The sequence below is a fragment of the Luteibacter sp. 621 genome (genome assembly GCF_050435445.1).
Classification (GTDB): Bacteria; Pseudomonadota; Gammaproteobacteria; order Xanthomonadales; family Rhodanobacteraceae; genus Luteibacter.
Window position 1 is genome coordinate 57,672 of the sequence record NZ_JBNDKI010000016.1, and the last position, 57,671, is coordinate 115,342.

Consider the following 57,671-nt stretch of genomic DNA (forward strand, 5'->3'; position numbering starts at 1 on the left):
GGGCGAATACCGAACTTGACGACCTGGTGATTTTTCGCTCGGACGGCTTCCCCACCTATAACTTCGCGGTGGTGGTCGATGACATCGACATGGGTATCACCGAGGTCATTCGTGGCGATGACCATGTGAACAACACCCCGCGCCAGATCAACATCTACAAGGCTCTCGGCGCGCCGGTGCCGGAATTCGCGCACCTGCCGATGATCCTGGGCCCCGATGGCCAGAAGCTCTCCAAGCGCCACGGCGCGGTCAGCGTCATGCAGTACCGTGAAGATGGCTTCCTGCCGCACGCGCTGCTGAACTACCTGGTCCGCCTGGGCTGGTCGCACGGCGACCAGGAGATCTTCTCGGTGGGGCAGATGATTGAGCTGTTCGACGTGGCCGATGTGAACAAGGCGGCATCGCGCTTCGATGTCACCAAGCTTTCCTGGCTAAACCAGCATTACCTGAAGACGGATGACCCGGCGGCGCTCGGCCCCGAGCTGGCCTATCACCTGCAGCGCATCGGCATCGATCCGGCCACCGGCCCTAACCCGGCGGACGTGGTCGTGGCCCTGCGCGACCGCGTGCAGACCTTCGTGGAAATGGCCCAGCGTGCGGTGCTCTGGTATGGTCCCATCACCGAGTGGGACCCCAAGGCCATCGAGAAGCACCTGCGCACGGAGACGGCACCGGCCGTGCTCGCGAAGGCGAAGGAAGAGCTGGCGGCCTTGGCGGAATGGACGCCGGAAGCCGTGCACGGTGCCGTGGAGCGCACCGCTGCCGCGCTGGAGCTCGGCATGGGCAAGGTCGCCGCGCCGCTGCGCGTGGCCATGACCGGCACCCAGGTCTCGCCGTCCATCGAGCACACGATCTACCTGTGCGGCCGCGACGTGGCCCTCCCCCGTATCGACGATGCCGCTGCCAAGGCCGCATGACCGTACGCGCCCCGTGACGGCAGTTGCTGCATGAACGCACGTGTAGGAGCGGGGGGGGGGGGGGGGGGGGGGGGGGGGGGGGCCCCCCCCCCCCCCCCCCCCCCCCCCCCCCCCGCTCCTACAGGAACTGCGCCCATGGATGAGCTGTTGGCCAAGGCCATGGCCGGGGTCGATCCCCAGGCCCCGGGCGCGTTCCTCACCATCTTCATGAACCTGATGCGGCTGGTTCCCTGGGGCCAGCTCATCATCTGGCAGGTGGTATTCATTGCCGTTGGCGCTGTTCTCGGGTGGTGGCGTGGCCGGTTTGCCGCCACCGTGGTGGCCTCCCTGGTGCTGGGGCCGTTTGGCTGGGCCGTCCCGTTCCTGCCGCACAAGCCCGCGGCTCCTCCGCCGCTGCCGCAACGCACCGCCGCGCCTGGTCCGGGTAGGCCGGGTAAAGGGCCGCCGCCCCTGCCGGGCTCGAAAAAGCCCTGAAAGGTCCTCATGTTAGAATGACGCCATGAGCACCCACGCCAGCCACCACCATGCCCACGATCACCACGATGACGCCCGCGGCTTCGTCGAGGCGGTGGAGCTTGCCTCCAACGAGCGTGGCCTGCGCCTGACCCCGCTGCGCCGCGAGGTGCTGGAGCTGGTGGCGGTGGCGGGCAAGCCGGTCAAGGCGTACGACCTGCTCGACCGTCTGCGCGAAAAGCACGGCAACGCCGCGCCGCCCACGGTTTATCGCGCGCTCGATTTTCTCCTCGAGAACGGCTTCATCCACAAGCTGGAATCGATCAACGCCTACGTTTCCTGCCACCACCCGGCCGAGTCGCACCAGGTGCCTTTCCTCATCTGCGACAAATGCCAGTGTGCACAGGAAGTGTGCGACGAGCGCGTGGCCGAATTGATCGAGGCGCAGGCGAAAGCGTTCGGGTTCCGCCCGCAGGCGCAGACGCTTGAAGTGCACGGCATCTGCAAGAACTGCCGCGAATCGTAACCATGTAGGAAAAGAAAACGGGGCGCCGCTATTTGCGGCGCCCCGTTTGTTTCCGGCCCCTGCCGGGGAGGGAGGAGTGGGACGTCAGGGACCGGGAACTCAGTGGACTCAGAAGTAGGCGCGCACGCCTACGGAAACGTTACGGCCCGGCATCGGCGCCACATCCTTGAATAGCGATGTGGCGGGACGTGCCGTCTGGTTGGTCAGGTTGTTGCCATCCACGAAGGCCTCCCACTGGCTGCGTTCGTCATTGACGAAGGTCCAGCCGAAGTGCGCATTCACCAGCGTGTAGCCGGCGGTGTCGGTTTCGAAGGCGGCCACCTTGTCCTGTTTCATGTAGCGCACGGCGCCCACGCTCGCGCGCAGGCCATCGGCGTTCCAGCTCAGCGTGGAACCCACGCGGCCGGCTGGAATGCGCGGCACGTTGCCACCACCGTTATCCAGCGTGGCGCGCACGGTGTCGCCGAACACGCGCAGGTCCCAATGGCCCGACGGGCCCTGTGCCAGGTGGAACGTGGCCTCGGCTTCGGCACCGCGGAACGTCGCGTCGTTCTGCGACCAGATGCGCACCGGCAGGTCATCTTCAATCTCGCCGGTATCGGCGAGGTAAATGAAGTTCTTGTACTTGTTGTAGTACACGGCGACCTTGCCCTCGACGACATCGCCATGGAAGTGCAGGCCGAGCTCAGCCTGGTTGGATTTCTCCTTGCCCAGGTCGCTGCCGATTTCAAACGTGTTCGATGCCTCGTGCGGCCCATTCGCGAACAGTTCTTCTTCCGACGGTGCGCGCTCGGCGTGGTCCAGGTTCAGCGACACGTGCCATTGGTCCGTGAAGCGGTAGGCGAAGCCGGCGGAGAAGCTATTCGGTGAGTAGTTGCGCTTCGCGCCGTCAATCGGTTCCACGCTCTGCTTGTCGTGGCGTGCGCCCAGTTCGACTTTCAGCGGACCAAAATCGCGCGTTTCGGTGAGGAACACGCCAACCCCCTTCGTCGTGGTCGCCGGTACGAAGGTTTCCTCGCCCACGGCGGCGAACTGGCGGTGCTGGGTCTGCACGCCGAACGCGCCGTTCCAGCCAGCGAGTTCGTCATGGGTGACGATCAGGCGGCCCTGGTTGCTCTGGGTCGTGAACGTCGTGCCGGGTTCGTCCCCTTCATATTCCACGTGCTGGTAATCGCCGTGGCCCAGGTTGAACTCGATCTTGCTGATGCCTTCGAACGGCTGAACGAGGCCGCCCTTCAGGGTGTAATTGGTCTGCGCCATCTTGATGTGCACCGGGTCTTCGCCCTCGGCCGGGTCACCCGGTTCGGCAGGGCTGCCATACAGGTCCATGAAGCGGGAGATGGACAGGCCCACGTAACCCCACGAGCCGAGCAGCGAAGCGCCGACTGCGCCCGAGGTGGTCTTCACCGCGCTGTTGGCCAGCGTGCCGCCGGGGATGTCGTAATCCTTGTTGTCGCGGTGCATGCCATCGACATGGATGGCGAACTGGTCGTTGCCGGCATCGAACCGGGCGAGGCCGGTCTTGCCGTCCGAGACCGAATCGGTACGCACCTCGGCGCGCCCCTCGAAGCCGTTCTCGGGCGCCTTCTCGGGTACGCGTCCATCGACCACGTTCACCACGCCGCCGATCGCGCCCGAACCGTAGAGCAGGGTGGCGGGGCCCTTCAGCACCTCGATCTGGTCGGCGAGGAAGGGTTCCAGGGTGACGGCGTGGTCCTGGCTGACATTGGACACGTCCTGGGAGGAAAGGCCGTTTTCAAGCACGGCCACGCGCGGCCCATCCAGGCCACGGATCACCGGGCGACCCACGGCGGTACCGAGGGCGGAGGTCTGTACCCCGGGGATGGACGACACGGTTTCACCCAACGAAACCCCCTTGGCGTCATCCAGGGCCGATCCGGCCAGTACCGCCACGGGGGCGACGATCTGGTCGGCGTTGCGGCCGCCGGGTACCGCGTTGACCACGATGCCTTCCAGTTTGTCGACATGCTTCTTCGACTTGCCCTGCGGTTCCTTCGTGCCCACATCGGGGGCTGTGGCGTCCTGCGGTGCGTCTTCCGCCATGGCGGGGAGCGAGCTGCCGAATGTCGCGGCAAGGGTCAGGGCGAAAAGGGTTCTACGCATCGGGTGGAGCTCCATCGGTTGGACTTTGCAATGTTATAAAGTATCATCGCTTGCCCCGACCTGTGCAAATAGTCACGCTATGCACTCCATGACCGAACCAACGCTCGCCCCCGAGACCCGCCGCCGCTGGTGGCACGCCGCAGACCGCCTTGGGGCGACGGCGTCGTTCCTGTGCGCCATACACTGTGCGCTGCTGCCGTTCGTCATCGCGGTGTTGCCGCTGCTGGGGCTCTCGTTCCTGGCCAACCACCGGTTCGAAGAAGTGTTTGTCTCGTTCGCTTGTGTGCTTGCCACCGCGGCACTGGTCTCGGGCTACCGCCGCCATCACCGGCGCCTTCCGTTCGCCTTCGCGGTGCCGGGGCTGCTCTTGCTGGTGCTTGGGGTGACCTTCCTGCACAGCGGATCGCTGCTTGTGCATAGCGTGCTGGTCACCACCGGCGGCCTGCTGGTAGCGACGGCGCACTTCATCAATCTGAAAGTGGACCGCAGCGGCCACGCCGGGCATATCCACGGGCCGACCTGCGCCCACCCGTGATTGTGTAACCGCGGCCGCAGCACCTAGCCTTCGCCCTATGGCACACGACCACGCCCACGCGCACGGCCACTCCCACGGCCACGCGCACGATCATTCGCACGATCACTCCCCTATCGAGGGCAGCAGCGAGAAGAAGCTGCTGTTAGCGTTCGTCCTCACCCTGGTCATGCTGGTGGTGGAGGCGGGCGGCGGCCTCGTATCCGGTTCGCTGGCGCTGCTGGCTGATGCCGGCCACATGCTGGTGGACGCCCTGGCCCTGCTGCTGGCCTTCCTCGGTGCGCGCTTCGCCGCGCGGCCGGCGGATGCCCAGCGCACCTACGGCTATGGCCGCATCGAAGTGCTGGCGGGGTTTGTCAACGCGTTGACCCAGTTCGCACTGGTCGCCTTCATCATCTACGAGGCGGTGCAGCGGCTGTTCCACCCCGAGCCGATCCTGTCAGGGATCATGTTCGTGGTTGCCCTGGTAGGCCTGGTCGCCAACGTGGTGGTACTGCGTACGCTGCACGGCCACGACCCGGATGACGTGAACATCGCTGGGGCCAGCCTGCACGTCCTGGGCGATTTGCTTGGCTCGGTCGCGGCTGTGCTCGCGGCGCTGGCGGTGTACTTCATGGGCTGGCTCTGGGCCGATCCCGCTTTGTCGATCCTGGTATCCCTGCTGATCCTGCGCAGCGCCTGGTCGTTGGTGCGGCGTTCCGGCCACATCCTGCTGGAGGGCACGCCCGATGGCGTGCACCTGGATGAGGTCACGAAAGTGCTGCATGAGTGCGATCCGGCCATCCTCGATATCCACCACGTCCACGTCTGGCAGATGACGGCTGGCTCGCGCATGGCCACCTTGCACGCTGAACTGGCCCCGGGGGCGGACCAGGCCCGCGTTCTCACGGCGATCAAGACGACGCTCAGCGAACGCTGGCAGGTAGGCCACGCCACGGTGCAGTTCGATCCGGGCGAGTGCCCTGACGAGCTGGAGGGTTGCGGCCAGGATGGCGGCCGGCACAGCCACTGAACGGCCTTCACGCCGGGCCCTTGCGCTTTACACGGCCGCTGATACGATGACCGGCCGTTCCTCTTCATCACCCGAATTAAGGAGTTTCCCATGGGCAAGGGCGACCGCCGCACCCGTCGCGGCAAGATCTACCGTTCCAGCTACGGCATTGCCCGTCCGCACACCGATATCGTGACCGGTGCTGCCGTGGCAAAGCCGGCCGCCGCCAAGCCGGCAGCGGCCAAGAAGGCTGCCGCTCCGCGCAAGAAGGCCTGATCCCTTCTTCGCGTGACACGAAAAACCCCGCTCCGGCGGGGTTTTTTGTTGGGCCGGTGTGGGGCTGTGGTCAAGCCGGCACGTAGGTAAGGCGGATGATCCCGTCGCAGACCAGCTCGCTGGCCGCCAGGCGCAGCGGTGGCCGGGCGCCCGCGAAGTAGGGGTTGCCGCCCCCTAGCACCACCGGGTGCATGTACAGCCGGTATTCGTCGATAAGGCCGAGCTCGCCCAGGGCGTGTGCCAGGACCGGGCCACCGATCTCGATATCGCCACCCAGCTCGGCCTTCAGCCGCCGGATAGCTACCGGCAGCTCGTCGGCGATGAGGGTGGCGTTCGGGCCAACGGTCGGGAGCGAGCGGGATATGACCCACTTGGGCTTGCTGCGCCATGCCTGCGCGTATTCGCGTTCCGCCGCATCCCACCCGGGCACCTCATCGTCCCAGTAGCGCATGACCTCATACAGGCCGTGGCCGTACACCATGCCGGTGAGCTGGTGCACGTCATCGATGAAGTGGCGAAAGAGTGCCGGAGGTGGCGCAAACGCCTGGTGGTCTACATAGCCGTCCAGGGACTGGTTCATTGCGAAGATGAGCTTTGCCATGGAGGGCCCCGCCACAGGAATCGTCGCGACAGCTTGGGCCGCGGCGGCGTGACTGTCGACCCCCGGCTACAGCTCCGTCAGCGAGTCGAAGTCCATGCCGCCCTCGGGGTGCGCCGCAACGATGTTGCAGCTGAGCAGGCCCGGAAACATGTTGCGGGCGACCCCCGCGTGGTTATCTGGGTTGAACAGGGCGGGTGTGTGCGACCAGACCCGATAGCCCACGCCTTCACGGCATCGACTTCGCGCTCGGCACTGGCCGGGCCGCCCAGGCGGGCGTAGACGAGCGGGCGGTGCTCGACCAGGGTGGCGCCAGCACCTTTGAGGAGATCCTCAAGGACATCCGGGATATTCACCTTCAGAAGGTGCAGGGCAGGAAGCGCGAGGCTATCGAGCCGGATGCGGCGTGTCGTCTCGCTGGCGAGACCTTCGTTGCCATCATTTGCGCCGAGGTAGGCATGGTGGGTATGCACGTTCGCCAGCTGATTCAGTGCGATGTTGGCGCAGAGCTGCTGGAACGGAAGACGGCGCGGCTCGACCACATGCACCGCGCCGGTATCGCCTACGGCGAGGGCGAGCCACAGAGTGTGCGCCGCATGGTCGCCGCCGACTTCAAGCACGTGGTGGCCATCGGTGACCACCCCGCTCAACAGGTCCGTTTCCTGTTCCGCCCACTCGCCGTAAAGCTGCAGGGCGCGGGCGGCGGGTGTGTCACTGGCATTGGGGGCGGCTATGCCGTAGCGGGTGGTGAGCAACGGCGAGGCTTTGGCGCGAGTCATGCGGGTCCCGTCTGGAGTAGGGCGCGGGCGTCGGCGAGTTCGCGACGCAACGCAGTGATGATGTCGCTGGGCGTCCTGGCGACGGTGAGTTGATCGTAGGTCTGCTGGATCGCGATGCGCATTTCCAGCGAGGCGATGTGCCACGCGGCGTGCTGGCCGGCTGCGAACGCATGTGCCAGGGCGAACGAGCAGGCTTCCGCCGCTTCGTCGGGCGGAAGGAGCGGGGCGCGCCGGTGCGCGCACTCGGCGAACAGCAGCAGGGTCACGGGGTCGTCGCCTTCACCCATCGCGGCATGCAGCAGCGACATGGCGTGGTCGAGATCAGCAAGGCGTGCTTCGCCCTTCAACAGGGTGGCTCGCCGCATCATCACCTCGGCGCGGCGCCGGGCGGCGCGAGCGGGCGCGATCGGCGATAAGCGCGTGCATATCTGGTCGGCGAGGCCCAGCCTTTCTTTCGCCGCGATGCCTACCAGCCATGCAGACCACGCGAGGTGTACATCGACCCATGCATCCAGGGCGGGCAGTTGGTCGTCATCGGCGTCGCTACCCAACTCGCGTAGCGCCAGCAAACGTGTGGCGCCCGAGCTGCGGGTAAGGCGTGCCAGCTCAGCGCGAAGCGTCTGTGCGCGCCACCACGGTCGTTCGTCAGCCGTGCTGTCGTCAAACATGGCGTGGCAAAAGCGCACCGCTTCGTTGAGGCTGGCAAGGGCGTCCTTACGCCCAAGGCAGGGTGCGCGCAGGCACAGCAGCGCGGGAAACAGCCAGCGTGCAAGCCGCCCATCGTCACCGGGTGCCTCGAGCGTTTCCCGGAGGATGGTTTCCCATTCGAGGAAATCGTTACCGTGCGTACCGACGTGGCGGACCGACGGATGGTATCGATCGCCACTCAAGTACAGCGTCGCTGGTGTGCCGGGCGCGTGTAGTCGCGTGATGAGCGATGGCGAAGGGCCTTCGGCCGCTACGACCGGGCGCGCGAGCAGGTCGACCGGCTCCAGGGTCAGCTGCAGCGAGGGTGTTTCGAATGCGGTGCGCTGGTACGTCCACTCGGGCGTGGTCGGGTTCCTTGCGATGGCGGCATCCTCCATGGGGGTGTCTGGACTGGAAGGTACGTCGGGTGCCGCGGATGCCGCGGGTGCGAACGCGGGGGCGATCGAAACACGCGGCGGTGTGACCTTGCCGGCTCGATGTTTACGGCGGCGCCAGGCGAGTGCCAGGACGCCGGTGAGGCCAACGGCTGCGGCACAAACGGCCGCCCAGCTCATAAGCGGAACGGACACGTCGTCCGGCGCGGCCTTTGCAGGCGTATCCGGATCGATAGCCATGGGCTGCGTAACCGGGCGCGTGGCTACCGCGCCCGGCTTGGGCGGGGTTTCCATGGCATCGAGCATCCGCGAGACATCACGCATCTGCCGGGCGCGTTCGGCCGTTTCGTTGCCGGTATCCCTTTCTTCTGAGCACGCGGCCACCAGCGCGGCCGCGCCAAGCGCAAACACGAAAAGGCATGCGCGGGGCAAAGCCCTGCGAAGTGGCAGTGCGGCTATCAACAAGCTTCCTGGGACGCGGCCTGAGCTTGTCGATGTTAGGAAACGTACTCGCGGGAATCGATGGAAGGATTCTGAAAAATGCGACGGATTTCAGGCCGTGGCAGTACGCGTAGTCATAGGCTACTGTCGCGGGCTTGACGGATATACCGACGGAAAGGAGACACAACATGACCCCACGCCAATGGTTCGCCCTGGTCCTGCGCTACCTGGGTGCCTCGAGCGTGCTTACCGCGGTGACCTACGTCATCAGCGCATACGACGTGCTGAAAGGCCTTTACTCAGGCGGTATCACGTCGCTTGGCTCGTTGAACCACGCGATCGTCCATACCGCCATCGGCTTGGCGCTGCTGTTCTTTGCCGATCGTATTTCGGCGTTCTTCGTGCCGGCCCAGCGTCCGCCCGCCGACGCAGCGCCGATAGCGAAGACGGAAGCCGGCGCCTGATCAGGACACCAGGCGCTCGCCGGCACTCCAGGTTTCCCTGAGCAGGCCGCCACCGATCCAATAGCACAGTTCCGGCAGGTGCTGGATGTTCCACACCGCTAGGTCGGCGCGCTGGCCTACCGCCAGCGTGCCACGATCCTCGAGACCGAGCGCGCGGGCACCATACTGCGTGGCGCCACGAAGTGCTTCTTCCGGGGTCAGGCGGAACAACGTGCAAGCCATGCCCATGGCGAGGCGCAGCGAAAGCAACGGCGACGTGCCGGGATTCAGGTCAGTGGCCACGGCCATGGCCACGCCGTGCTCGCGGAACGCGGCGATCGGCGGCGGCCGTGTATCGCGCAGCGCGTAGTACGCGCCGGGCAGGAGCACCGCCACCGTGCCGGCGGCAGCCATGGCCCGCACGCCATCGTCGCTCGTCCACTCAAGGTGATCCGCCGAGAGGCCGTTATAGCGGGCGACGAGCGCAGCCCCTCCAAGGTCTGACAACTGCTCCGCGTGAAGCTTCACCGGCAGCCCCAGCGCTGTCGCCTTTTCGAACAGGCGCTCGGTTTCGGCGTGGGTGAACCCGATGCCTTCGCAGAAAGCATCCACGGCATCGACCAGCGCTTCATCGGCGAGCGACGGCAGCATCGTGTCGCAGACCAGCGCCACGTACTCATCGCGGCGGCCCGCGTATTCTGGCGGAAGCGCGTGCATGCCGAGGAAGCTGGTGCGGACGTCGATTCCCAGTTCACGCCCGATGCGGCGCGCAACGCGCAGCATGCGCCGCTCGGCCTCCGGCTCCAGGCCGTAGCCCGACTTTATCTCGAGTGTCGTCACGCCATCGGCGAGCAGTGCACGCGCTCGTGGCAACGACTGTTGGAACAGTTGGTCCTCGCTGGCGCTCCGCGTGGCGCGCACGCTGGAGACGATGCCGCCACCGGCTCTCGCAATTTCCTCGTAGGTCGCGCCTTCAAGGCGCATCTCGAACTCCTGTGCGCGATCACCGCCAAAAACGAGGTGTGTGTGGCAGTCGACGAGACCGGGCGTGATCCAGGTTTCGCGCAGTGACTCCACGCGGTGCGCGAGTGCGTGTGGCTCGCCCGGGAGGCTGGCGCGCTCGCCCACGAATACGATCCGGCCATCCTTTATGCCCAGGGCACCCTCGCCGATGGCGCCATAGGGCGTGCCGTTATCGACGAGCGTAGCGAGGCCAGCATCGAGCAGCAGGTAATCCCAGCGAGTATCGGTGGTCATGACGGCCTGGTTTCTTGCGGGGTGGATGCGTCGCGCCTTGCGCGTTCTTCTTCAAAGCCTGCCATCAACGTCTCGGCCAGCGCCTTGTACACAGGCACCCGGCAGACGAGCGCCGATACGCCTCGGGCAAGCAGGCAGGCGGCCATGATCGGCAAGGCCATCTGATGGTTTGCAGTCAGTTCCAGCGAGATGACCGCGGCGGTGAGCGGCGCCTGGGTCACGCCCGACAGGTAGGCAGCCATGCCAAGCAGCACCACGGCGGAGACATCCGCGCCTGGCAGCAGGTGGGCAATATTGCCGCCCAGGCCGGCACCCACGGCAAGGGCGGGCGAGAAGATGCCGCCGGGAATGCCCGCCCACGAGGATGCGATATTGCCAAGGAACTTCAGCACGCCAAACAGCGGGCCCGTATCGGAATGGCCTTCCAGGATAGCGCGTGCCTGTGCGTAGCCGGTGCCGTACAAGCCGTTGGCACTGGCCATGCTCAGCAGCACCAGGGCCAGGCCGCAGAAGGCGGCGAACACCACGGGCTGGCGTCCACGCAGGCGCCCGAGCGCACCGCGGAACCCGCTGGCGGACGGAATGATGAGGCGTGCGAACAGCCCGCCAGCCAGCCCGCCAACGATGCCGGTGAGCAGTACGGCAAGCCACGCCTTGCCCAGCGGCAGGGCAGCGGTGATATCGCCGAAGTACGCATAGTTGCCGACCACGCCGAGCGAGACCACACCGGCGACGATAACGGCGGTGAGCAGCGTGCCGCTCATGCGGTGTTCGAACGTGCCAGACATTTCTTCGATGGCGAACACGACGCCCGCCAGCGGCGTGTTGAACGCCGCGGCGAGGCCAGCGGCGGAACCCGCGAGGATGAATCGGCCGGCGGCAGTGGGGTCGGCGAAGCCAAAGCGCTTGCCCATCGAGTACAGCAAGCCCGCACCGACGTGCACGGTTGGGCCTTCGCGGCCGACTGATGCTCCGCCCAGCAGCGCGGCCAGCGTCAAGGCCATCTTGCCCAGGGCGACCTTTAACGAAAGCAGGCGAGTGCGGAAGCCTTCATCTTCCACCTTAAGTGCGGCGATAGCCTGGGGGATGCCCGAGCCGCGCGTCGCCTTCAGTGCGCCCTGGGTAAGCCAGCAGAGCAGGGCGAACGTCGGCGGGGTTATGAGTAGCGGCACCCACCAGCCGTGGCTGGCAACGCCGTGGAAAAGCTCAAACGCGTAATCGGCCGCCTTGGCAAAGAACACGGCCGCCAGCCCGACGATGACTGCGCCGGTCCAGAACAGGATCCGCCGCCGCCACTGTTCGGGCGAAAGCCACTCGTTGCGTCGCAGGCGATCAAGTCGCGATAGCGGGGGCGTATCCCCCGGCACGGCGCTCACCGGCCCTCCGGCGTACGCGCCCAGCGCACTTGGTAAAGATCGTAGCGGCGGTCTTTCAGGTTCTGCACCGCACCGGAATTGCGCGCCCTCGCGAGGTTTTCAAGGCGCAGGTCGGCGAACAGCACCGTTTCGATGTTCGGCGTGGAATCGGCCGCGATGCCATCGCGCGCGAACGGAAAATCGCTCGGCGTCAGGATGCAGCTTTGCCCGTACTGGATATCGAAATTGTTCACGCCAGGCAGGTTGCCGACGTTGCCCGATAGCACGACGTAGCACTGGTTCTCGATGGCGCGTGCCTGGGAGCAGTAGCGCACGCGCAGGTAGCCCTCGCGCACATCGGTGCAGAACGGCACGAACAGGATCAGCGCCCCCTGGTCGGTGAGGTGGCGCGCGACTTCGGGGAACTCGGAGTCGTAGCAGATCATCACGCCGATGGGGCCGCAATCGGTCTGGATGGTCGCTGCCGAATCGCCGCCGGTGATGTTCCACACGTTGCGTTCGCTGGGCGTGGGGTGCAGCTTTTCGCGCTCGTGGATCGAGCCGTCGCGAAGGCACACATAGCAGACGTTGTGAATATCGCCGTTTGGCTGCCGGGTAGGGTGCGAGCCGCCGATGATGTTGATGTTGTAGTGCACGGCCAGGCGGTGGAACAACGCCTTCACCTCATCCGTGTACTCGGAAAGGCGGCGGATCGAATCGACCGGCGAGAGCTCCGCGTTCTCGATCGAAAGCAGCTGCAGCGTCAGCAGTTCGGGGAACACCACGAAGTCCGCGTCGTAATCCGCGGCGATATCGACGAAGTATTCGACCTGCGTGGCGAACTCGGCGAATGAGGTGATGCGGCGCTGTTGGTACTGCACCGAGGCGACGCGGACCGAATCCGGCAGGCGGTGGCTATGCGAAACGCGCGGCGTATCCGGGTGGTTCAACAGGTGCGGGTTACGCCACACCAGGTGCGCCGCATAGCCGAGCGATTCGTGGTCCGAGGGCACGTACTCACGCAGCAGGCCGATCACCTCAAAGCCATTGCGCAGCTGGAAACTGAGCGTAGGGTCGCGGCGGCTGCCATCGACCACGGCCTGCACATAAGCCTCCGCGCTACCGTAGCGGCCGATGGCCCGCGAAAGGCCGGGCATGCGCCCACCGAAGACGATGCCGCGCAGTTTCAGGTCCGTACACACGCGCTTGCGTGCCTGGTATAGGCGCTGGCCGATGCGCATGCCGCGGTAATCGGGGTGCACTACCACTTCCATCCCATACAGCCAGTCGCCCTTGGGATCGTGGCGGGAGGCAAAGCCGCCGCCCGTGATCTGCATCCAGGTGTGCGGGGCCAGGGCCACGGCCTCGTTGATCCGGAATGTGGCGCAGAAGCCTACGATATGGCCCTCGTACTCAACCACGAACTGCCCTTCGGGGAAGTTGTTCTGCTGGCCCTGCAGCATTTCGGCCGAATGGCCCCACTCGGCGGTGTAGACGCGGGCCGTAAGGGCTACTAGCTCCGGGATATCCGCGGGGCGCGCCAGGCGCAGGTTGAGTTTCGGGGGCTGGGCGGGCGTGGTCTCGTTCATCCACCTATTATGCCCCTGCAGCGTGAAGCCATTCACACGGGCACGCTATCCTGTGCCGATCCCATTGCGCGCAAGCGCGCTCCTACAAAGGCCTCACCGATGACCCCGTCCCACTTCACCGCCGATTTCCTCTGGTCCGATGGTGCCTGGGCCGAGGGAGGGCTAGGGATCCGCGATGGCCGCTTCGCGCCGCGCAACGGTGAGGCCGGCGAGCGCATTGGCCGGTTCATCCTGCCGGGCATGCCCAACCTGCATTCGCACGCGTTCCAGCGCGCCATGGCCGGGCTGGCGGAGCGCCGCGGTCCCGGCGAGGACAGCTTCTGGACCTGGCGCGAAACCATGTACGCCTTCGCCGAAGCGATCAACCCGGATGACATGAAAGCCATCGCCACCCAACTCTATGTCGAGATGGTGAAGGCGGGTTACACCCAGGTCTGCGAATTCCACTACCTGCACCATGGCCCGCGTGGCGTGGCCTATGCGGATCCGGCAGCCATGTCGCTGGCGCTGATCGAAGCGGCGAAGGAGGCAGGTATCGGCCTTACGCTGCTGCCGGTGCTTTACATGACCGGTGGTTTTGATGGCCGCCCGTTGACCGAGCGGCAGCAGCGGTTCCGCCACGACGTGGGCCAGTATGTATCGCTGCTGGAGCGGCTGGTCCCGATGCAGAACGACATGCTCAAGGTAGGCATCGCGCTGCATTCGCTGCGTGCCGTGCCCGAGGAGGCGATGCGTGCCGTGCTGGCTACGGGTATCGCGCAGGGTCTGCCCATCCATATCCATATCGCCGAGCAGATCGGTGAAGTCCAGGATTGCCTTGCGGTACGGGGTGCTCGCCCGGTGGAATGGCTGCTCGATCATGCGGACGTCAACGAACGCTGGACCTTGATCCATGCCACGCACCTCACCGGGCATGAAACGCAGCGCATCGCACAGAGTGGCGCGGTGGCTGGCCTGTGTCCCACCACCGAGGCGAATCTTGGCGATGGCCTTTTTCCACTCGCGGATTTCATCGACGCGGGCGGCACGCTCGGCATCGGCTCCGATTCGCATATCTCGGTGTCGCCGGTGGAAGAACTGCGCTGGCTGGAATACGGGCAGCGCCTGATGACCCGCCACCGCAACGTTGCATCACGGAAGCCCGAGGAAAGCACCGGTGTCACCTTGTGGCAGCGCGCGCTCGATGGCGGTGCACGGGCCGCCGGCGCGGATATCGGCCGGCTGGGGCAGGGTGCACGCGCCGATCTGCTGGTGCTGGATGAGAACGCGCCGCTACTCGCCGCGCGCGACGAGGCCGATGTAATCGATACGTTCCTGTTCGCTGGCAACACACCGCTGGTGCGGGACGTGATGGTAGGTGGCGCGTGGCGGGTGCGTGACTACACGCATGTGGCCGAGGCACGCGCCGCCGTGGATTACCGCCGCACGGTGGAAAAGCTCGCGGCAATGTAGCGATAGCCCCCACAGAAAACGCCCTATTGCAGCGCATCAGAAAACGTGGTTTAGTCGACCCATGATCCGTTTCAACGCCAATAACGCCAATACCAATAATGCCCGGAACCTCGGGAGGGTCGGCGTGTAGGCGGTTGCAACTGAAACCACCGAATCACCAAAGGCCCGCCCTCACCAGGCGGGCCTTTTTCTTTGCGCGTTCTTCCTCTTCCATCCATTGATCCAGGAGCAAGGCCATGTGTTCGATCTTCGGGATGTTCGGCCTGGCGGCCGGCGACGACCTCCAGGCACTACGCACGCAGGCGATGGAGCTATCGCAGCGCCAGCGCCACCGCGGCCCTGACTGGAGCGGCGTCTATGTCGGCGAGGGTGCGATTCTCGTCCATGAGCGCCTTGCCATCGTCGACCCGGCCAGCGGTGCGCAGCCGTTGCGCTCAAAGGATGGCGAGCTCGCCCTGGCCGTGAACGGGGAGATCTACAACCATCGCGAGCTACGCGCCGCCAGCGACTACGCTTTCACGACCGGCTCCGATTGCGAAGTGATCAATGCGCTGTATCGCGAGCATGGCGCCGATTTCCTCGGCAAACTCAACGGCATCTTCGCCTTCGCGCTGTGGGATGCCGCGAAGCAGCGCGTGCTGATTGCCCGCGACCCGGTCGGCGTCTGCCCGCTCTACTGGGGGCACGATCGCCAGGGCCGCCTGTGCGTGGCGTCGGAAATGAAATCGCTGGTGGGCGTATGCGCCGATGTAGCCCCGTTCCCGCCGGGCCACGTGTATGACAGCGCGACCGGTGAAACGACGCGTTACTGGACGCCCGCCTGGCGCGACTACACGGCGACCGAGGGCAAGACCATCGAGCCGCACGACCTGCGTGCCGCGTTCGAAGCGGCCGTGCACCGCCAGATGATGACCGACGTGCCGTACGGCGTGTTGCTCTCCGGTGGGCTCGATTCCTCGCTGGTGGCCGCGGTGGCGGCGGGTTTCGCCCGCCGCCGCATCGAGGACGATGACCGCGATGAAGCCTGGTGGCCGCGTCTGCATTCCTTCGCGATCGGCCTGGAAGGCTCGCCTGACCTGAAGGCGGCTGAGGTGGCGGCCGAGGCGCTGGGCACCGTGCACCATGGCTTCATTTACAGTTTCGAGGAGGGCCTGGATGCGTTGCCGGAAGTGATCCGGCACATCGAGACTTACGATGTGACCACGATCCGCGCCTCCACGCCGATGTTCCTGCTGGCTCGCCGGATCAAGGCGATGGGCGTGAAGATGGTGCTCTCCGGTGAAGGCTCTGACGAAGTCTTCGGCGGATACCTGTATTTTCACAAGGCACCCAACGCCCGCGAGTTCCACGAGGAAACCGTGCGCAAGCTCGATGCCTTGCACTATTACGATTGCCTGCGCGCCAATAAATCCATGGCGGCCTGGGGCGTGGAGGCACGCGTGCCGTTCCTCGATACCGAGTTCCTCGAGGCGGCCATGGCCTTCGATGCCCAGGCCAAGATGGTGGCCCGCAAGGGGATCGAGAAGGGCATTCTCCGCGAGGCGTTCGAGGGCGCGCTGCCGGAATCGATCCTGTGGCGGCAGAAGGAGCAGTTCAGCGACGGGGTAGGGTATGGCTGGATCGATGGCCTGAAGGCCCACGCCGAGGCCATGGTCAGCGACCGCGAGTTTGCCGCGGCGGCCGCCCGGTTCCCGGTGAACACCCCGGCCACCAAGGAAGCCTTCTTCTACCGCACGATCTTCGAGAAGCACTTCCCGGGCGAGGCCTGCGCCGCCACGGTCCCCGGTGGCAAGTCCATCGCCTGCTCATCCCCGGCTGCGCTGGCCTGGGATCCCGCCTTCGCGGCGGCCGCTGACCCCTCGGGCCGGGCCGTGCGCGGGGTGCACCTGGAGGCCCTGCCAGCCTGATGCCCATGCCCTGCAGGAGCGGGGGGGGGGGGGGGGGGGGGGGGGGGGGGGGGCCCGCCCCCCCCCCCCCCCCCCCCCCCCCCCCCGCTCCTACAGGGCCCGGCCGTACAAGGAAGGGCCGTGATTTGGTAGCATTGGACGTTTCGGCGGCGCCTCCCGCGCCGCACCTGCAGGCAAGCTAACCATGATCGAGACCAATCCGATCCTCGCGCAGATCGCGGACCTCAAGGGCCGCGTCGAGTCGCTTAGGGGGTATCTTTGACTACGCCGTCAAGAAAGAACGGCTAGAGGAAGTCAACCGCGAACTCGAGAGCCCCACCGTCTGGGATGATCCGAAGCGCGCGCAAGAGCTTGGCCGCGAACGCGCCCAGCTCGACACCATCGTCACCGGCGTCGAAGAGATGACCGCCGCGCTGGATGATGCGAAGGAGCTGCTCGAGATGGCCGCCGCCGATGGCGACGAGGCCACCGTAGCCTCCATTGTCGATGACGTGAACAAGGTTGACGGCCGGATCAGCAAGCTGGAATTCCAGCGCATGTTCTCCGGCGAACTCGATAACTCCGCCGCCTTCGTCGATATCCAGGCCGGTGCCGGTGGTACCGAGGCCCAGGACTGGGCGGAAATCCTGCTGCGCATGTACCTGCGCTGGGCCGAATCGCGTGGCTGGAAGGCCGAGCTGATGGAAGTGTCCGGTGGCGAAGTCGCCGGTATCAAGTCCGCCACGTTCCGCGTGGAAGGCGATTACGCCTACGGCTGGCTCAAGACCGAGATCGGCGTGCACCGCCTTGTCCGCAAGAGCCCGTTCGATTCGGACAACCGCCGCCATACCAGCTTCACCTCGGTGTTCGTTTCGCCGGAAGTGAACGACGATATCGAAATCGATATCAACCCGGCCGACCTCAAGACCGACGTGTACCGCTCGTCGGGCGCCGGCGGCCAGCACGTGAACAAAACCGAATCGGCCGTGCGTATCACGCACATCCCGACCAATACGGTCGTGGCCTGCCAGACCGAACGTTCGCAGCATGCCAACCGCGATCGTGCGATGAAGATGCTGAAAGCGAAGCTGTACGAGCTGGAAGTGCAGAAGCGCAACGCCGAAAAGGATGCGCTGGAAGCCACCAAGTCCGATATTGGCTGGGGCAGCCAGATCCGCAACTACGTGCTCGATCAGTCGCGCATCAAGGATCTGCGCACCGGCATCGAACGCTCCGACACCCAGAAGGTGCTCGATGGCGATCTCGATGAATTCGTCGAAGCAAGCCTGAAGGCCGGCCTCGAAGCCGGCTCCAAGCGCATCGACGCCTGATGAAACCCCGGGGGCGCATGGGCGCCCCCGTTTCCCGAAAGCAACCCAAGCGAAGCCATGACTGACGAAACCCGCGACGACACCACCGGCACTTCCGACGAGAACCGACTGATTGCCGAGCGCCGCGAGAAACTGAAAGCGCTGCGCGCGCAGGGCATTGCCTACCCGAACGATTTCAAGGTCGATAGTTTCGCGGGCGACCTACAGGCCGAGTTCGAGGACAAGGACACCTGGACGGCCGAGGCGATTGAAGCAGCGCCGCGCCAGGTAGCCGTGGCCGGCCGCATCCTGCTCATGCGCGGGCAGGGCAAGGTCAGCTTCGTCACGCTTCAGGACGGCACCGGCCGCATCCAGCTGTTCGTACACCAGGGCACCGTGGGTGAAGAGGCATACAACGCGTTCAAGCGCTGGGACCTTGGTGACATCGTCGGCGCCACGGGCACCCTCATGCGCACCAAGACCGGCGAGCTCTCGGTCAAGGTGGAATCGATCCGTCTGCTGACCAAGTCGCTGCGTGGCCTTCCGGACAAGCACCACGGCATGGCCGACGTGGAGCAGCGCTACCGCCAGCGCTACGTCGACCTCATCGTGACCGAGGAAGCGCGCCGCACCTTCCAGCTTCGCTCGAAGATCGTCAGCCACATCCGCCGCTGGCTCGAGGCGGCGCCGCGCCGCTTCATGGAAGTCGAAACGCCGATGATGCACGTGATCCCGGGCGGTGCCACGGCACGCCCTTTCACCACGCACCACAACGCGCTCGATATCCCGCTGTTCCTGCGCGTGGCGCCGGAGCTTTACCTGAAGCGCCTCACCGTGGGCGGCTTCGACCGCGTGTACGAGATCAACCGCAATTTCCGTAACGAGGGCGTGTCCACCCGGCACAACCCCGAGTTCACCATGCTCGAGCTGTACCAGGCGTATGCCACGTACCACGAGATCATGGATATCACCGAGGGCCTGATCCGCTCGGCTGCCACCGATGTCATCGGTAACACAGTCATCGAGTGGGATGGCGCGAGCATCGACGTTGGCCCGGCGTTCCGCCGCTGGCGCATGGAAGATGCAGTGCTCGAGCTCAACCCGGAGATCAAGCCGGGCGACCTGCGCAACCGCGAAGCCATGGCGGCCCATGCGGTGCGCCTGGGTATCCAGGTCAAGCCGTCGTACGGCTGGGGCAAGCTGCTGCTCGAAATCTTCGAAGCCACGGTGGAACACACCCTGGTGCAGCCCACCTTCATCACCGATCACCCGGTGGAAGTCTCGCCGCTCGCCCGCGAGAGCGATACCGACAAGGGCATCACCGATCGCTTCGAGCTGTTCATCAACGGCAAGGAAATTGCCAACGGCTTCTCCGAGCTCAACGACTCGGAAGACCAGGCCGCGCGCTTCCAGGCCCAGGTGGATGCGAAGGATGCCGGCGATGACGAGGCCATGCACTACGACGCCGACTACATTCGTGCGCTCGAAGTGGGCCTGCCGCCCACCGGTGGCCTCGGTGTCGGTATCGATCGCCTGGTGATGCTGCTCACCGGTTCGTCGTCTATCCGCGACGTGCTGCTGTTCCCGACCATGCGCCCCGAGGCCTGATCCCATGTTCTACGCCATCACTGGTATCGATCACCCGAATTCCCTGGCTAACCGCCTTTCGGTGCGCCCGGCCCACGTGGCCCGCCTTTCCGCGCTAAAGGAAGAAGGCCGCCTGAAGCTGGCCGGCCCGTTCCCGGCCATCGATTCGGAGGATCCGGGCGAGGCCGGCTTCACCGGTAGCCTGATCGTGGCCGAGTTCGAAAGCCTCGAGGCCGCCCAGGCCTGGGCCGAGGCCGACCCGTACATTGCGGCCGGCGTCTATAAGGAAGTGACGGTTCGCCCCTTCAAAGTGGTCCTGCCGTGACCGCGGAGAAAGTCGCGATGATCCGCCAGCGCCTGACCGAGGCGCTGGCCCCGGTCGAGCTGGATGTGATCGACGAGGGCCACAAGCACGCCGGCCATTCGGGCGAGGGCAAGGGCCATTTCTTTGCCCGTATCGTCAGCCCGGCGTTCGCCGGCAAAAACCCCATCCAGCGCCATCGCCTGGTCTACCAGGCCCTGGGCGATATGATGCCCGATAGCATCCACGCCCTTTCGATCGACGCCAAGGCTCCCGGGGAATAAGGCCGAACCACGGTCTTCCGGCCCCCTGCGGGGCCCTGTAGGAGCTCGCTTGCGCGCGATCACACCGGCCGCAGTCCGTGTCGCGTGCAAGCACGCTCCTACAATCAGTCAGTTACGCTATTATCCTCGCGTAATTTCGCGTATTGCGCCAGGGTAACCCCTTTGGCAAAGTGATCGATCAGCCAAGGGGTGGCTGAAAGCCCGCGTCCCAACGGAACCAAACATGCGTCTGACCACGATCAAGCTGGCGGGGTTTAAGTCCTTCGTGGACCCCACCACGCTGCACCTGCCCACCAACATGACCGGCGTCGTCGGTCCGAATGGCTGTGGCAAGTCGAACATCATCGACGCCATCCGTTGGGTCATGGGTGAATCCGCGGCCAGTCGCCTGCGTGGCGACTCGCTTACGGACGTCATCTTCTCCGGCTCCAGCGCCCGCAAGCCCGTGGGCCAGGCGGCGGTCGAACTCATCTTCGATAACGCTGACGGCACCATACAGGGCGAATACGCCAGCTTCGCCGAGATCTCGGTGAAGCGCGTGGTCAGCCGCGATGGCCAGTCGTCGTATTACCTCAATGGCGCGCGCTGCCGCCGCCGCGATATCACCGACCTGTTCCTCGGCACTGGCCTGGGCCCGCGTTCCTACTCGATTATCGAGCAGGGCATGATCAGCCAGATCATCGAAGCGGCGCCGGAAGAACTGCGCACCCACCTGGAGGAAGCCGCCGGCATCTCCAAGTACAAGGAGCGCCGCAAGGAAACCGAAAGCCGCATCAAGTCCACCCGCGAGAACCTCGACCGCGTGCGCGACGTGCGGGATGAGGTCGAGAAGCAGCTGGATCACCTGAACCGCCAGGCTCGCGCCGCCGAACGCTGGAAGGCCTTCAAGGAAGAGCAGACCCGCCGCGAAGCCGAGCTGCGCGCGCTCGAGTACCGCACGCTCGACCGTCAGCGCCAGGGCGAAGGTTCGGGCCTGCGCGAGTACGAAATCGAAATTGAAAAGCACACCGCCACCCAGCGCCAGGTCGAGGCGCAGATGGAGACGGTGCGCGAACGCCACCAGGGCGCCAGCGAGCACCTGAACCAGGTGCAGGCCGAGGTCTATAAGGTCGGCGCCGAGATCGCCCGTGTTGAACAGCAGGTGCGGCACAACCGCGATCTTGCAGAGCGGCTGACCCGCTCGAAGGCGGAAACGGATCGCGAGCTCGGTGAACTGCAGGGCCATATCGACGCTGACCGTGAGCAGGTGGAAACCCTGCGCATGGCGCTGGCCGAGGGCGAGCCCAAGCTGGAATCGTTGCAGCAGATCCAGGATGACACCGGCGAAGCGCAGCGCAGCACCGAATCACGACTGGCCGATTGGCAGCAGCGCTGGGATACCCACACCCGCGGCGCGTCGGAATCCACCCGCGCGGCGGAAGTGGAGCGCACCAAGCTGGCCTACCTCGATCGCCAGGCCGTGGACTTTTCGCGCCGGCGCGAAGCCCTCGAGGCCGAGCAGAAGGCGACTGACGTGGCCGCACTGGATGCGGCGGCGGAGCAGCTCGATACTGAACACGATACGCAGCGTGAGCGCGTGGAACAGCTGGGTGGCGTGCTCGACCAGCACAAGGTGGCCTACGAGCGCGTGCTCGATGACGAGCGCCAGGTGCAGTCGGCACTGAACGATGCCCGCCAGCAGTTGCAGACCGCACGCGGCCGCCAGGCCTCGCTGGAGGCCTTGCAGACCGCCGCGCTGGGCCAGGAAGAATCGGCCGCCACTGGCTGGCTTAAGCGCCTTGGCCTGGCCGATGCGCGCCGGCTGGGCGAATCGCTGCAGGTGGATGCGGGATACGAATCCGCCGTGGAAACCGTGCTCGCAGGCGTGCTCGATGGCGTGCTGGTTGACTCGCCGTCGGCGCTTGCGCCTGAATTCAACGCACTTGGCGAAGCCGATGTAGCGCTTTTCGCCAGCGAGAAGGGTGGCCCGGGTGCCGCCGGTACCCTGGCCGGCCATGTTCGCGGTCCGGCCGCGGCGGTAGCGCTGCTCTCGAATGTGTTTGTCGCCGATTCGGTCGACGCGGCCGTGGCCCGCGCGGCCTCGCTTGCCGCCGGCCAGTCGGTGATCACCCGCGATGGCGCGTGGATGGGCCCGGGCTGGACCCGCGTGCTGCGTGCACAGGGCAACCAGGTGGGCGTGCTCGCCCGCGAGCGCGATATCCGCCAGCTGGCCGAACAGATTGAAAGCCTCGAAGCGACGATCGAGGAACGTACCGAGCAGCTTGAAGACCTGCGCACGCGCAAGTTCGAGACCGAACGCCAGCGCGATGACGCCCAGCGTGATCTTTATGCAGCGCACCGCCGCCTTTCCGAGCTCGCCGGCCAGTTGCAAAGCCATCGCGGCAAGATGGAAACCGCGCGCGCGCGTGCCGAAAAGGTCGGCGGCGAGATCAGCACGCTGGTCGAGCAGCTCGATGAGCTGCAGGGCCAGACCCGCGAAGCGCGTGCACGCCTGGATGAAGCCGTGGGCCACATGGGTGACCGCGAAGACGAGCGCCGCGGCCTGGAAAACGAGCGCCGCGAACTGCTCGAGGCGCGTGAAGAAGCCCGCATGAACGCCCGCGAGGCCGCCGACCAGGCGCACCAGCTGGCGCTCAGCATGGAATCCAAGCGCGCTGCGCTCACCTCGCTGGAGCAGGCGCTTGCGCGCCTGGATACCCAGCTGCGCCAGGTGACGATGCGCCGCGAGGAAATCGATGAACAGCTTGCGGCTGGCAGCGACCCCATCGCCGAGCTGGAGTCCGAGCGCCAGACCTATCTCGACCAGCGCCTGCTGGTGGACAAGCAGCTGGTTGATGCCCGCCGCGCGCTGGAAGATTGCGACGCGGAGTTCCGCCGCCTGGAACAGGAACGCCAGCGCGTGGAGCACGTGCTCAGCCAGGTGCGTGAGAACGTGGCCGAAAAGCGCCTTGCCGCCCAGGCATTGCAGCTACGCGCCGAACAGCTCGCCCAGGCCATTACCGCATCGGGCCTTGAGCTTGAGCCGCTGTTGGCCGAACTGGCCGAGGATGCCGAGCCTTCGCAGTGGCAGTCGCAGCTGGCCGACCTGGCGCAGAAGATCGCCCGCCTGGAGCCGGTGAACCTTGCCGCGATCCAGGAGCACGCCGAGCAATCGCAGCGCAAGGAATACCTGGATTCGCAGCTCACCGACCTGACCAGCGCCATGGAGACGCTGGAAGGCGCGATCAAGAAGATCGATCGCGAGACGCGCCAGCGCTTCAAGGAAACCTTCGATCGCGTGAACGCCGGTGTGCAGGAACTGTTCCCGCGCCTGTTCGGTGGTGGCCATGCCTACCTCGAACTGACGGGTGAAGATCTGCTCGATACCGGCGTCGCCATCATGGCCCGCCCGCCGGGCAAGCGCGTGTCGAACATCACGCTGCTCTCCGGTGGTGAGAAGGCCCTCACGGCCGTCTCACTCGTTTTCGCTATCTTCGGCCTTAACCCCGCGCCGTTCTGCCTGCTCGATGAGGTGGACGCACCGCTGGATGAAGCCAACGTGGGCCGCTTCTCGGCGATGGTCCGCGAAATGAGCGAGAAGGTGCAATTTATCTTCGTCAGCCACAACAAGGCCACGATGGAGGCCGCGCACCAGCTGTGCGGCGTTACCATGCGCGAGCCGGGCGTGTCGCGCCTTGTCCAGGTCGACCTGGCCGAAGCGTCCAAGCTCGCCGGCGTCGCCTGAGCACTACCAAAGGAACTACCGCCCCATGAATCCCGCCATCGGCCTCGCCTGGAACCCTGCCGTCGGCATCCCGATGCTTTTCGTAGGCATCGTCGTGCTCGTGCTGATCTGGCTTTTCGGCCAGCCGCGCAAGGAGCAGGGCCGGCGCAAGCCGGTGCCGGAGCAGCCCGAGCAGCGCCGCGAGCGGCGCGAACCGGTATTCGGCGGCGAGGAGCCCATGGCAGGTGACGAACTGTCGTTCAGCGCCCGCGATAACGATCACTTCGATGATCGCTTCGAGGCGCGCGATGAACTGGCCGAATCGCGCGACGATGACGCCAACGACCCGCTGTTCCGCCCTTCGCCCAAGCAGGGCGAGCTCGATGTGGATCTGCGCGCGGAACTGGAGCGCCTGGGCGCATCGCTTGCGGGCGAGCGCAAGCAGGCCGCTCATGATGAGGCCGAGCCAGCGCCCGCGCCTGCGTCGTCGCCACGCCCGGCGCAGCGTACCGAACCGCGTATCGACCTGGATCTACCGTTTGATCTGGATGAGCCTGCCGTGCCGCGCGCAACGGCCGCCGCGCCCACGCCGCCGCAGGCCCCCGCACCCGCACCTGCGCCCGCACCCAAGCCGCAACCGCAGCCGGCCCGGACGCCGCCGCGTTCCGACCTTGGCCGTCGTCCGGGCAATGCACCGGTGGAACGCATCGTCAGCCTGTACGTGGTTTCCCGCGAAGGCCAGCGTTTCCAGGGCTCTGATCTCGTCGTGGCCGCCGAGAAGGCCGGCCTCGAATTCGGCGATATGGGTATCTACCACCGCCTTGTGGATGGGCACCCGGAGAAGGGCCCGATCTTCAGCGTGGCCAACCTGGTGAAGCCGGGCAACTTCGACATGGCGCGCATCGCCACGTTGCAGACCCCGGGCCTCTCGTTCTTCATGGCCCTGCCGGGCCCCGTCGCTGCGCTGGATGCATGGGATGCCATGTTGCCCACGGCGCAGCGCCTTGCCGAACTCCTCGATGGCCTCGTGCTCGATGAAGAGCGCAATGCCCTGGGTCGCCAGCGCATCGCCCACATCCGCGATGAACTGCGTGGCTGGGACCGCGGCCACGAAGGCGAAGAAATAAAGTTCGGCCAATAGCCCCGATCCGTGTAGGAGCGCGCTCGCGCGCGATTGGGGGGCATGCCCCTCACCAACGCCAGGGCCCGAGGCGCCACGCGCCCCGTCTTGGTGCATTCACGAAATAGCAACACCCATCTGCGCCAATGTGATTGCTTCGCGTGCCCGGGTCATTGGCACGATGCACACATCCGGCCCGGCATGCTTGTGTCCAACCCCCTTGGGAACACGAGGCAATGTCGGCAAGCATGCGTGCGCCTTTCTGCATTTATTACCTGCATCCGCTGATCGCCGGCCCGATGACGGGGTGGAATGCGTGGATTGAGCACGCTGCCGGGCTCGGCTTCCGGCAATTGCTCATCGCGCCGCCTTTCGAAACGTCACCCGCCGGTGATGTGTTTGTCACACGGGATTTCGATCGACTGAACCCTGCGCTTGCCGCCGATGGCGATGCGAGCACGCGCATCGAACAGCTCGCAAAAGCCTGCCGGGCGCGCAACCTGGAGCTGTGGCTCGATCTGCCGCTCGATGAGCTGGCCTCTGATGCACCCGTGCGCCAGGAAAACCCCGGTTGGTTTCGCGCTGTTGCCACCGAACACGGCACCCCCGATCCGCGCTGGACGCCGAGCGAAAGCGACAGTGCGCGTTGGCGCCTGAATGACCCCGACGTGGCACAGGCCGCGACACAATGGTGGGTAGAGCGCTTGCGGCGCTGGGCTAAAGCCGGGGTGCTTGGCTTTCGCCTGATGCACCCACAGCGCCTGGGTGCCGCGCGGTGGAAGGCATTGATTGACGCTGTACATGCCGAATCACCCGGGGTCGGCTTTGTCGCCTGGACCCCAGGCAGCACGCCGGATGAACTGGCGGCGCTGGTGGGTTCAGGCTTCGACGCGGTCGTGAATTCCGCCGCCTGGTGGGATTTCAAAGCGCACTGGTTCGCCGACGAAGCCACGCGGCTTCAGGCCATTGCGCCCGCGCTGGCGTGCACCGAAGCGCCGTTCGCCACGCGCCTGGGCGATGAATTGGGTGAAGAGAACCAGCTCGATCACGCTTACCGTCGCGCCATCGCGTTCGCGGCCACGGCACCCGCGGGCTGGCTCATGCCGATGGGTTTCGAGTTCGCCGTGCACGATGCGCTCGATCCGCGGCGTGGCAAGCCCCTGTTGCCGAAGGATCTTGCGAGCAGCGCGGCCGCGAACCTGACCGACACGGTGAAGGCCGCCAATAAGGCAGTCGGCGAAGAAGTCCCTGGCACACCGCTCGTCAGTGCCCACGGCGGCATAGCGACCTTCCTCACGGTGGAGGGTGCCGATCCGCGTACGGCTGCCCACGCCACGCTGACGATCGTCAACGCCTCGCTCGATCGCGAATCACTCATCACGGCCAGCGATGCGCTCGCTGGTGCGGCAAGCCACTTCTCGCCCTGGGCTACGCCCGATGGGCGCAAGGTATTCGACCAGGGAGATAGCGTGGTTCTCGAACCCGGTGCGGTACTCACCTTGTCCGGCACGCCCGGGCAGCCCGCGAAACGCAAGCTCGGCGCCACGGCACAGAAGGAGGCCATCAACGCCGCGACGAGGGCGCCGCGCGTTGCGATTGAAAGCGTCCAGCCTGCGGTCGATGGCGGACTGTTTCCCGCCAAGCGCATCGTGGGCCAGCCGGTCACGGTGACAGCCGATATTTTTGTCGACGGGCACGAAGTGCTTGCCGCGCGGCTGCGCTACCGCGCGCAAGACGAGAAGGCATGGCGCGAAGTGGCCATGGCGCTGGACAACAACGACATCCACGCGGCGACGTTTACGCCGACACGCATTGGCCGCCACGAGTTCCAGCTTGAGGCCTGGCACGATCCCTACGGCAGCTACCACCACGAACTCGAGGTGAAGCACGCCGCGGGCGTCAACGTGGCCCTGGAGCTGGAGGAGGGTCGCCTGATCGTCGAGGCGCGCGCCAGGGACGCCTCGGGCCCGAAGGCCAAAGCCCTGCGCAGCCTTGCTGCTGCCGTGGCGAAGGCCGAAGGCGAAGAACGCGTCGAGCTGCTGCTGGCTGAGAGCACCGTCGAGCTGATGGCGGTGACCGATCCGCGCACGCGATCGACCACGACCCAGGCCTATGTCATCGAGGTCGATCGCCGCGAAGCCTTGTTCGCCAGCTGGTACGAACTTTTCCCGCGTTCGATGACCGGCGACAAGGCAAAGCACGGCACGTTCCGCAGCACGATCGATCGCTTGCCCGCCATCCGCGACATGGGCTTCGACGTGCTGTATTTCCCGCCGATCCACCCGATCGGCAAGGCGTTCCGCAAAGGACCGAACAACACGCTTACGCCAGGCCCGGATGATCCGGGCAGTCCGTACGCGATCGGTTCACCGGAGGGCGGCCACACGGCGATCCATCCGCAACTTGGCACGATCGAAGATTTCCGTGCGCTGCGTGATGCGGCGCAGGCACACGGACTGGAGCTGGCCCTGGATTTCGCCATCCAGTGCTCACCCGATCATCCGTGGTTGAAAGAACATCCGGAATGGTTCGACTGGCGCCCGGATGGCAGCATCAAATACGCGGAGAACCCGCCCAAAAAGTATCAGGACATCGTCAACGTCGATTTCTACAAGGATGGCGCCGTGCCATCACTGTGGCAGGCGTTGTGTGATGCGGTGCTGTTCTGGGCGGGGGAGGGCGTGCGTACCTTCCGCGTCGATAACCCGCACACCAAGCCGTTTCCGTTCTGGGAGTGGATGATCGCGCGGGTGCGGGCGAAATACCCGGATGCCTTGTTCCTCTCCGAAGCATTCACCCGGCCCAAGCCGATGTACCGGCTGGCGAAGGTGGGCTTCAGTCAGTCGTACACCTACTTCACCTGGCGTAACTCGAAGCAGGAGTTCATCGACTACCTGACCGAGCTGACCACCACGCCTCCGAAGGACTTCTTCCGGCCCAATTTCTTCGTCAACACGCCGGATATCAACCCATACTTCCTGCAGACCTCGGGGCGCCCGGGCTTCCTGATCCGCGCGGCGCTGGCCACGACGCTTTCGGGCCTGTGGGGCATGTATTCCGGCTTCGAGATCTGCGAATCCGCGCCCATGCCGGGCAAGGAGGAGTACCTGGATTCGGAGAAGTACGAAATCCGTATCCGCAACTTCGATGCGCCCGGCAACATCGTCGCCGAGATCACCCGGCTCAACCAGATTCGCCGTGCGCACCCTGCGCTGCAGTCCCACTTGGGCGTGCGCTTCCTGCCCGCCAACAACGACCAGGTGCTGTTCTTCGAAAAGCGCGCGGGCGATGACGTGGTGCTGGTAGCCATCAGCATGGACCCGCACAACGCCCAGGCCGCCGACCTGACCCTGCCACTTGGCGACTGGGGCTACGGCCCCGGCGATTCGCTCGATATCCACGACCTCCTGCATACCCAACCCATCGCCTGGCGCGGTCCGGTACAGCATGTGTGGCTCGGCCTCGGCCAGCCCTATGCGGTCTGGCATGTGCGGCTACCCGGAGTCTGATCCATGGCTACACGCGGCAAAGTGCACAAGCAAGCAAAGGCACCGGAGTTCTCGAAGGATCCGCTCTGGTACAAGGATGCGATCATCTACCAGGTGCACCTGAAGTCGTACTTCGACGCCAACGATGATGGCGTGGGCGATTTCCAGGGCCTGATCGAGAAGCTGGATTACATCGCGGACCTTGGCGTGAATACGCTGTGGCTGCTGCCGTTCTACCCCAGCCCGCGCCGGGATGATGGCTACGATATCGCCGAGTACAAGGCGGTGCATCAGGATTACGGCAAGCTCGGCGATGCGAAGCGCTTCATCACCGAAGCGCACAAGCGCGGGCTGCGGGTGATCACCGAGCTGGTCATCAACCATACGAGCGACCAGCATCCCTGGTTTCAGCGTGCGCGGCACGCGAAGAAGGGCTCGGCGGCGCGCAATTTCTATGTGTGGTCCGACACCGACCAGGCCTACGACGGCACGCGCATCATCTTCCTGGATACCGAGAAATCGAACTGGACCTGGGATCCGGTGGCGGGCCAATACTTCTGGCACCGCTTCTTTTCGCACCAACCCGATCTGAACTTCGATAACCCCGCCGTGCTCAAGGCGGTGATGGAAGTAATGCGCTTCTGGCTGGACATGGGCGTGGACGGCCTGCGCCTGGATGCCGTGCCGTACCTGATCGAGCGCGAGGGAACGAACAACGAGAACCTTCCCGAGACGCACCAGATCCTGAAACTGATGCGCGCGGAGATCGACCAGCACTATCCCGACCGCATGCTGCTGGCCGAGGCCAACCAGTGGCCGGAGGACACCCAGGATTACTTCGGCAAAGGCGATGAATGCCACATGGCGTTCCACTTTCCGCTGATGCCGCGCATGTACATGGCGATCGCGCGCGAAGATCGTTTCCCCATCACCGACATCATGCGGCAGACCCCGGCGATCCCGGAGAACTGCCAGTGGGCGATCTTCCTGCGTAACCACGACGAGCTCACGCTGGAGATGGTGACCGACAACGAGCGCGATTACCTGTGGCAGACCTATGCCGCGGATCGCCGCGCCCGTATCAACCTTGGCATCCGTCGCCGCCTGGCCCCGCTGCTCGAGCGTGACCGCCGCCGCATAGAGCTGATGAACTCGCTGCTGCTGACCATGCCAGGTACGCCGGTGCTGTACTACGGCGACGAGATCGGCATGGGTGACAACATCCACCTGGGCGATCGCGATGGCGTACGTACGCCTATGCAGTGGTCGGTGGACCGCAACGGGGGCTTCTCCCGTGCCGACCCCGCCAGCCTGGTGCTGCCGCCGATCATGGATCCGCTGTATGGCTTCCAGGCCATCAACGTGGAGGCACAGCAGCGCGACCCGCATTCGCTGCTGAACTGGACGCGGCGCATGCTTGCCGTGCGTAACCGTTACAAGGCGTTCGGCCGCGGCACGCTCAAGTTCCTTTACCCGGGTAACCGCAAGGTACTGGCGTACCTGCGCGAGTTTGGCGGTGAGCATGTGCTGTGCGTGGCGAATATGTCGCGCACGCTGCAGGCCGTGGAGCTCGACCTGGCCGCGTTCGATGGCCAGGTGCCGGTGGATATCGTCGGCGGCACATCGTTCCCGCCGGTGGGCCAGCTGCCGTACCTGCTTACCGTGCCGCCCTATGGCTTTTACGCGTTCCAGCTATGCCCGAATGCACAGATGCCTGAGTGGCACGACGTGCCGGCCGAGCCGCTGCCGGATTACGAAACGCTCGTGGTGCGCGGGGCACTTGTCGAAGGCCCGGTCATGGAGCATCACCGCGGCGTGATCGAGCGCCAGGTGCTGCCCGGCTACCTGGCGGTGCGCCGCTGGTTTGCCTCAAAGGACCGTGGCATCGAATCCGTGCACGTGCTTTACGCGGCGCCATGGCCCGATCGCGGCGACGACCTGATCCTGACCGAGGTGGAAGCCACGTTGGCCGATGGCGGCAAGGAGCGTTATAGCCTCCCGGTGGGTATCGCCTGGGAAGACGATAACCCGCATGCCCGTGTCCAGCAGCTCGCCCTGGCGCGCGTGCGCCGCGGCCGTCGGATTGGCCTGCTCACCGATGGCTTCGCGCTGCCGGAGTTTGCATCGGGCCTGTTGATCGGCCTGCGCAACGGTACCGAGATACCGGTCAACGGCGGCACGGTGCGCTTCGAGAAAACGCCCGTATTCGATACCGTCACGTTTGATTCGGAGATCGAAAGCCGCTGGCTTGCCGGCGAGCAATCGAATAGCTCCATGATCCTGCACGACGCCGGTGTGCTGAAGCTGTTCCGGCGCACGTCAGCGGGCATCAATCCCGAGGTGGAGATGGGCCGTTTCCTCACCGAACACGGCTACGCCAACACCTCGCCGTTGCTTGGTGAAGTCGTCCGCATCGGCGCTAGTGGCGAGCGGACCACGATCGCCGTGCTCCAGGGCTTCCTGCGCAACCAGGGTGATGCCTGGCGTTGGACGCTCGATTTCCTGCGCCGCAGCTACGACGAATACAGCCACTCGGCCGATGAAGAACGCAAGGCCGAGATCGAAGGCGGCTATGACGCATTTGCGGCTGCCGTGGGTACGCGCCTGGGCGAGCTGCATGCCCTGCTGGCGAAGCCCTCGGGTATTCCCGCGTTCGAGCCGGAGGAGGCAAGCGCGGCCGCGGCGAATGGCTGGCGTGATGCCGTGCGTGCCGAAGTGGGGCGCGCGCTGCTGGCCGTCGATAACGCGAGGGAGCTGGGTGACGACCTGCGCGCCGATGTGGAAGCGTTGCGTGGCCTTGCCGGTGCCCTTGAAGACCGCGTTGCGCGGCTGGCAAAGGCCGGCCCGGGCGCGGTGCTCACCCGCATGCACGGCGATTTCCATCTGGGCCAGATCCTGGTGGTGCAGGATGATGCCTACATCATCGACTTCGAAGGTGAGCCCGCTCGCTCGCTGGCCGAGCGGCGCAGCAAGGGTACGCCGTTGCGCGATGTCGCGGGCTTCCTGCGCTCGCTGGATTACGCGGCCGCCATGGCGCGGCGCGGCGAGGATGGGCTGGCCCCGGTCGAAGACCCCGGGTTTGGTGATTACCTTGCACGCTTCCGTGAGCGCGCCACGCTGGTGTTCCTGCAGGCCTACCGCGCGGTGCTCGATGCGGCGCCGGTGCGCTGGGTGAGCGCGGATGCGCTGGCGCCACTGATCGAACTGTTCGTGATCGAAAAGGCGGCCTACGAAGTGACCTACGAGGCGGCCAACCGTCCCGGCTGGCTGGATGTGCCGCTCCGCGGACTCCTGCACGCCGCCCAGGGCGATACCGCCCAGGAACTGGAGGAGGATACGTGATCGATCCGCGCACCCACGGCCTGGCCGACCGCGCCGCCATCGATGCCCTTGTCGATGGCCGCCACGGCGATCCTTTCGCGCTGCTCGGCCCGCACGCCGTGGATGGCCGGCGTAGTGTCCGCACGCTGCAACCGGGCGCGCTGGCCGTCGAGGCCATCGATGCGAACGGCCGTGTGCTGGCAGAACTGCACAAGGTGCACGACGGCGGCCTGTTCGCGGGATTCGTCGATGGCGATGGGGCGTATCGGCTGCGCGTGCGCTGGCCTGCAGCGGCGCACGATACCCATGATCCCTATGCCTTCGGGACGCTTCTCGGTGATGACGACCTGGGTCGCCTGTCCGATGGCTCTCACATAGAGCTGTTCCGCTGCCTGGGCGCGCATCCCACCACCATCCATGGCGTGCACGGCGTGCGCTTTGCCGTGTGGGCGCCGAACGCGCAGCGCGTAAGCGTGGTCGGTGATTTCAACAGCTGGGATGGACGCCGCCAGCCGATGCGCAAGCGTGTCCCGGCGGGAGTGTGGGAGCTGTTCGTACCCGGTTTGCTGCCCGGTGCTCGCTACAAATACGAGGTGTGGGGCGCGGATGGTTCACTCACCCAGCGCGCTGACCCTGTTGCCCTTGCGGCGGAGCTGCCGCCCGCCACGGCGTCGATCGTGGCGGACCCCGAGGCATTCCGCTGGACCGATGACGAGTGGTTGCGCAAGCGCGGCAACCTGCATCACGCGGGCTCGCCGATCTCGATCTACGAGCTCCATCCGGGTTCGTGGCTGCGCGGCAAGGACGGCGAGGAGCTGCACTGGGATGATATCGGCGAGCGCCTGATTCCTTACGTGGCCGGGATGGGTTTTTCCCACATCGAGCTACTGCCGATCTCCGAGCACCCGTTCGGCGGTTCGTGGGGCTACCAGCCGCTCGGTCAGTTCGCGCCCACGTCGCGCTTCGGCACGCCCGAGGCATTCGCGCGCTTTGTGGACCGCTGCCACGAGGCGGGCGTAGGCGTCATCGTCGACTGGGTGCCGGCGCATTTCCCGACGGATATCCACGGCCTGGCTCACTTCGACGGTACGCCGCTCTACGAGCATGCCGACCCACGCGAGGGCTACCACCAGGATTGGAACACACTGATCTTCAACCTCGGTCGCAACGAGGTTTCCGCGTTCCTCATTGCCAGCGCGCTGGCGTGGCTGGAGCGCTTCCACGTGGATGGGCTGCGCGTGGACGCGGTGGCTTCCATGCTGTATCGCGATTACTCGCGCAAGCATGGCGAATGGGTGCCCAACATCCATGGCGGCCGCGAGAACCTGGAATCCATCGCGTTCCTGCGCCGGGTTAACCAGCTGGTGACCGAGCGCCATCCCGATTGCATGACCATCGCCGAAGAATCCACGGCATGGCCGGGCGTGACCCGGCCGGTGGGCGAGGGCGGCCTGGGCTTCACGTTCAAATGGAACATGGGCTGGATGCACGACTCACTGGAGTACATGTCGCGCGACCCGATCCACCGCCGTTGGCACCACGGCGAAATGACCTTCAGCATGATCTACGCGTACTCCGAAAAGTACGTGCTGCCGCTGTCCCACGACGAGGTCGTGCACGGCAAGCGCTCACTGCTGGGGCGGATGCCGGGTGATGAGTGGCAGCGGTTCGCCAACCTGCGCGCCTACTACGGGTTCATGTGGGGGCACCCCGGGAAGAAGCTGTTGTTTACCGGCGGCGAGATCGCCCAGCCGCACGAGTGGAACCACGACGCCCAGATCGCCTGGGACTTGCTCGACGCGCCGCTGCACCTGGGTATGCAGAAGCTGGTCCGGGACCTCAATCGCTTCTTCGGCACCACACCGGCCATGCACGCATGGGATACCGACCCGCGCGGTTTTCGCTGGGTGATCGGCGATGACGCCGAGCAGAGCGTGTTTGCGTGGCTGCGCTTTGCCGAAAACGGCAGGCCGGTGTTGGTGATCAGCAACATGGTGCCGACCCCGCGGCACAGCTTCCGCATTGGCGTGCCCGAGGGCGGCCGCTGGCGCGAGGCGATCAATACGGATGCCGCCGAGTACGGTGGCTCCGGTGTCGGCAACGAGGGCGAACGTCACGCCCAGGATGTGCCTTCGCATGGGTTCGACCGTTCGCTGGTCGTAAGCCTGCCACCCCTGGCCACGTTGATGTTCGTGGCCGACTAGAGAGGAACGCGATGCCCACTTTTCCCGAACGCATGCAGTCCGGATCGCCGTATCCGCTTGGCGCCAACTGTGACGGCATGGGGACGAACTTCGCCGTGTTCTCGGCGCACGCCGAGCGCATCGAGCTATGCCTGTTCGATCCCTCTGGAAAGCGCGAAATCGCCCGCTACGACCTGCCCGAATGCACGGATGAAATCTGGCACGGGTACTTGCCCCGCGTCCGCGGCGGCACGCTGTATGGCTTTCGTGCCCATGGCCCTTACGCGCCCGAAGAGGGCCACCGTTTCAACCCGCATAAACTACTGCTGGACCCGTACGCCCGGTTGTTGCACGGCCAGGTGCGCTGGTCGGATGCATTGCACGGCTACCGGGTGTCTTCACCGCGCGCGGATCTGTCGTTCGATCGCCGTGACAGCGCCGCGGCCATGCCGAAGGCGGTGGTGGTCGATGAGCCCATGCACTGGACACAGGGCAACCGGCCGCATACGCCCTGGAATGAGACGGTGGTGTACGAGACCCACCTGAAGGGATTCACCCGCAACCTTAAGCGCATTCGCCAGCATGAGCGTGGCACGTTCATCGCGCTGGCCGATCCTTACGTCGTGGATTACCTGGTCAAGCTGGGCGTGACCGCGGTTGAGCTTCTTCCGGTGCACGCGTTCCTGCAGGATCGCCGCCTGACCGAGATGAAGCTGCGTAACTATTGGGGCTACAACACCCTGGCTTTTTTTGCCCCGGAACCGGCCTACCTGGCCGAGGGCGCCCTGAACGAGATCCGCGCCGCGGTGCAGGCGCTGCACGCCGCGGGTATCGAGGTGATCCTGGATGTGGTCTACAACCATACCTGCGAAGGCAGCGAGATGGGCACGACCATGTCGTTCCGCGGCCTGGACAACAAGAGTTACTACCGGCTGATGCCGGACAACCCGCGTTACTGCATCAACGATACCGGCACCGGTAACACCGTGAACACGGCACACCCCCGGGTGTTGCAGCTGGTGATGGATTCCCTGCGCTACTGGGTGAATACCTTCCACGTCGACGGGTTCCGTTTCGACCTTGGCGTGAGCCTTGGGCGCGAGGAAAACGGCTTCGACCCGAACTGTGGCCTGTTCGATGCCATGCGCCAGGATCCGGTGCTGGCCAACGTAAAGCTTATTTCCGAGCCGTGGGATATTGGCCCGGGCGGTTACCAGCTCGGCAACCACCCACCAGGGTTTGCCGAGTGGAACGGCAAGTTCCGCGATGACGTGCGCAAGTTCTGGAAGGGCGATTCCAACATGCGTGGCATCCTGGCCGGCCGCCTGCAGGCCTCCGGCGAGTTGTTCGATCACCAGCGCCGCAAACCCTGGGCATCGGTGAATTTCCTTACCGCGCACGATGGCTTCACGCTGGAAGACCTGGTCAGCTACAACGACAAGCACAACCTTGCCAACGGCGAGGACAACCGCGATGGCGGTAACGATAACGAGAGCTATAACCACGGCGTGGAGGGCCCGACCGAGGATCCGGCGATCCGCCAGGCGCGTGACCGGGTCAAGCGCGCCATGCTTGCTACCCTGTTCTTCTCCCACGGCACGCCCATGTTGCTGGGCGGCGACGAGTTCGGCCGCACCCAGGACGGCAACAACAACGCGTACTGCCAGGACAATGAGATCTCCTGGTACGACTGGAAGCTGGCCACGTCGGATCGCGGCAAGGAACTCACCGATTTCGTCGGCCGCCTGGTTCGCCTGCGCGAACAGCACCCGACCCTGCGCGCGGCGCACTTCCTGCGCGGCGACACCGATGTGCTACCCGGTATTCGCGAAGTGGCTTGGTTCGACGAAAGCGGCTCGGAGATGACCCAGGAGACCTGGGGCTACACCGAGGGCCGCCTGCTGGCCTTGCGTCGTGCCCAGGCCTATGGCGACAAGCGCGCAGATGTCACGCTCGTGATGATCAACGCGACGCCCGAGATGCACGTGTTCCACATCCCCCAGCCTGGTGTGGCATGGCGTCGCCGGTGCAATAGCGCAGAACCCGCGGCGCCTGAGGTCGCATGGAGCGAACCCACCATCGAGGTCGAAGGCCATAGTGTCGTATTGCTCGCCGCCACGGTGAGGGTGGAGCAGGCATGAGCGCACGTTTTGCCCACGCCATGCCGTATGGTGCGCGGCCGATGGGCGACGGCAACACGCGTTTCCGCTTGTGGGCACCCGACCTGGATTCCGTGGCGCTGGAATGCCAGGACGGCCACGTCGCGTCCATGCGGGCCCTGGATGACGGGTGGTTCGAGTGCATCTGCCCGCGCGGCGCGGGCTGCGCATACCGGTTCCGCCTGCGCGATGACCTTGCGGTGCCGGATCCGGCATCGCGGCGTCAGGTGGGCGGCGATGTTCACGGTTACAGCGTGGTGGTGGACCCGGCGGCGTACGAATGGCGGCACGTGGCATGGCAGGGCCGGCCGTGGCACGACACCGTGCTGTACGAGCTGCATGTGGGGGCGCTGGGCGGTTTCGCGGGCGTGGAGAAGGCGCTGCCCCAACTTGCCGAGCTGGGCATCACTGCCGTGGAGCTGATGCCGGTCGCCGAGTTCGCCGGGTCACGCAACTGGGGCTACGACGGTGTGCTGCCATACGCCCCCGCCGCGGCTTACGGCACGCCGGACGAGCTGAAGTCACTGGTCGATACGGCGCATGGGCTGGGGCTGATGGTGTTCCTTGATGTGGTCTACAACCACTTCGGTCCCGAAGGGAACTACCTGCACGCCTATGCCTCCGGGTTTTTCAATGATGAGGCCGATACGCCCTGGGGTTCGGCCATTGGCGTGTCGACGCCCCAGGTGGGCGACTTTTTCGTGCACAACGCGCTGTACTGGATCGAGGAGTACCAGGTCGACGGCCTGCGGTTCGATGCGGTGCATGCCATCGGCAACCCGGGCTGGCTCTCGTCCCTGGCGGCGCGGGTACGTGCCGCCGTAGGTAACCGCCGCCAGGTGCACCTGGTGCTGGAGAACGAGGCCAACCAGGCAAACCTGTTGGGACGGGGGCGCTTTGATGCGCAGTGGAACGACGATTTCCATAACGCGTTGCACGTGTTGCTTACGGGTGAGCATGAGGGTTACTACGCGCATTACACGGCGCCGATGGAAAAACTCCTGCGTAGCCTGCGCGAAGGCTTTGCGTTCCAGGGCGAGAAATTTGCCGGCCGCCGTCGCGGTGAACCCAGTAGCCACCTTGCGCCCGCGCGCTTCGTCAACTTCCTGCAGAACCACGACCAGGTGGGCAACCGCGCGTTCGGTGAGCGCCTGACGACGCTGGTGGCGCCGGAGGTGGTCGAGGCGGCCTTGGTACTGCTGCTTCTCGCACCGTTCGTGCCCATGCTGTTCATGGGCGAGGAGTGGGGTAGCCGCACACCGTTCCTGTTTTTCACCGACTTTCCGGACGAGACGTTGCGGGCTGCGGTGCGTGAGGGTCGGCGCAAGGAGTTCGCAGCGTTCACCCATTTCGGCGGCGACGCGATTCCCGACCCCAATGACCTGACTACGTTCGAGCGCTCGATACCTGCGCACGACAGCGAGCGGGCCGAGGTGCGCATGGCGCTCGTACGGCGACTTATCGCCCTGCGTGCCAGGCATGTGGCACCGCACATCGACACCGCCGCGAGCAAGGCGGCGGTTGCCCTGGGCGACAAGGCTCTCATGGCTTCGTGGTCGTTGGGTAACACGGGCACCCTGTCGCTCTTCATCAACCTGGGCGACACCGATGCGGCGGTGACCCAACCACCTTCCCCCGCGGCAGCCTGGCTGCATGGCGATGCCGCGGATATCGCTTCCCTTTCACGCGGGCTGCTCCCAGCACACCGCGCCCTTGCTTGCCTGGAGTCCTGACCGTGAACGCCCCCCTCGACGATCGCCTTGCACTGCTGGCCGAACAAGCAGGCGTTGATGTGCACTGGCGCGATGCGCTGGATCGTCCCCAATCGGTGCCTGCCGATACGTTGCGTGCGGTATTACGGGCGCTTGGGTTACCGGCCGATAACGCGGGCGATGTCGAGGAGAGCCTGCATCGGCTTGAGGAAGAGCGGGCTGGTAGCTTCCTGCCACGGCTGATCACCGCGGACGTGGGGACGGACATCCAGGTGGCCCCCGTGCCGCGCGGCCGCACGTGGAAGCTGCTGGGTGAGGGCGATGCAACGATCGGCGAAGGCGAGCTGGCCTCTGGCGATAGCCGTCTGCCGGCACCGCGTGAGCCCGGTTACTACACGCTGTTCCTCGACGATGCCGAAATTACCCTGGCCGTAGCACCGTCACGTGCCTTCGGCGTTGCCGATGTGAAAGGGCTGCACCGACCGTGGGGCACGGCCGTACAGGTATCCGGCCTGCGCCGCCCGGGCGATGGTGGGATTGGTGATTTCACCGCGCTCACCCTGTGTGCCAGGGCGGCGGCGGAGAAGGGCGCGGATGCGCTGGCGATCAGCCCCGTGCATGCCCTGTTCGCGGCGGCGCCGGAACGCTATAGCCCCTACGCGCCGTCGAGCCGCCTGTTCCTCAATGGGCTCTATGTGGATCCGGTGCAGACCAGCGGCGAGCAGACCGTGCGGGCGGTGATCGATACACACAACCTGCGCCAGGAACTTGCCGAGCTGGAGTGGCTGGAGCTCATCGACTGGCCGCGCGCCGCGCGTGCACGCATGACCATCCTGCGCTCGGTGTATGAATGGGCCTCGGTGGATTTCGCCCACTCGGAGCGGTTCGCCGCGTTCCGCCGCGAGCAGGGTGAAGCCCTCGAGCGCCACGCGCGCTTCGAGGCACTTCATGCTGACTTCACCGCGCATGGCCGCCCGGGCGGCTGGCAGGGCTGGCCTTCCGCTTTCCATGATCCCTCCAGCCCGGAGGTGGCTGCCTTCGCGCGCGAGCACTCGCGCGAGGTCGGCTTCCACGCGTGGCTGCAATGGCTTGCCGCACAGGGGCTTTCCGGTGCACAGAAGGCCGCGCGCGAGGCAGGCATGAAAATCGGTTTGATCGCCGATCTTGCGGTCGGGGCGGATTCCGGCGGCAGCCATGCATGGGCTCACCAGGCCGAGATGCTCCGGGGCCTTTCCGTCGGCGCACCACCCGATGCGCTGAACCGCCTTGGGCAGGACTGGGGCCTTACGACGTTCTCGCCTCGTGGCCTGCGCGATACAGGCTTCCGCGGCTTCATCGGCATGTTGCGTGCGGCCCTGGCGTATTCGGGCGGCGTACGTATCGACCACATTCTTGGGTTGAAACGCCTGTGGATGGTGCCGCACGGCGCCGGGGCCACCGAGGGCGCCTACGTGCGCTACCCACTCCAGGATCTGCTGCGCCTCATCGCGCTGGAAAGCCACCTGCACCGCGCCATCGTGATTGGTGAGGACCTTGGCACGGTGCCAGCGGATTTCCGCCAGGCGATCGGCGAGAAGTGCGTGCTGGGCATTCGCGTCCTCTGGTTTGAACGTGCGGCCGATGGCGGTTTCGTCTCGCCGCACGATTGGTCCGCCACGGCGATGGCGACGACCAGTACGCACGACGTGCCGACCGTCGCAGGGTGGTGGAGTGGCCGCGATATCGAGTGGCGCAAGAAGGCCGGGCTGGATGACCCTAACCTCGATGAAGTGGCCGAGCGCGAAGCCGACCGGCATCGGCTGTGGAGCGCCATGGTGGCGTCGGGCTCGGCATGGAACGAGGATGCGCCGCCCGCGGTAGACGATATCTCGCCGGTGGTTGTGGCGGCCGCAAAACATGTGGCACAGGCCCCTGCGCCGGTTGCCATCTTTCCCGTGGAGGATGTGCTCGGCCTGCATGAGCAGCCGAACCTGCCGGGGCCTACGGATGCGGTGCACCCCAACTGGCGGCGGCGCATGCCTGATTCGTCGTCGCGGTTGTTCGATGGGCCTATCGCTCATGCGGTGAGTGCGGCGATCGACCAGACCCGGAACCGTTCGTGAGCCCACCCCGCGCCCTGGCCAGGCTCCAGTTCCACGCGGGCTTTACGCTGGCTAATGCGGTAGGCGTGGTGGGCTACTACGCACGGATGGGTGCCAGCCACCTCTACGCATCCCCCATCCTGCGCGCCCGCCGGGGTTCCACCCACGGCTACGATGTGGTCGATTGCCACGAGGTGAACCCGGAGATCGGCGGCGAGGACGCCTTGCGCCGGCTGGTGGCGGCGCTACGCGAGCACGGCATGGGCCTCGTCGTGGATATCGTGCCTAACCACATGGGCATCGGCAGTGAGAACGCGTGGTGGATGGATGTGCTGCGCAACGGCCGCGAGAGCCGCTACGCCAGTTACTTCGATATCGACTGGCTTGCACCTGATCCGCTGGTACGCGGCCGTGTTCTGTTGCCCTTGCTCGGCGACGGATACGACGCCGTGCTGCGTGATGGCCATCTTCGCCTGGCGAAGCGTGGAGAGGCCTGGGTGTTGCGCCTGTATGATGACTACCTGCCGCTGTCGCCCGCCTCGGTGGCAACCCTCGGCGACGATGCATCGCGCACACACGATCCGAAGGATGACGAGGGCAGGGCGCGCCTGCACGGTTTGATCGAGAAGCAGCATTACCGCCTGGCCTTCTGGAAGCTCGCCAGCGACATGGTGAACTACCGCCGCTTTTTCGATATCAACGAACTGGCCGGCCTTCGCATCGAGCGCACGGCCGTGTTTGAAGATACGCACCGGACGATTTTCCGCCTGTACGCGGAAGGCCTCATTGATGGCGTGCGTTGTGATCATGTTGATGGCCTTGCCGACCCGCGCCGTTATTGCCGACAACTTCGCCATCGGCTGGAGCGGTTGCGTACGCAACGGCCGGCCGGCGCGCCGCGCGATGCGGCGTACCTGGTCGTGGAGAAGATCCTGGCCGAGGACGAAACATTGCGGCCGGACTGGCGCACGGACGGCACCACGGGCTATGAATTCATGGACCAGGTATCGGCCGTGCTGCACGATGAGCGCGGCGAAGCGCCCCTGACTGAGCTATGGCGCACGGTAACCGGGGATGCCTCGGATTTTGCCACGCAGGCGGTGCGCGCCCGCAGGCAGATCCTTGTCGACAGTTTTGAAGCCGAACTGGAGCGCACGGCGCGGGCGTTATTCGCCGCCGCGCGTGCCGATGTGGCGACGCGTGATGTATCCCAGGCGGCGATTCGCCGCGTGCTGATCGAGTTGCTCGTACATTTCCCGGTGTACCGCACGTACGCGGGCGGGGCAGGCCGCGATGCGTTCGATGAATCGGTGTTCGCGCGGGCCGTCGAGGGCGCATTGCGTACCTTGCGCCAGGAGGATGCCGAGCTGCTGCACCTCGTCGCGCGCTGGCTGGGTGGCGAGGCGCCGCGCGCGTTGCCGCCGGGGCCCGTGCGCCGCGCACGCGAGCGCGCCATGGCTGTCTTTCAGCAGGCGACATCGCCCGTCGCGGCGAAGGCCGTGGAAGATACGGCGGGCTACCGCTATGGGCGCCTGCTTTCGCGCAACGAAGTGGGCGTGGACGCGGCGCGCATGGCGATTCCACCTGAGGCATTTCACGCCCGCTGCGTTGAGCGGCACGCGGCGTTGCCGCACACCCTGCTGGCTACCGCGACACATGACCACAAGCGTGGCGAAGACCTGCGCGCAAGGCTGGCCGTTTTATCCGAAGTGGCCGAACGGTGGGTGATCACGGTGGAGCGGTGGCGAATGCGCCACACGGCGTTCCGCCAGCGGGCGGAGGGGCGCATGGCGCCGTCCGCATCCGACGAAGTCATGCTGTACCAGATGCTGGTCGGCGCGTGGCCTTTGGGCCTGGCGCCGGATGACGACGAGGGGCTTGAACTGTTCGCCACACGCGTAGCAGCGTGGCAGCGCAAGGCTTTGCGCGAGGCCAAGCGCTGGACCCGGTGGACCTCGCCAAACGAGCCGTATGAGGATGCGTGTGAGGATTTTCTGAGGGCCATGCTGTCGGGCGGGGCGGCGGAGGAACTGCACGCGTTCGCCGAATACATCGCCACGCCGGGCGCCGCCAATGGCCTGGCCCAGGCCGTGCTACGGCTGACCACCCCTGGCGTGCCCGATCTTTACCAGGGCACGGAGTACTGGGATTTCAGCCTGGTGGATCCGGATAACCGCCGGCCGGTGGATTTCCTGGCCCGCTCCGCTTCGCTGGAGCGGGAGTCCGCCCCGATCGATGCGATTTGCTCGTGGCGCGATGGCGCCCTGAAGCAATCGGTGATCGTGCGCCTGCTGTGTGCCCGCAAGGCGCATCCCGAGCTGTTCGCCCGGGGAACCTACCGGCCGCTGGAAGCCACGGGCCCCGCAGCCGACAAGGTACTGGCGTTCGTTCGCGAGCACCGCGGGCAGAAGCTGGTCGTCGCGGTGGGGCGCCACCTCGCGCCCTGGCTTGCCGGCAGTTCGGCACCGGCCATTCCAGCCGAGCGCTGGGAAGGCACATCCGTCGAACTGCCTGGCGGCAGGTGGACCAGCCTGCTGGGTGGGGAAAAGAGGGAAGGGGGCGTGGCCCCCGCGGCCGAGCTGTTTGGCGACCTGACCGTTGCCGCCTGGAAAACCATGTAGGAGCGCGCTTGCGCGCGATGGGTACTGGCCGTAAGCCCGAATCGCGCGTAAGCGCGCTCCTGCAGGGGCCGGAGTGCTCCCGCGGCTCAGCCGCCCAGGTCGCGCACCAGCTGGATGTAATCCTGCATGGCCTGCTGCCGCGGCGTGCCGCTCAGCTTGGCCCAGGCCTCGTACTTGGCGGTGCCCACAAAGTCGAAGAAGCCAGGCTTGTCGCCGTGTACGTCCCCCTCCGAGCCCTGCTTGTACAGAGCATAGATACGCAGGAGGGTGTCGTTATCCGGCCGGTGCCCGAGCCGGGTGATATCCAGCGACGCCTGTTCGAACTGGCTCTGAAGGTCGTCTGGCATGCGGGCGGGCTGGCGTGGTGCAGTAGGTTGGGGGCTTGTAGCACGCGTGTCGAAGCGTGTCCATTGGGCGGTGTCGGAACGCGGCACGCTGTATCATGCCGGTTTCGCGACCGAGGTATCCCATGGCCCACGCGCCCGTCCCCGTCCTCACCATCGACGGCCCCTCGGGCTCCGGCAAGGGCACCATCAGCCGCCTGGTCGCCGAGAAGCTCGGCTGGCGCATGCTCGATTCCGGCGCGCTGTACCGGGCGGTGGGCTATGCCGCAGGCGCCGAGGGCATCGATCTCTCCGATGAGGAGGCCGTGACCCGCTGCGCCCAGCACATCAAGATCCGCTTCCAGGCCAGTCCCGATGGCGGTGAGACCCATGTGCTGGTCAACGGCCACGACGCCACCGACGAGCTACGCACGGAAACGGCAGGAGCGGCAGCCTCGGCCATCGCGGTGATTCCCTCTGTCCGGCAGGCCCTGGTGGACCTGCAGCTGGCTTTCCGCAAGGCCCCGGGCCTGGTGGCCGACGGCCGGGACATGGGTACGGTGATTTTCCCGGATGCCCCGTTCAAGGTCTTCCTCACCGCCAGTGCCGCCGAGCGTGCGAAAAGGCGCTATAAGCAGTTGAAGGATAAGGGGCTCAGCGTTACACTTGCAGGCCTGCAACGGGAAATCGAGGCCCGCGACCAGCGTGATGCGTCGCGGCCCGTCGCCCCGTTGAAGCCCGCCGAGGGCGCCGTCGTCATCGATACGACCGGCATGCCCATTGAGGTGGTGGTAGCAAAAGTTTTCGCCGTGGTGCGCCCGTAGGGCGCATTCGGCACATCGCCCGCGCAGTGTGCGCGGGTTCTTGGCAACGGTGCCCGGGGGCTCCATGTATGTGGCCCCTCCGTAAGCACCCACAACCGGTGGGTCCCTCGTCCGCTCGCGTTCACTGATGCACGCCTGCGCCGGGTACGGCCTTTCATAACCCTGGAATCAACATGACTGAAAGTTTTGCCGAACTGTTTGAACAGAGCCAGCAGGCCATTTCGAAGCTGAAGCCCGGCTCCATCGTCACCGGTATCGTTGTGGAAATCCGCAATGACGTGGTGGTGATCAACGCTGGCCTGAAGAGCGAAGGCATTGTTCCTATCGAGCAGTTCAAGGACGAGAACGGCGCTCTCGAAGTAGAGGTTGGTGACGAAGTCAAGGTCGCGCTCGATGCGCTCGAAGACGGCTTCGGTGAAACCAAGCTCTCCCGTGAGAAGGCCAAGCGTTCGATGGTGTGGGACGACCTCGAGCAGGCGTTCGACAAGGAAGAGACCATCACCGGCAAGATCTCCGGCAAGGTCAAGGGCGGCTTCACGGTCGATATCAAGGATGTCCGCGCGTTCCTGCCGGGCTCCCTGGTCGACGTGCGTCCGGTCCGTGACCCCGTCTACCTCGAGGGCAAGGACCTCGAGTTCAAGATCATCAAGCTCGACCGCAAGCGCAACAACGTGGTCGTCAGCCGCCGCGCCGTCGTCGAGACCGAGTTCTCCGAAGAGCGCGAGAAGCTGCTTGAGCGCCTCACCGAGGGTGCGGTCGTCAAGGGTGTGGTCAAGAACCTCACCGATTACGGCGCATTCGTTGACCTCGGCGGCATCGATGGCCTGCTGCACATCACCGACATGGCGTGGAAGCGTGTTCGCCACCCGTCGGAAGTCGTCAACGTTGGCGACGAGCTGGACGTCCGCGTGCTGAAGTACGACCGCGAGCGCAACCGCGTTTCGCTCGGCCTGAAGCAGCTCGGCGACGATCCGTGGGTCGCGATTGCCCGCCGTTACCCGGTCGGCAGCCGCCTGTTCGGCAAGGTTTCGAACGTGACTGATTACGGTTGCTTCGTCGAGATCGAGCCGGGCGTGGAAGGCCTGGTGCACGTTTCCGAAATGGACTGGACCAACAAGAACGTCAACCCGGCCAAGGTCGTGCAGGTCGGTGACGAGACGGAAGTCATGGTCCTGGACGTGGATGAAGAGCGTCGCCGCATCTCGCTGGGTATCAAGCAGACCCGCTCGAACCCGTGGGAAGCCTTCGCCGCCATGCACAAGAAGGGCGACAAGGTGTCCGGCCAGATCAAGTCGATCACCGACTTCGGCATCTTCATCGGCCTCGATGGCGGTATCGATGGTCTCGTCCACCTGTCCGACATCTCGTGGCAGGCCTCGGGTGAAGACCTCGTCCGCAACTTCAAGAAGGGCGACGAAGTCGAAGCCGTGGTGCTCGCCGTGGATCCGGAGCGTGAGCGCATCTCGCTTGGCATCAAGCAGATGGAGCAGGATCCGTTCGGTCAGTTCATGGCCACGAACCCGCGCGGCACGGTCCTGACCGGTACGGTCAAGGAAGTGGACGCCAAGGGTGCGCTGGTTGACCTGGGCGAAGGCGTCGAGGGCTACATCCGTGCCAACGACATCGCCAAGGAACGCGTTGAAGACGCCACCCTGCACCTGAAGGTGGGTGACGCTGTCGAGGCGAAGTTCACGGGCATGGATCGCAAGGGCCGCCAGCTGCAGCTGTCGATCCGCGCGAAGGACGAGGAAGAGCTGGCCGATACCATGGCCGACTACCAGTCCGCTGCCGGTGGCACGACCAAGCTCGGCGCGCTCCTCAAGGAGCAGATGAACAAGGCCGACTAAAAAGTCGGAGTGAGGGGCGGGAAATCCGCCCCTCACTTGTTGTAACCTGTTGTTTGCGTCAGCTTTATCGAAGAACCAGGGGACCCATGACCAAGTCGGAACTGATCGAGGCGCTGGCGCGGCGCCAGACCCACCTTGCCTTCAGCGATGTGGAACTTGCCGTCAAGAGCGTGCTCGAACAGATGAGCCATGCCCTTTCCACGGGCGAGCGCATCGAGATTCGCGGCTTCGGCAGCTTCGCGCTGCACTTCCGTCCGCCGCGCATGGGGCGCAACCCCAAGACCGGTGAGGCGGTAGCCCTGCCAGGTAAGCATGTGCCTCATTTCAAGCCGGGCAAGGAACTACGCGAACGCGTAAACCTGGCCCTCGAAGACGCCGCTTCCTAAGCGGCGTTTTTTTTGGGCGCAACCTTTGGCCCTGAAAACTGTACAAATTCCAAACCGTTCCACCCCAACCCTTTCATGATTCGGGTACAGTCGCCGGATGCGTCTGATCGTCATACTTTTCCTGCTGTTGTTCGCCGCCGCCGGCATTATTTTCGGCGCGCTCAACGCCGACCTCGTGCCCTTCGATTTCGGGTTCACCCGGGCGTCCCTGCCCAAGGGTGGTGCCATGCTCGCCTTCCTGCTGGTCGGCTGGGTGCTGGGTGGCCTCACGGCGTGGCTGGGCACTTCGTTCGCCCACCAGCGCAAACGCCGCCGAGCCCTCGGCGACCGCAAGGTAGCCAGCGCGAAAGCCGCATGAACCCGATCTGGTTGTTGGCGCTCGTACCGCCCATTGCATTTGCCTGTGGCTGGTGGCTGGCACGCCGTACCGATGCCCGGCGCTCTGGCGCGCGCGTCAACGAACTTTCCTCGGATTACTTTCGTGGCCTGAATTACCTGCTCAATGAAGAGCAGGACAAGGCGCTCGAAGTATTCCTGCGCCTGGCCGAGTACAACCGGGATACGGTCGAGACGCACCTGGCCCTGGGTAACCTGTTCCGCAAGCGCGGCGAGGTCGATCGGGCTATCCGCCTGCACCAGCACCTGGTTTCGCGTCAGGGGCTGTCGGATGAAATGAAGACGGTCGCCTTGCTTGAGCTGGGCGAGGACTACATGCGTGCGGGCCTGCTCGATCGCGCAGAAACACTGTTTTCCGATCTGGTGGCCATGGATGCACTGGCGCCGTCGGCGCTGCGCCATCTCATTGCGATTTACCAACACGAGCGCGAATGGCACAAGGCCATCGACCACGCCCGCCGGCTCGAGGCCATGACGGGCGAAGAAGAGGTCGCCATGATCGCCCAGTTCTACTGCGAGCTTGCCGAGCAGTCTCGCCAGCACGGCGCCCGTACTGAGGCGCGCGATTACATCCGCGAAGCGTTTGCCTGCCAGGCCGATTGCGTTCGCGCGCACATGATCGCCGGCCGGCTTTCTTCGGAAGACGACGACATGCCCAGCGCAATCGCCTCGTACGAGGCAGCGATCGCGGCGGATATCGCGTTTGTGCCCGAGATCCTGCCGCCGCTGCTGCATTGCTATGCACGCTCGCAGCAGATGGATCGTGCGGAGACGTTCCTGCGCGAGATCATGGTGCGTTACCACGGCATCTCGCCGGTGCTCGCACTCACCCGGCTTTATGAAGGGCGCGATGGTGAGCGCACCGCGATCGATTTCCTGACCGGCCAGCTGCGCAAGCGGCCTTCCGTGCGCGGACTCATGGCGCTGATTGATGCCACGATGGACAAGGTATCCGGCGAGGCGCGCGAGAACTACCTGATCCTGCGCGACCTGACCCGCAAGCTGCTCGAAGGCCAGGCCATGTACCGCTGCAGTCGGTGCGGGTTTGGCGCAAAAGCGCACCACTGGCAGTGCCCGAGCTGCAAGAACTGGGGCACCGTACGGCCCATCCACGGTGTTGCCAACGAATGAGCCTGTCGTTGCCCGACCCGCACGTGTTCGCCGCGGGCTGCCTGCTTGTCGCTTTCCTCGTTTCGTTCGCCAGCGTGCGGGCGGCCATCGCCTATGCTCATCGCAAGGGCATGCTCGATGTGCCGGGGCAGCGGCGCTCGCATAGCGTGCCTACACCGCGCGGGGGCGGCATCGGTATCGTCATCGGTACGCTCGTGGGCATGCCTGCGGCCTTGCTGCTCCTTCCGCCGTCACCGGGGGCGGGGGTGGTCGGCGCGTTCACGGTCGGGGTGATCGCCATTGCCGCCATCGGCTGGCTGGATGACCATGGCTCACTGCCGATCAAGCCCCGGCTGCTGATCCAGGTGGCGGCCACCCTGCTTTTTTGCGTGGCGGTATCCAGCCATACCGCCAGCGTGTGGTGGGCGGTTCCGTTAGTTCTTGCGGGGGTGTGGTGTATCAACCTGCACAATTTCATGGACGGGATAGACGGCATGGCCGCCATCCAGGCCATGTTCTTTGGCGGGGCCACGGCCCTCGTCGCGGCGAGCGCGGGGGCCTACGGGATCGGCATTGCCGCGGCGGCACTGGATGCCGCGGCCCTGGGGTTCTGGTGGTTTAATCGGTCCCCGGCCCGCATTTTCATGGGCGATGTGGGCAGCGCCACGGTCGGCTTCATCGTCTTCGCCCTGACGGCCATGCTGTGGGCCTGGCGCACCGACCTCTTATGGCCTGAACTCATCCTGTCCTCGGTCTTCGTCATCGACGCGACCTTGACGCTGCTCGTGCGAATCCTGCGTGGTGCTCGCTGGTACACTCCACATCGCGAGCACCTGTACCAATGGCTCGTAAGGCGGGGGGAAACCCATACAAGGGTGGCGACGGGCTACCTGGTCTGGAATCTTTTCGTTTGTGTACCCAGCGCATGGATCGCGCTCCGCCATCCGGCGGTGGCGCCCGCATGCTGCGGGGTGGCCTACCTGCTGGGGGCAGCGGCCTGGCGTACTGGCAAGCGGTCGTGCTTGCGTCGAAGGGAGCGACATGTTTCTGCGTAAATTCATAGGCATCATCCACCCTCGCACCGCCGTCGTCGCGCACGACCTGGCCATGGCGGCATTCGCATGGTGGATTGCGAAATCGCTGCGCTACGCGCTGATGCCCGAGTCCGCGCCGGTTACCTACCTGCCCATGGAATTCCCGCTGGTCCTGCTCGTGCAGGGCGCGGTGTTCAACTGGACAGGTCTCTATAAAGGCGTCTGGCGCTTCGCCAGCCTTCCCGATCTGTGGAACATCATCAAGGCCACCGTGATCGGCTCGCTGATCATCGGCCTGGCCATGGTCATGTACGCGCGCCTGGATGGCGTGCCGCGCTCCGTGCTGCTGGTGTACCCGGTGGTGCTGGTGGTGCTGCTGGGCCTGCCGCGCCTCAGTTACCGGTTCTGGAAGGACAGCCGCATCGACCTGTTCCAGTCGGTGCCGACCAAACGCGTGCTGATCGTTGGCGCAGACCGCGCCGGCGATGCGCTGGCCCGTGACCTGCGCCGCGACAGCCGCTACAGCGTCATCGGCTTTGTGGACGATAACCTTGCCTTGCGCGGTGCGCAGATCGGCGGCGTGCCTGTGCTGGGTACGGTCGATCAACTGGCCGAGCTTTCCAAGGCTGTGGCGGTGCAGATGCTGCTGATCGCCGTGCCGGGTGCCACCACGGCGCAGATGCGCCGTATCGTGGCGTTCTGCGAAAGCACGGGCTTGCCATTTCGCACGGTGCCGCGCCTGGAAGATGTCGTCGCCGGTCGCGCGCAGTTCAACGAGATCAAGGAAGTGGCGATCGAGGACCTGCTCGGACGCGACGCAGTGGAACTCGACTGGACGGCCATTCGCGAGACCATCAGTGGCCGTCGCGTGCTGGTCACCGGTGGTGGCGGTTCCATTGGCTCCGAACTGTGCCGCCAGGTCGCTCGCCTGGGCGCGGCGTCGCTCACCGTCGTCGAGATGTCCGAGTACAACCTGTACCGCATTGGCCAGGAGCTCACCTCGGCGTATCCCGAGCTGATCTTCAACGGCGTGCTCACCGACGCCCGTGAATCGGTCGCCGTTAACCGCCTGTTCGAAGAGACCCAGCCGCAGATCGTTTTCCATGCCGCCGCGTACAAGCACGTGCCCATGCTCCAGGGCCAGCTGCGCGAAGCATTCCGCAACAACGTCCTGGGCACGCGCGTGGTGGCCGATGCCGCCGTGCGTTGCGGCGCCGAGACCTTCGTACTCATCTCCACCGACAAGGCGGTGAACCCGACCTCGGTCATGGGTGCCTGCAAGCGCATGGCGGAGATCTGGTGCCAGAATCTCGCGGCGCATACGGCGACACGTTTTATCACCGTGCGTTTCGGTAACGTCCTGGATTCGGCCGGTTCCGTGGTGCCGCTGTTCCGCCGGCAGATTCGCCAGGGCGGCCCGGTGACCATCACGCACCCGGAGATTTCGCGCTACTTCATGACCATTCCCGAGGCCTGCCAGCTAATCCTGCAGGCGGCCACGCTAGGGAAGGGCGGCGAGATCTTCGCGCTGGACATGGGCGACCCGGTGAAAATCCGCGATCTGGCTGAACAGATGATCAGGCTCGCGGGCAAGCGTCCCGGTTCTGACATACAGATTGTCTACACAGGTTTGCGTTCGGGCGAGAAGCTGTTCGAAGAACTGTTCCACCCGCTGGAGAATTACACGAGCACCACCCACGCCAAGATCTTCCAGGCCCAACACCGCCAGGTCTCGTGGGATCTGCTGCAAACGCAATTGGGCCGCGCCGAAGAGGCGGTGTGGGCCTTTGACGAAGAAACCCTGCGTCGGTGCGTATCGCAGCTGCTGCCCTCGTTCCGCTGGAGCGAGCCGCAGGTCGATAACGTGCTGCCGCTTCGCCGCAACGAAAGTGGAGACATCGCATGACCCAACCCCTGCGCACGGTGGTATTTCCGGTGGCTGGCCTCGGTACGCGCTTCCTTCCCGCGACCAAGGTGGTAGCTAAGGAGATGCTCCCGGTGCTCGACCGCCCGCTCATTCAGTACGCCGTGGATGAGGCCGTCGACGCCGGTGCCGACACGCTGGTGTTTGTCACCAACCGTTACAAGCACGCCATCGCCGACTATTTCGACAAGGCCTACGAGCTGGAAGAAAAGCTGGCGGAAAAGAACAAGGAAGAGCTGCTCGGCATCCTTCGCGGCATCCTGCCGCCGCGCGTCCGCTGCGTGTTCGTGACCCAGCCCGAGGCCCTTGGCCTGGGCGATGCGGTCCTGCGCGCCAAGGCCGTGGTGAACGAGGAATATTTCGGCGTGATGCTGCCGGATGACCTTATCTGGACGAAGGGCCGTGGCGCCCTGGGCCAGATGTCCGACCTGGCCTACAAGGAGCACGCCGGCGTGATCGCCGTCGAGGAAGTGCCCGAGAACGAGACGGACAAGTACGGCGTGGTAAAGCTCAGCGCCGAGCTCAACGATCGCACGGGCCGTATCGAACACATGGTGGAGAAGCCGAAGCCGGCCGATGCACCGTCGAACCTCGCCGTGGTTGGCCGCTACGTGCTGCCGCGCGAGATTTTCGGCTTCCTGGAGCGCACGCGCGCGGGCGCCGGTGGCGAGATCCAGCTCACCGATGCGATCGAGAACCTGCTGAAGGACAAGGGCCAGGTGCTGTCGTACAAGTTCGAAGGCACGCGCTTCGATTGCGGTAACAAGGCGGGCCTGGTGCGGGCTACGCTGGCGATGGCTCTGGAAGATCCCAAGCTGGCGCCCATCGTTCGCGAATACGCGGCGATGTAAGACGAAAAGCCCGGCTATCGCCGGGCTTTTTTTTAGGAACCCACCCTGTGGGCAACATCTTTCGCAGCGGCGCCGCAGGTGCAGTTGCACCAACGCGAACCGCATCACTTGCAAGGTGAGTTCCTACATCTGCGGGTCAGCGCACCGGCAACGTCGGCAGGAACTTCGGCCGCTGGAACGCATTAGCCTTCTGCTCCACGCCATAGGCGATCGCGATCAGCGTGGGCTCGCTCCACTTCGCGCCGAAGAACACGACGCCTACCGGTAGCTCGTGGGCGAAAGCGACGGGCAGGGTGATCGACGGATAACCCGAAATGGCGGCAGGCGCGGACACGCCGCCGACGGTCGGATCGCCGCTGACCACGTGGTCTCCCAGGACGAGATCGTTCACGAACGCCGGGCCCCAGCTCGGTGCGAGCAGCGCATCGAGCTGATCCTTCGCCAGCGCCGCGTCGATGCCTTCCGGACCCGCAAGGCGCTTATTCTTCTCGACGATCTCCTTGTACTTCGGATCGTCGAGGTCGCCCTTTTCCTGGGCCATGAGGAACAGCTCCTGGCCGAACCACGGCATCTCCTGGTCCTTGTGCGCCTCGTTGAAAGCAATAAGGTCGGCCAGCGTTTTCATGGGCTGGTTCGGGCGCGTGGCGAGGTAGGCGGCGATGTCGTGCTTGAATTCGTAGAGCATCACATCGAGCTCGTGTTCGCTGAGTTCCTTCAGGTGCGGGATCTCGACGTTATCGACCACGGTAGCGCCCTGGGCCTTCAGTAACACGATGGTCTTTTCCAGTGCGGCATCGGCATTCGGTTCGATGCCGGCGAGCTGGCGGACGATGCCGATGCGCTTGCCACGCAGTGCGTTGGGGTCGAGGAACTTCGTGTAATCGGTGGCGTGTTTGTCGGCGTCTTTCGTCGCCGGGTCGCTCGGGTCGCTGCCGGCGATGGCGCTGAGCACCGTGGCGGCGTCGGCCACGCTGCGGGCCATGGGGCCGGCGGTGTCCTGGCTGTGCGAGATGGGGATGATGCCGGTGCGGCTGACCAGGCCTACTGTCGGCTTGATGCCGACCAGGCCGGTCATGGAAGCCGGGCAGATGATCGAGCCATCGGTTTCGCTGCCGATGGCGACGGTCACCAGGCCGGCGGCTACGGCGGAGCCCGAGCCTGCGCTGGAGCCGCAGGCGTTGCGATCGAGCACGTACGGGTTGAGGGTGAGGCCCGCGCGCGCCGTCCAGCCGCTGGTAGCGTGGTTGGAGCGGATGTTCGCCCATTCGCTGAGGTTGGCCTTGCCCAGGATCACCGCGCCCGCCTTGCGCAGCCGGGCGGCGACGGCGGAATCCTTCGGTGCGGTGCTGCCCGCCAGGGCCAGTGAGCCGGCCGTGGTTTGCATGCGGTCGCCCGTGTCGATGTTGTCCTTCAGCAGGATGGGAATGCCCGCGAGCAGCCCCTTGCCTTTGCCGCTGGTTTTGCCGGCGATGGCCAGCGCATCGGGATTTGTCTCGAGCACGGCATTCACCCGCGGGCCGGCCTTGTCGATCGTCGCGATGCGATCCAGGAAGAGCTGGGTCATGCCGGTGGGCGTGAGCTCGCCGCGGGCGTAGGCCTTCTTGAGCGTGGCGATGGAGGCAAACGCATCCTCTTCGCTGGCATCGCGCGCGTGGGCGGCGAGCGGTAGCAGGAGTGCGAGCGCGACAACGAGCGCGTGGCGGTGCTGCGGCATAAGGTCTCTCCCCCGGTGGTCCGGCCGATGGTAGCCCAGTGGCCCCAGGCCGTGTGGCTATACTCAGGCAACACCCAAGGTGGACCCCAGGGGAGCAGGCGGATGCGACGTTCGTTCGGATGGACCGTGCTGGCAGTGTTTGCGCTTGCGTTTGCGGCGCACGTCCAGGCGCAGGAGGCCCCTGTGCCCGATACGCTGGAGCAGCGCATTGCCGCCTGTGCCAGCTGTCATGGTCCCCACGGCGAAGGTGGCCATAACGCCTTCAACCCCCGCCTGGCCGGCAAGCCCGCCGGTTACCTGCTTCGCCAGATGCAGGATTTCCAGAAGGGCCTGCGTCACTACGAGATCATGGAGAACATGGTCGCGCCGCTGGATGAGCCGTACATGCGCGAGATCGCGGCGTACTTCGCCGGCCAGCAGGTGCCGTACGAGAGGCATCCGACCCCGGCCATGTCGCCCGCGGCCATGGCGCGCGGTGAGCAACTGGTCACGAAGGGCGATGCGGCGAAGGGTGTGCCCGCATGCATGGCATGCCACGGCCCGAACCTCACGGGCGTGCAGCCCGATATCCCGGGTCTGGTCGGCCTCCCATACGACTATGTCAGCGCGCAACTAGGCTCATGGCGCACCAACACACGCAGCACGACAGCGCCCGACTGCATGGCCACCGTGGTCAGTCGCCTGACCGATGCAGACATCAGCGCCGTCTCGGCCTGGCTGGCCTCGCGCCCCGTGCCGCCCGACGCGCACGCGGAACCCGCCGGGAGCGTCAAGCCGCCCCTGCGTTGCGGCGTACTGGGAGGCTGACCCGATGAAGACCGCCCTCCAGATCGCCGCGCTATTGCTAGCCCTCACCGCCTGTAGGAGTGCGCTTGCGCGCGATGCTCTTACCGAAGGCCAATACCTGACCACCATCGGCGACTGTGCCAGCTGCCACACCGCCCGCAACGGCAAACCCATGGCCGGTGGCCGCGTGGTGCCCACGCCATTCGGCGCCATCCCATCGCCGAACCTCACGCCCGATCACGAGACCGGGCTGGGCACATGGAGTGCCGAAGATTTCTACCAGGCACTGCACAGCGGCAAGGCGCACGACGGCACGTCACTGTATCCGGCGTTCCCGTTCACCTCGTACACCAAGGTGACCCGGGCCGATAGCGATGCGATGTTCGCCTATCTGAAATCGCTGCCCGCGGTGCGCAACCCTGATACGCCGAACACGTTGCGTTGGCCGTACCGCATGCGCTCGCTCATGGCGACGTGGCGGTTGATGTACTTCGACGAAGGTGAGTACCAGCCCGACCCGAAGCAATCCGCGTCATGGAACCGCGGCGCCTATCTCGTCCAGGGCCTGGGCCATTGCAACGAATGCCACGCCAACCGCAACAGCTTCGGTGCGATGGTGACCGATCCCTTCCTTGCCGGCGGCCTTATCCCGGTGCAGAACTGGTACGCGCCTGACCTGTCGATGGGTCCGGAGGGTGGCCTTGCAGGCTGGAGCGAAGCCGATGTCGTGGCACTGCTTAAAACGGGCCGGTCATCGAAGGGCAGCGCACTCGGGCCCATGGCAGAGGTAGTGCTCAAGAGCACGCAGCACCTGAACGATGCCGACCTCGCTGCCATCGCCACCTACCTCAAGACGTTGCCGCCGCGCGCCCCGGTGCGTCAGCGTGGCAACGCCGTGGATGCCGCACAGGTGGCCCAGGCGGGGCAGAAGGTATACGCGCAGCACTGCGCGGACTGCCATGGCGCCGACGGCCGCGGCAAAGGCGATGCGTACCCGCCGCTCGATGGCAATGTCAGTGTGACCGAGCCGACCGGCATCAATGCGATTCGGGTGGTGCTGTCCGGCGGTTTCGCGCCGGCCACGGCTTCGCATCCGCGGCCTTACTCCATGCCGCCATTCGCGCAGGTGCTTACCGACGATGATGCGGCTGCCGTGGTTACGTACATCCGCCACGCGTGGTCGAACCGCGCGTCATCGGTGTCACCGAACGATGTGCGCGCTTACCGGTCGACGCCGGGCGGTATCTGAAGCACCTCATCCGCCATCGCTTGCCAGGTCGCGATGTTCCACGAGCCGCGGGCCTGGCCGGAGGGTGAGGGGAGTACCCACACGCTCGCGCCGCCGAAGGGCTCGCTTTGCCGTCCGGTCGCAATACCCTTGCCGAGCGCGGCCATGCCTGCCTGCTTGCTCGTAAAGGCGATGATGCGTGGTGCGAACGCCTGGACCTTCGTGCGCAGCGCTTCAACATCGAATGCATCGCGCGGCAGCTGATTATCGTTACCGTGATGGTATTTCGCGAGGTCGGTAAAACCGATGCCATAACCAGGCATCAGCGGGTACTCCGCCGGCGCGAGCAGGCGCGGCGTCAATCTCACCGCATGCAGCGCACGCCAGAACATGTTGCCCGGATGCGCGTAATAGGCCCCATCGCGCGCGGAGCGCGTACCCGCCGCCGTGCCGCAGAACACAAGGCGCAGGCCCGGCTCAAGCACGTCGGGCAGGATGTGTTGCGCGGAATCGGCATCGCTCATGCGGCTACTTTAACCTGCGTTTGATGCGCCACAACAAAGCGTCGACATACTAGCCATTAGGGTAGGGGCCCATGAACTCCTCCGACTGGATGCCCGACATCTCGCATCCGTGGACGCGTTTTGCGCTGGTGATCATCATCGCGCTCGTGGTCGCGGGCCTCATCCACCGCGCAGCCGACGCATTATTGCGCCGGTTCGCGATACGCCACCCCATGGGCGCAAGCATCGTGGCCAGGGCGAACGCGCCACTGGAAGCGATCGTGCCATTGGCGATGGTTTTGTTGGCCTTTCGTGTAGCACCCGACGAGCCGGCCCGGCTGATTGATGGGCTGGAACACCTGCTCGGCGTGTGCCTGATTGGCGCATGCACCTGGTTCCTCGTGCGCTGTATCGGCGCGGTCGAGGCCACGGTGTCGCGCTTCAATCCGATCGACCTGGAAGACAACCTGCGTGCCCGGCGCTTGCAGACGCAATCGCGGGTTCTTGCGCGAACGGGCATGGTGGTGACCGTTGTTCTGGGTATTGGCGTTGCCCTGATGACATTTCCGGCCGTTCGTCAGTTCGGCGCAAGCCTGCTGGCTTCGGCGGGTATCGCGGGCATCGCGGTGGGCCTTGCCGCCAAGCCGGTGCTGGGTAACCTCATCGCCGGCATCCAGATCGCGCTGACCCAGCCTATCCGCATCGACGATGTCGTGATCGTCGAGGGTGAGTGGGGCAAGGTGGAGGAGATCACCAGCACCTACGTGGTGGTGAAGATCTGGGACGAGCGGCGGATGATCGTGCCGCTGCAGTACTTCATCGAAACCCCGTTCCAGAACTGGACGCGCACGTCGTCGCAGATCCTTGGCTCGGTGCTGCTGTGGTTCGACTATGGCCTGCCCCTGGAGCCGCTGCGCGGCGAGATGGAGCGCATCTGCAAGGGCGCGCCCGAATGGGATGGCCGGGTCATGGTGATGCAGGTGGTGGACAGCAACGACAAAGGCATGCAGATCCGCGCCCTGGTCAGCTCGTCCAACTCCGGCAAGTCGTTCGACCTGCGCTGCAAGGTACGCGAAGGCCTGATTGCGTTCGTCCGCCGCGAATTCCCAGCCTACCTGCCACGCCTGCGCGGCGATCTCGAAAGCCAGGTCCGCGGTGTCGAAGACGCCCCAGTCCCTTTCACCGCCAAACGAGCTGGGTAGGCGCCGGGATGCTTCTGCGCGCCACGTGACGGGGCGCGGCCTGATCGCGCGCCCCCTAGCTTTTGTAGGAGCGCGCTTGCGCGCGATCCGGTGTATGACAAGGCTGATCGTGCACAAGCGCACCCGTACAAGAGCGGGCACACGCCAGCGGTATAGTGTCCGCCATCAGGCACGCCGCCCGGAGTTTTAGCCATGTCCAGCAACGAACACACCCCTGAACACGCTGCCCACCGCTGGTTCGCCAAAAGCCTCGATGATCTGGGACACGCCGAGCGCCACCTGCTCGATCGCCTCATGCAGCGCAAACTGGTCACGGAGAACATCAATGAGGTCTTCCGCGATGACATGAGCTTCGGCGAGCGCCTGGCCGACAAGGTCTCGCGCTTCGGCGGCTCGTGGACCTTCATCATCGTGTTCGCGTTGATCCTGGTGGGTTGGACGGGGGTGAACAGCTGGGTGCTGCACAAGCCATTCGACCCGTACCCTTACATTTTCCTCAACCTGATGCTGTCGATGCTGGCCGCCGTGCAGGCGCCAGTGATCATGATGAGCCAGAACCGCCAGGCGGCGAAGGACCGGATGGACGCGACGAACGATTACAAGGTGAACCTGAAGGCCGAGATCGAGATCATGGGCCTGCACGAGAAGCTGGACCAGATGCGTAACGACCAGCTGCAGCTGATGCTGATGAAGCAGCAGGAGCAGATCGATCTTCTCTTGAAGCTGGTGCGCGAGCGGGGGGATTGATTGGGCCCGCTTTTGGGCGCGATCGGCTCATTCGCGCCAGCGAATGAACCGATTCGCTAGCGCGAGGCCGGGGGCGATGCCGTTCGGATATGCACAAAAAAGCCCGGCTTTCGCCGGGCTTTTTTGTGGGCTTGCGGGTGGTGATTAACCGCCGCGCGAGGCCTTCTTGCGATCCTGTTCCGTCAGGTGCTTCTTGCGCATGCGGATTTCCTTCGGCGTGACTTC

Annotated in this window: 45 protein-coding genes (2 of these 45 cut by a window edge); 34 read left to right on the forward strand and 11 right to left on the reverse strand. The window is 65.4% G+C overall.

Going from position 1 to position 57,671, the window contains the following annotated elements:
* The 3 genes from gltX to ABIE56_RS16235 all read left to right on the forward strand — a co-directional run.
* On the forward strand, positions 1-917 hold the 3' portion of the coding sequence (gene gltX / locus ABIE56_RS16225; protein WP_429244829.1) for a glutamate--tRNA ligase. The gene continues 484 nt to the left of window position 1, outside the view; 917 of the gene's 1,401 nt are visible here — the last part of the coding sequence; the start codon falls outside the window, past its left edge; the stop codon is at positions 915-917.
* A 135-nt stretch (positions 918-1,052) separates the two neighbouring features.
* Positions 1,053-1,391, forward strand: a complete 339-nt coding sequence (locus ABIE56_RS16230; RefSeq protein WP_429244830.1) for a hypothetical protein — start codon at positions 1,053-1,055, stop codon at positions 1,389-1,391.
* 25 nt (positions 1,392-1,416) lie between these two features.
* Positions 1,417-1,896, forward strand: coding sequence for a transcriptional repressor (locus tag ABIE56_RS16235; protein WP_429244831.1), 480 nt, complete (start codon positions 1,417-1,419; stop codon positions 1,894-1,896).
* A gap of 108 nt (positions 1,897-2,004) precedes the next feature.
* Here the strand turns inward: ABIE56_RS16235 and ABIE56_RS16240 are convergent, their stop codons facing one another.
* Positions 2,005-4,020: a TonB-dependent receptor gene (locus ABIE56_RS16240; protein ID WP_429244832.1), complete on the reverse strand. Its 2,016-nt coding sequence runs from the start codon at positions 4,018-4,020 to the stop codon at positions 2,005-2,007.
* An 88-nt stretch (positions 4,021-4,108) separates the two neighbouring features.
* On the opposite strand from ABIE56_RS16240, the gene ABIE56_RS16245 reads away from it, so the two are divergent.
* From ABIE56_RS16245 to ABIE56_RS16255, 3 genes are all read left to right on the forward strand, one after another.
* On the forward strand, positions 4,109-4,555 hold the full coding sequence (locus ABIE56_RS16245) for a MerC domain-containing protein (RefSeq protein WP_429244833.1): 447 nt from the start codon (positions 4,109-4,111) through the stop codon (positions 4,553-4,555).
* 37 nt (positions 4,556-4,592) lie between these two features.
* A complete protein-coding gene (locus ABIE56_RS16250) occupies positions 4,593-5,564 on the forward strand; it encodes a cation diffusion facilitator family transporter (protein WP_429244834.1) in 972 nt (323 codons plus the stop codon).
* Positions 5,565-5,654: 90 nt separating this feature from the next.
* The gene (locus ABIE56_RS16255) at positions 5,655-5,819 is read left to right on the forward strand and encodes a 30S ribosomal protein THX (protein ID WP_429244835.1); all 165 of its coding nucleotides are present in this window, start codon (positions 5,655-5,657) and stop codon (positions 5,817-5,819) included.
* 70 nt (positions 5,820-5,889) lie between these two features.
* On the opposite strand, the gene ABIE56_RS16260 is transcribed toward ABIE56_RS16255, so the two are convergent.
* The 3 genes from ABIE56_RS16260 to ABIE56_RS16270 form a co-directional block, all read right to left on the reverse strand.
* Complete coding sequence (locus ABIE56_RS16260) at positions 5,890-6,420, reverse strand: dihydrofolate reductase family protein (protein ID WP_429244836.1); 531 nt, start codon at positions 6,418-6,420, stop codon at positions 5,890-5,892.
* A gap of 77 nt (positions 6,421-6,497) precedes the next feature.
* Positions 6,498-7,196 (reverse strand): hypothetical protein, encoded by a 699-nt coding sequence (locus ABIE56_RS16265; RefSeq protein WP_429244837.1) that lies wholly within the window; start codon positions 7,194-7,196, stop codon positions 6,498-6,500.
* Positions 7,193-8,689 (reverse strand): hypothetical protein, encoded by a 1,497-nt coding sequence (locus ABIE56_RS16270; protein WP_429244838.1) that lies wholly within the window; start codon positions 8,687-8,689, stop codon positions 7,193-7,195. The genes ABIE56_RS16265 and ABIE56_RS16270 overlap by 4 nt, the downstream gene beginning before the upstream one ends.
* A 218-nt stretch (positions 8,690-8,907) precedes the next feature.
* Here ABIE56_RS16270 and ABIE56_RS16275 point away from each other — a divergent pair, with 218 nt between their 5' ends.
* On the forward strand, positions 8,908-9,183 hold the full coding sequence (locus ABIE56_RS16275; RefSeq protein WP_429244839.1) for a hypothetical protein: 276 nt from the start codon (positions 8,908-8,910) through the stop codon (positions 9,181-9,183).
* Here ABIE56_RS16275 and hutI read toward each other — a convergent pair whose 3' ends face one another.
* The 3 genes from hutI to ABIE56_RS16290 are packed head-to-tail and all read right to left on the reverse strand — an operon-like array spanning position 9,184 to position 13,363.
* Positions 9,184-10,419 (reverse strand): imidazolonepropionase, encoded by a 1,236-nt coding sequence (hutI, locus tag ABIE56_RS16280; protein ID WP_429244840.1) that lies wholly within the window; start codon positions 10,417-10,419, stop codon positions 9,184-9,186. It lies immediately after the preceding gene.
* Positions 10,416-11,786, reverse strand: a complete 1,371-nt coding sequence (locus tag ABIE56_RS16285; protein ID WP_429244874.1) for a chloride channel protein — start codon at positions 11,784-11,786, stop codon at positions 10,416-10,418. Before ABIE56_RS16285 ends, hutI begins: the two co-directional genes overlap by 4 nt.
* 5 nt (positions 11,787-11,791) lie before the next feature.
* Positions 11,792-13,363 carry a GNAT family N-acetyltransferase gene (locus ABIE56_RS16290; protein ID WP_429244841.1) on the reverse strand — a complete coding sequence of 524 codons (1,572 nt, stop codon included), beginning with the start codon at positions 13,361-13,363 and terminating at the stop codon, positions 11,792-11,794.
* A gap of 99 nt (positions 13,364-13,462) precedes the next feature.
* Between ABIE56_RS16290 and ABIE56_RS16295 the strand changes: the two genes are divergently transcribed.
* From ABIE56_RS16295 to treY, 15 genes are all read left to right on the forward strand, one after another.
* On the forward strand, positions 13,463-14,815 hold the full coding sequence (locus ABIE56_RS16295) for a formimidoylglutamate deiminase (protein ID WP_429244842.1): 1,353 nt from the start codon (positions 13,463-13,465) through the stop codon (positions 14,813-14,815).
* 236 nt (positions 14,816-15,051) lie between these two features.
* Positions 15,052-16,722: an asparagine synthase B gene (gene asnB, locus ABIE56_RS16300; protein ID WP_429244843.1), complete on the forward strand. Its 1,671-nt coding sequence runs from the start codon at positions 15,052-15,054 to the stop codon at positions 16,720-16,722.
* Between the two features lie 184 nt (positions 16,723-16,906).
* Positions 16,907-18,032 (forward strand): peptide chain release factor 2 gene (prfB, locus tag ABIE56_RS16305; RefSeq protein WP_429244844.1). Its coding sequence is split into 2 segments (ribosomal slippage): positions 16,907-16,981 and positions 16,983-18,032, totalling 1,125 coding nucleotides; the frame shifts between segments, so codons are not numbered across the junction.
* Positions 18,033-18,089: 57 nt separating this feature from the next.
* On the forward strand, positions 18,090-19,619 hold the full coding sequence (gene lysS, locus ABIE56_RS16310) for a lysine--tRNA ligase (RefSeq protein WP_429244845.1): 1,530 nt from the start codon (positions 18,090-18,092) through the stop codon (positions 19,617-19,619).
* Between the two features lie 4 nt (positions 19,620-19,623).
* Positions 19,624-19,923, forward strand: a complete 300-nt coding sequence (locus ABIE56_RS16315) for a YciI family protein (RefSeq protein WP_429244846.1) — start codon at positions 19,624-19,626, stop codon at positions 19,921-19,923.
* A gap of 17 nt (positions 19,924-19,940) precedes the next feature.
* A complete protein-coding gene (locus ABIE56_RS16320) occupies positions 19,941-20,183 on the forward strand; it encodes a BolA family protein (protein ID WP_429244875.1) in 243 nt (80 codons plus the stop codon).
* Between the two features lie 223 nt (positions 20,184-20,406).
* Positions 20,407-23,907 (forward strand): chromosome segregation protein SMC, encoded by a 3,501-nt coding sequence (gene smc / locus ABIE56_RS16325; protein WP_429244847.1) that lies wholly within the window; start codon positions 20,407-20,409, stop codon positions 23,905-23,907.
* Between the two features lie 25 nt (positions 23,908-23,932).
* Positions 23,933-25,027: a cell division protein ZipA gene (gene zipA, locus ABIE56_RS16330; protein ID WP_429244848.1), complete on the forward strand. Its 1,095-nt coding sequence runs from the start codon at positions 23,933-23,935 to the stop codon at positions 25,025-25,027.
* Between the two features lie 227 nt (positions 25,028-25,254).
* Positions 25,255-28,515 carry a maltotransferase domain-containing protein gene (locus ABIE56_RS16335; protein WP_429244849.1) on the forward strand — a complete coding sequence of 1,087 codons (3,261 nt, stop codon included), beginning with the start codon at positions 25,255-25,257 and terminating at the stop codon, positions 28,513-28,515.
* 3 nt (positions 28,516-28,518) lie between these two features.
* On the forward strand, positions 28,519-31,836 hold the full coding sequence (treS, locus tag ABIE56_RS16340; RefSeq protein WP_429244850.1) for a maltose alpha-D-glucosyltransferase: 3,318 nt from the start codon (positions 28,519-28,521) through the stop codon (positions 31,834-31,836).
* Positions 31,833-34,019, forward strand: a complete 2,187-nt coding sequence (gene glgB, locus ABIE56_RS16345) for a 1,4-alpha-glucan branching protein GlgB (RefSeq protein ID WP_429244851.1) — start codon at positions 31,833-31,835, stop codon at positions 34,017-34,019. The genes treS and glgB overlap by 4 nt, the downstream gene beginning before the upstream one ends.
* An 11-nt stretch (positions 34,020-34,030) precedes the next feature.
* Positions 34,031-36,139: a glycogen debranching protein GlgX gene (gene glgX, locus ABIE56_RS16350; RefSeq protein WP_429244852.1), complete on the forward strand. Its 2,109-nt coding sequence runs from the start codon at positions 34,031-34,033 to the stop codon at positions 36,137-36,139.
* Positions 36,136-37,890 carry a malto-oligosyltrehalose trehalohydrolase gene (treZ, locus tag ABIE56_RS16355; protein WP_429244853.1) on the forward strand — a complete coding sequence of 585 codons (1,755 nt, stop codon included), beginning with the start codon at positions 36,136-36,138 and terminating at the stop codon, positions 37,888-37,890. The genes glgX and treZ overlap by 4 nt, the downstream gene beginning before the upstream one ends.
* A 2-nt stretch (positions 37,891-37,892) precedes the next feature.
* The gene (gene malQ, locus ABIE56_RS16360) at positions 37,893-39,971 is read left to right on the forward strand and encodes a 4-alpha-glucanotransferase (protein ID WP_429244854.1); all 2,079 of its coding nucleotides are present in this window, start codon (positions 37,893-37,895) and stop codon (positions 39,969-39,971) included.
* Positions 39,968-42,571, forward strand: coding sequence for a malto-oligosyltrehalose synthase (treY, locus tag ABIE56_RS16365; RefSeq protein WP_429244855.1), 2,604 nt, complete (start codon positions 39,968-39,970; stop codon positions 42,569-42,571). The genes malQ and treY overlap by 4 nt, the downstream gene beginning before the upstream one ends.
* Before the next feature lie 86 nt (positions 42,572-42,657).
* On the opposite strand, the gene ABIE56_RS16370 is transcribed toward treY, so the two are convergent.
* Positions 42,658-42,918, reverse strand: coding sequence for an acyl-CoA-binding protein (locus ABIE56_RS16370; protein ID WP_429244856.1), 261 nt, complete (start codon positions 42,916-42,918; stop codon positions 42,658-42,660).
* A gap of 122 nt (positions 42,919-43,040) precedes the next feature.
* On the opposite strand from ABIE56_RS16370, the gene cmk reads away from it, so the two are divergent.
* The 8 genes from cmk (at position 43,041) to ABIE56_RS16410 (ending at position 51,266) form a co-directional block, all read left to right on the forward strand.
* The gene (gene cmk, locus ABIE56_RS16375; protein ID WP_247435536.1) at positions 43,041-43,718 is read left to right on the forward strand and encodes a (d)CMP kinase; all 678 of its coding nucleotides are present in this window, start codon (positions 43,041-43,043) and stop codon (positions 43,716-43,718) included.
* A 173-nt stretch (positions 43,719-43,891) separates the two neighbouring features.
* Positions 43,892-45,565, forward strand: coding sequence for a 30S ribosomal protein S1 (gene rpsA / locus ABIE56_RS16380; RefSeq protein WP_429244857.1), 1,674 nt, complete (start codon positions 43,892-43,894; stop codon positions 45,563-45,565).
* A gap of 86 nt (positions 45,566-45,651) precedes the next feature.
* Positions 45,652-45,951, forward strand: a complete 300-nt coding sequence (locus tag ABIE56_RS16385; protein ID WP_247335824.1) for an integration host factor subunit beta — start codon at positions 45,652-45,654, stop codon at positions 45,949-45,951.
* Positions 45,952-46,048: 97 nt separating this feature from the next.
* Entirely contained in the window at positions 46,049-46,309 is a 261-nt protein-coding gene (locus ABIE56_RS16390) for a lipopolysaccharide assembly protein LapA domain-containing protein (RefSeq protein ID WP_429244858.1), read from the forward strand.
* Positions 46,306-47,478 (forward strand): lipopolysaccharide assembly protein LapB, encoded by a 1,173-nt coding sequence (gene lapB / locus ABIE56_RS16395; protein ID WP_429244859.1) that lies wholly within the window; start codon positions 46,306-46,308, stop codon positions 47,476-47,478. The genes ABIE56_RS16390 and lapB overlap by 4 nt, the downstream gene beginning before the upstream one ends.
* Entirely contained in the window at positions 47,475-48,512 is a 1,038-nt protein-coding gene (locus ABIE56_RS16400; protein WP_429244860.1) for an MraY family glycosyltransferase, read from the forward strand. Before lapB ends, ABIE56_RS16400 begins: the two co-directional genes overlap by 4 nt.
* A complete protein-coding gene (locus ABIE56_RS16405) occupies positions 48,499-50,397 on the forward strand; it encodes a polysaccharide biosynthesis protein (RefSeq protein ID WP_429244861.1) in 1,899 nt (632 codons plus the stop codon). The genes ABIE56_RS16400 and ABIE56_RS16405 overlap by 14 nt, the downstream gene beginning before the upstream one ends.
* Positions 50,394-51,266 (forward strand): UTP--glucose-1-phosphate uridylyltransferase, encoded by an 873-nt coding sequence (locus tag ABIE56_RS16410; protein WP_429244862.1) that lies wholly within the window; start codon positions 50,394-50,396, stop codon positions 51,264-51,266. Before ABIE56_RS16405 ends, ABIE56_RS16410 begins: the two co-directional genes overlap by 4 nt.
* Positions 51,267-51,402: 136 nt before the next feature.
* Here the strand turns inward: ABIE56_RS16410 and ABIE56_RS16415 are convergent, their stop codons facing one another.
* Positions 51,403-52,980 carry an amidase gene (locus ABIE56_RS16415; protein WP_429244863.1) on the reverse strand — a complete coding sequence of 526 codons (1,578 nt, stop codon included), beginning with the start codon at positions 52,978-52,980 and terminating at the stop codon, positions 51,403-51,405.
* 102 nt (positions 52,981-53,082) lie between these two features.
* Here ABIE56_RS16415 and ABIE56_RS16420 point away from each other — a divergent pair, with 102 nt between their 5' ends.
* Together ABIE56_RS16420 and ABIE56_RS16425 are read left to right on the forward strand one after the other, a co-directional pair.
* On the forward strand, positions 53,083-53,787 hold the full coding sequence (locus ABIE56_RS16420) for a c-type cytochrome (protein WP_429244864.1): 705 nt from the start codon (positions 53,083-53,085) through the stop codon (positions 53,785-53,787).
* Positions 53,788-53,791: 4 nt separating this feature from the next.
* Positions 53,792-55,015, forward strand: coding sequence for a c-type cytochrome (locus tag ABIE56_RS16425; RefSeq protein WP_429244865.1), 1,224 nt, complete (start codon positions 53,792-53,794; stop codon positions 55,013-55,015).
* On the opposite strand, the gene ABIE56_RS16430 is transcribed toward ABIE56_RS16425, so the two are convergent.
* Positions 54,988-55,518 carry a mismatch-specific DNA-glycosylase gene (locus tag ABIE56_RS16430; RefSeq protein WP_429244866.1) on the reverse strand — a complete coding sequence of 177 codons (531 nt, stop codon included), beginning with the start codon at positions 55,516-55,518 and terminating at the stop codon, positions 54,988-54,990. The two genes, ABIE56_RS16425 and ABIE56_RS16430, sit on opposite strands and share 28 nt — an antisense overlap.
* Positions 55,519-55,589: 71 nt before the next feature.
* Between ABIE56_RS16430 and ABIE56_RS16435 the strand changes: the two genes are divergently transcribed.
* Both ABIE56_RS16435 and ABIE56_RS16440 read left to right on the forward strand, forming a co-directional pair.
* Positions 55,590-56,699, forward strand: a complete 1,110-nt coding sequence (locus ABIE56_RS16435; protein WP_429244867.1) for a mechanosensitive ion channel family protein — start codon at positions 55,590-55,592, stop codon at positions 56,697-56,699.
* A 192-nt stretch (positions 56,700-56,891) separates the two neighbouring features.
* Entirely contained in the window at positions 56,892-57,446 is a 555-nt protein-coding gene (locus ABIE56_RS16440) for a DUF1003 domain-containing protein (RefSeq protein WP_429244868.1), read from the forward strand.
* A gap of 144 nt (positions 57,447-57,590) precedes the next feature.
* Here ABIE56_RS16440 and typA read toward each other — a convergent pair whose 3' ends face one another.
* On the reverse strand, positions 57,591-57,671 hold the 3' end of the coding sequence (gene typA, locus ABIE56_RS16445; protein WP_429244869.1) for a translational GTPase TypA. Its footprint extends 1,767 nt past the window's final position; only the last 81 of its 1,848 coding nucleotides appear in the window; its start codon lies beyond the right edge, outside the window; the stop codon is at positions 57,591-57,593.

Bases quoted from the DNA above. Each gene is read 5' to 3' on its own strand.
- asnB (WP_429244843.1), top strand. From the start codon at position 15,052: ATGTGTTCGATCTTCGGGATGTTCGGCCTGGCGGCCGGCGACGACCTC.
- ABIE56_RS16275 (WP_429244839.1), top strand. From the start codon at position 8,908: ATGACCCCACGCCAATGGTTCGCCCTGGTCCTGCGCTACCTGGGTGCC.
- ABIE56_RS16290 (WP_429244841.1), bottom strand. From the start codon at position 13,363: ATGAACGAGACCACGCCCGCCCAGCCCCCGAAACTCAACCTGCGCCTG.
- ABIE56_RS16425 (WP_429244865.1), top strand. From the start codon at position 53,792: ATGAAGACCGCCCTCCAGATCGCCGCGCTATTGCTAGCCCTCACCGCC.
- smc (WP_429244847.1), top strand. From the start codon at position 20,407: ATGCGTCTGACCACGATCAAGCTGGCGGGGTTTAAGTCCTTCGTGGAC.
- lapB (WP_429244859.1), top strand. From the start codon at position 46,306: ATGAACCCGATCTGGTTGTTGGCGCTCGTACCGCCCATTGCATTTGCC.
- ABIE56_RS16315 (WP_429244846.1), top strand. From the start codon at position 19,624: ATGTTCTACGCCATCACTGGTATCGATCACCCGAATTCCCTGGCTAAC.
- ABIE56_RS16415 (WP_429244863.1), bottom strand. From the start codon at position 52,980: ATGCCGCAGCACCGCCACGCGCTCGTTGTCGCGCTCGCACTCCTGCTA.
- ABIE56_RS16400 (WP_429244860.1), top strand. From the start codon at position 47,475: ATGAGCCTGTCGTTGCCCGACCCGCACGTGTTCGCCGCGGGCTGCCTG.
- ABIE56_RS16235 (WP_429244831.1), top strand. From the start codon at position 1,417: ATGAGCACCCACGCCAGCCACCACCATGCCCACGATCACCACGATGAC.
- ABIE56_RS16260 (WP_429244836.1), bottom strand. From the start codon at position 6,420: ATGGCAAAGCTCATCTTCGCAATGAACCAGTCCCTGGACGGCTATGTA.
- lysS (WP_429244845.1), top strand. From the start codon at position 18,090: ATGACTGACGAAACCCGCGACGACACCACCGGCACTTCCGACGAGAAC.
- ABIE56_RS16335 (WP_429244849.1), top strand. From the start codon at position 25,255: ATGCGTGCGCCTTTCTGCATTTATTACCTGCATCCGCTGATCGCCGGC.
- ABIE56_RS16230 (WP_429244830.1), top strand. From the start codon at position 1,053: ATGGATGAGCTGTTGGCCAAGGCCATGGCCGGGGTCGATCCCCAGGCC.
- glgX (WP_429244852.1), top strand. From the start codon at position 34,031: ATGCCCACTTTTCCCGAACGCATGCAGTCCGGATCGCCGTATCCGCTT.
- ABIE56_RS16410 (WP_429244862.1), top strand. From the start codon at position 50,394: ATGACCCAACCCCTGCGCACGGTGGTATTTCCGGTGGCTGGCCTCGGT.
- ABIE56_RS16240 (WP_429244832.1), bottom strand. From the start codon at position 4,020: ATGCGTAGAACCCTTTTCGCCCTGACCCTTGCCGCGACATTCGGCAGC.
- ABIE56_RS16245 (WP_429244833.1), top strand. From the start codon at position 4,109: ATGACCGAACCAACGCTCGCCCCCGAGACCCGCCGCCGCTGGTGGCAC.
- ABIE56_RS16435 (WP_429244867.1), top strand. From the start codon at position 55,590: ATGAACTCCTCCGACTGGATGCCCGACATCTCGCATCCGTGGACGCGT.
- ABIE56_RS16295 (WP_429244842.1), top strand. From the start codon at position 13,463: ATGACCCCGTCCCACTTCACCGCCGATTTCCTCTGGTCCGATGGTGCC.
- ABIE56_RS16370 (WP_429244856.1), bottom strand. From the start codon at position 42,918: ATGCCAGACGACCTTCAGAGCCAGTTCGAACAGGCGTCGCTGGATATC.
- treZ (WP_429244853.1), top strand. From the start codon at position 36,136: ATGAGCGCACGTTTTGCCCACGCCATGCCGTATGGTGCGCGGCCGATG.
- cmk (WP_247435536.1), top strand. From the start codon at position 43,041: ATGGCCCACGCGCCCGTCCCCGTCCTCACCATCGACGGCCCCTCGGGC.
- ABIE56_RS16385 (WP_247335824.1), top strand. From the start codon at position 45,652: ATGACCAAGTCGGAACTGATCGAGGCGCTGGCGCGGCGCCAGACCCAC.
- ABIE56_RS16440 (WP_429244868.1), top strand. From the start codon at position 56,892: ATGTCCAGCAACGAACACACCCCTGAACACGCTGCCCACCGCTGGTTC.
- ABIE56_RS16255 (WP_429244835.1), top strand. From the start codon at position 5,655: ATGGGCAAGGGCGACCGCCGCACCCGTCGCGGCAAGATCTACCGTTCC.
- rpsA (WP_429244857.1), top strand. From the start codon at position 43,892: ATGACTGAAAGTTTTGCCGAACTGTTTGAACAGAGCCAGCAGGCCATT.
- hutI (WP_429244840.1), bottom strand. From the start codon at position 10,419: ATGACCACCGATACTCGCTGGGATTACCTGCTGCTCGATGCTGGCCTC.
- ABIE56_RS16420 (WP_429244864.1), top strand. From the start codon at position 53,083: ATGCGACGTTCGTTCGGATGGACCGTGCTGGCAGTGTTTGCGCTTGCG.
- ABIE56_RS16390 (WP_429244858.1), top strand. From the start codon at position 46,049: ATGCGTCTGATCGTCATACTTTTCCTGCTGTTGTTCGCCGCCGCCGGC.
- ABIE56_RS16320 (WP_429244875.1), top strand. From the start codon at position 19,941: ATGATCCGCCAGCGCCTGACCGAGGCGCTGGCCCCGGTCGAGCTGGAT.
- ABIE56_RS16405 (WP_429244861.1), top strand. From the start codon at position 48,499: ATGTTTCTGCGTAAATTCATAGGCATCATCCACCCTCGCACCGCCGTC.
- ABIE56_RS16265 (WP_429244837.1), bottom strand. From the start codon at position 7,196: ATGACTCGCGCCAAAGCCTCGCCGTTGCTCACCACCCGCTACGGCATA.
- treS (WP_429244850.1), top strand. From the start codon at position 28,519: ATGGCTACACGCGGCAAAGTGCACAAGCAAGCAAAGGCACCGGAGTTC.
- zipA (WP_429244848.1), top strand. From the start codon at position 23,933: ATGAATCCCGCCATCGGCCTCGCCTGGAACCCTGCCGTCGGCATCCCG.
- ABIE56_RS16430 (WP_429244866.1), bottom strand. From the start codon at position 55,518: ATGAGCGATGCCGATTCCGCGCAACACATCCTGCCCGACGTGCTTGAG.
- ABIE56_RS16250 (WP_429244834.1), top strand. From the start codon at position 4,593: ATGGCACACGACCACGCCCACGCGCACGGCCACTCCCACGGCCACGCG.